Origin of the sequence: Citrobacter sp. HN-141 (assembly GCF_033341895.1) — a bacterium.
In the GTDB taxonomy this organism is placed as follows: Bacteria; Pseudomonadota; Gammaproteobacteria; order Enterobacterales; family Enterobacteriaceae; genus Citrobacter.
The window spans coordinates 57672-115342 of sequence record NZ_JAWPBF010000004.1 but is presented as its reverse complement, the minus strand read 5'-3'; the positions used below and the strand labels follow the sequence as shown (position 1 = coordinate 115342).

The 57671-nt window shown below is 52.2% G+C and carries 47 protein-coding genes, 3 tRNA genes and 1 pseudogene (2 of these 51 cut by a window edge); 18 read left to right on the top strand and 33 right to left on the bottom strand.

Going from position 1 to position 57671, the window contains the following annotated elements; all coding sequences use genetic code 11:
- From cysH to cysJ, 3 genes are all read right to left on the bottom strand, one after another.
- Positions 1–702: the 5' portion of a phosphoadenosine phosphosulfate reductase gene (gene cysH, locus RYZ59_RS06580; RefSeq protein ID WP_318045733.1), read on the bottom strand. The gene continues 33 nt to the left of window position 1, outside the view; only the first 702 of its 735 coding nucleotides appear in the window; it begins with the start codon at positions 700–702; its stop codon lies off the left edge, out of view.
- A gap of 101 nt (positions 703–803) precedes the next feature.
- A complete protein-coding gene (gene cysI / locus RYZ59_RS06575) occupies positions 804–2516 on the bottom strand; it encodes an assimilatory sulfite reductase (NADPH) hemoprotein subunit (protein ID WP_318045732.1) in 1713 nt (570 codons plus the stop codon).
- A complete protein-coding gene (cysJ, locus tag RYZ59_RS06570; protein ID WP_318045731.1) occupies positions 2516–4315 on the bottom strand; it encodes an NADPH-dependent assimilatory sulfite reductase flavoprotein subunit in 1800 nt (599 codons plus the stop codon). Before cysJ ends, cysI begins: the two co-directional genes overlap by 1 nt.
- A gap of 305 nt (positions 4316–4620) precedes the next feature.
- Here cysJ and queD point away from each other — a divergent pair, with 305 nt between their 5' ends.
- Positions 4621–4983, top strand: coding sequence for a 6-carboxytetrahydropterin synthase QueD (queD, locus tag RYZ59_RS06565; protein WP_041686189.1), 363 nt, complete (start codon positions 4621–4623; stop codon positions 4981–4983).
- Between the two features lie 97 nt (positions 4984–5080).
- Here queD and queE read toward each other — a convergent pair whose 3' ends face one another.
- Positions 5081–5752, bottom strand: a complete 672-nt coding sequence (gene queE, locus RYZ59_RS06560; protein ID WP_040232204.1) for a 7-carboxy-7-deazaguanine synthase QueE — start codon at positions 5750–5752, stop codon at positions 5081–5083.
- 428 nt (positions 5753–6180) lie between these two features.
- Here queE and RYZ59_RS06555 point away from each other — a divergent pair, with 428 nt between their 5' ends.
- Complete coding sequence (locus tag RYZ59_RS06555) at positions 6181–7290, top strand: SDR family oxidoreductase (RefSeq protein ID WP_318045730.1); 1110 nt, start codon at positions 6181–6183, stop codon at positions 7288–7290.
- A gap of 69 nt (positions 7291–7359) precedes the next feature.
- Here the strand turns inward: RYZ59_RS06555 and eno are convergent, their stop codons facing one another.
- The 5 genes from eno to rlmD form a co-directional block, all read right to left on the bottom strand.
- The gene (gene eno / locus RYZ59_RS06550) at positions 7360–8658 is read right to left on the bottom strand and encodes a phosphopyruvate hydratase (RefSeq protein WP_202037895.1); all 1299 of its coding nucleotides are present in this window, start codon (positions 8656–8658) and stop codon (positions 7360–7362) included.
- A gap of 86 nt (positions 8659–8744) precedes the next feature.
- Positions 8745–10382 carry a glutamine hydrolyzing CTP synthase gene (pyrG, locus tag RYZ59_RS06545; RefSeq protein WP_005130912.1) on the bottom strand — a complete coding sequence of 546 codons (1638 nt, stop codon included), beginning with the start codon at positions 10380–10382 and terminating at the stop codon, positions 8745–8747.
- Between the two features lie 350 nt (positions 10383–10732).
- On the bottom strand, positions 10733–11524 hold the full coding sequence (gene mazG / locus RYZ59_RS06540) for a nucleoside triphosphate pyrophosphohydrolase (RefSeq protein ID WP_318045729.1): 792 nt from the start codon (positions 11522–11524) through the stop codon (positions 10733–10735).
- A 123-nt stretch (positions 11525–11647) separates the two neighbouring features.
- On the bottom strand, positions 11648–13882 hold the full coding sequence (gene relA / locus RYZ59_RS06535; RefSeq protein WP_318045728.1) for a GTP diphosphokinase: 2235 nt from the start codon (positions 13880–13882) through the stop codon (positions 11648–11650).
- A gap of 100 nt (positions 13883–13982) precedes the next feature.
- Positions 13983–15281: a 23S rRNA (uracil(1939)-C(5))-methyltransferase RlmD gene (gene rlmD / locus RYZ59_RS06530; RefSeq protein WP_318045727.1), complete on the bottom strand. Its 1299-nt coding sequence runs from the start codon at positions 15279–15281 to the stop codon at positions 13983–13985.
- A 57-nt stretch (positions 15282–15338) separates the two neighbouring features.
- Here rlmD and barA point away from each other — a divergent pair, with 57 nt between their 5' ends.
- Complete coding sequence (gene barA / locus RYZ59_RS06525; RefSeq protein WP_318045726.1) at positions 15339–18095, top strand: two-component sensor histidine kinase BarA; 2757 nt, start codon at positions 15339–15341, stop codon at positions 18093–18095.
- 127 nt (positions 18096–18222) lie between these two features.
- On the opposite strand, the gene RYZ59_RS06520 is transcribed toward barA, so the two are convergent.
- The 8 genes from RYZ59_RS06520 to syd all read right to left on the bottom strand — a co-directional run bounded on the left by RYZ59_RS06520 (position 18223) and on the right by syd (position 26603).
- Positions 18223–19365, bottom strand: coding sequence for a glycerate kinase (locus tag RYZ59_RS06520; protein WP_202037890.1), 1143 nt, complete (start codon positions 19363–19365; stop codon positions 18223–18225).
- A 78-nt stretch (positions 19366–19443) separates the two neighbouring features.
- The gene (gudD, locus tag RYZ59_RS06515; RefSeq protein ID WP_202037889.1) at positions 19444–20784 is read right to left on the bottom strand and encodes a glucarate dehydratase; all 1341 of its coding nucleotides are present in this window, start codon (positions 20782–20784) and stop codon (positions 19444–19446) included.
- A gap of 20 nt (positions 20785–20804) precedes the next feature.
- The gene (locus RYZ59_RS06510) at positions 20805–22145 is read right to left on the bottom strand and encodes an enolase C-terminal domain-like protein (RefSeq protein ID WP_318045725.1); all 1341 of its coding nucleotides are present in this window, start codon (positions 22143–22145) and stop codon (positions 20805–20807) included.
- 2 nt (positions 22146–22147) lie between these two features.
- Positions 22148–23500 (bottom strand): galactarate/glucarate/glycerate transporter GudP, encoded by a 1353-nt coding sequence (gene gudP / locus RYZ59_RS06505; protein ID WP_137382735.1) that lies wholly within the window; start codon positions 23498–23500, stop codon positions 22148–22150.
- 342 nt (positions 23501–23842) lie between these two features.
- Complete coding sequence (locus RYZ59_RS06500; protein WP_271441045.1) at positions 23843–24292, bottom strand: flavodoxin; 450 nt, start codon at positions 24290–24292, stop codon at positions 23843–23845.
- Between the two features lie 19 nt (positions 24293–24311).
- Entirely contained in the window at positions 24312–25094 is a 783-nt protein-coding gene (gene truC, locus RYZ59_RS06495) for a tRNA pseudouridine(65) synthase TruC (protein ID WP_318045724.1), read from the bottom strand.
- Positions 25094–25423 carry a YqcC family protein gene (locus tag RYZ59_RS06490; protein ID WP_318045723.1) on the bottom strand — a complete coding sequence of 110 codons (330 nt, stop codon included), beginning with the start codon at positions 25421–25423 and terminating at the stop codon, positions 25094–25096. The genes truC and RYZ59_RS06490 overlap by 1 nt, the downstream gene beginning before the upstream one ends.
- 634 nt (positions 25424–26057) lie before the next feature.
- The gene (gene syd / locus RYZ59_RS06485) at positions 26058–26603 is read right to left on the bottom strand and encodes a SecY-interacting protein (RefSeq protein ID WP_318045722.1); all 546 of its coding nucleotides are present in this window, start codon (positions 26601–26603) and stop codon (positions 26058–26060) included.
- Positions 26604–26671: 68 nt separating this feature from the next.
- Between syd and queF the strand changes: the two genes are divergently transcribed.
- The 5 genes from queF to xni all read left to right on the top strand — a co-directional run bounded on the left by queF (position 26672) and on the right by xni (position 33194).
- Positions 26672–27520 (top strand): NADPH-dependent 7-cyano-7-deazaguanine reductase QueF, encoded by an 849-nt coding sequence (queF, locus tag RYZ59_RS06480; RefSeq protein ID WP_318045721.1) that lies wholly within the window; start codon positions 26672–26674, stop codon positions 27518–27520.
- Positions 27521–27633: 113 nt separating this feature from the next.
- Positions 27634–28998 (top strand): nucleotide 5'-monophosphate nucleosidase PpnN, encoded by a 1365-nt coding sequence (gene ppnN / locus RYZ59_RS06475; protein WP_005130941.1) that lies wholly within the window; start codon positions 27634–27636, stop codon positions 28996–28998.
- Positions 28999–29558: 560 nt separating this feature from the next.
- A complete protein-coding gene (locus RYZ59_RS06470) occupies positions 29559–30848 on the top strand; it encodes an HAAAP family serine/threonine permease (RefSeq protein ID WP_005130942.1) in 1290 nt (429 codons plus the stop codon).
- 53 nt (positions 30849–30901) lie between these two features.
- Positions 30902–32269, top strand: a complete 1368-nt coding sequence (locus tag RYZ59_RS06465; RefSeq protein ID WP_137382729.1) for an L-serine ammonia-lyase — start codon at positions 30902–30904, stop codon at positions 32267–32269.
- Positions 32270–32438: 169 nt separating this feature from the next.
- Positions 32439–33194 carry a flap endonuclease Xni gene (gene xni / locus RYZ59_RS06460; protein ID WP_318045720.1) on the top strand — a complete coding sequence of 252 codons (756 nt, stop codon included), beginning with the start codon at positions 32439–32441 and terminating at the stop codon, positions 33192–33194.
- 94 nt (positions 33195–33288) lie between these two features.
- Here the strand turns inward: xni and fucO are convergent, their stop codons facing one another.
- From fucO to RYZ59_RS06425, 7 genes are all read right to left on the bottom strand, one after another.
- The gene (gene fucO / locus RYZ59_RS06455) at positions 33289–34437 is read right to left on the bottom strand and encodes a lactaldehyde reductase (RefSeq protein ID WP_318045719.1); all 1149 of its coding nucleotides are present in this window, start codon (positions 34435–34437) and stop codon (positions 33289–33291) included.
- A gap of 27 nt (positions 34438–34464) precedes the next feature.
- Positions 34465–35112, bottom strand: coding sequence for an L-fuculose-phosphate aldolase (fucA, locus tag RYZ59_RS06450; RefSeq protein WP_137382726.1), 648 nt, complete (start codon positions 35110–35112; stop codon positions 34465–34467).
- 142 nt (positions 35113–35254) lie between these two features.
- Positions 35255–36253 (bottom strand): LacI family DNA-binding transcriptional regulator, encoded by a 999-nt coding sequence (locus tag RYZ59_RS06445; protein ID WP_202037882.1) that lies wholly within the window; start codon positions 36251–36253, stop codon positions 35255–35257.
- A 66-nt stretch (positions 36254–36319) separates the two neighbouring features.
- Entirely contained in the window at positions 36320–37900 is a 1581-nt protein-coding gene (locus tag RYZ59_RS06440; RefSeq protein WP_318045718.1) for an FGGY-family carbohydrate kinase, read from the bottom strand.
- Positions 37901–37953: 53 nt separating this feature from the next.
- Positions 37954–38904: an ABC transporter substrate-binding protein gene (locus tag RYZ59_RS06435; protein WP_061068495.1), complete on the bottom strand. Its 951-nt coding sequence runs from the start codon at positions 38902–38904 to the stop codon at positions 37954–37956.
- Between the two features lie 73 nt (positions 38905–38977).
- Positions 38978–39961, bottom strand: a complete 984-nt coding sequence (locus RYZ59_RS06430; RefSeq protein WP_003034055.1) for an ABC transporter permease — start codon at positions 39959–39961, stop codon at positions 38978–38980.
- 3 nt (positions 39962–39964) lie between these two features.
- Positions 39965–41464, bottom strand: a complete 1500-nt coding sequence (locus tag RYZ59_RS06425) for a sugar ABC transporter ATP-binding protein (RefSeq protein ID WP_202037879.1) — start codon at positions 41462–41464, stop codon at positions 39965–39967.
- A gap of 464 nt (positions 41465–41928) precedes the next feature.
- Between RYZ59_RS06425 and fucI the strand changes: the two genes are divergently transcribed.
- The 4 genes from fucI (at position 41929) to fucR (ending at position 46438) form a co-directional block, all read left to right on the top strand.
- Complete coding sequence (gene fucI, locus RYZ59_RS06420; protein WP_318045717.1) at positions 41929–43704, top strand: L-fucose isomerase; 1776 nt, start codon at positions 41929–41931, stop codon at positions 43702–43704.
- 104 nt (positions 43705–43808) lie between these two features.
- Positions 43809–45227 carry an L-fuculokinase gene (fucK, locus tag RYZ59_RS06415; RefSeq protein ID WP_318045716.1) on the top strand — a complete coding sequence of 473 codons (1419 nt, stop codon included), beginning with the start codon at positions 43809–43811 and terminating at the stop codon, positions 45225–45227.
- A 1-nt stretch (position 45228) separates the two neighbouring features.
- Positions 45229–45651, top strand: a complete 423-nt coding sequence (gene fucU / locus RYZ59_RS06410) for an L-fucose mutarotase (RefSeq protein ID WP_318045715.1) — start codon at positions 45229–45231, stop codon at positions 45649–45651.
- A gap of 58 nt (positions 45652–45709) precedes the next feature.
- On the top strand, positions 45710–46438 hold the full coding sequence (gene fucR, locus RYZ59_RS06405; protein WP_318045714.1) for an L-fucose operon activator: 729 nt from the start codon (positions 45710–45712) through the stop codon (positions 46436–46438).
- 31 nt (positions 46439–46469) lie between these two features.
- Here the strand turns inward: fucR and rlmM are convergent, their stop codons facing one another.
- From rlmM to RYZ59_RS06385, 4 genes are all read right to left on the bottom strand, one after another.
- A complete protein-coding gene (gene rlmM / locus RYZ59_RS06400) occupies positions 46470–47570 on the bottom strand; it encodes a 23S rRNA (cytidine(2498)-2'-O)-methyltransferase RlmM (RefSeq protein WP_048213093.1) in 1101 nt (366 codons plus the stop codon).
- Positions 47563–47958, bottom strand: a complete 396-nt coding sequence (locus tag RYZ59_RS06395) for a DUF423 domain-containing protein (protein WP_005130969.1) — start codon at positions 47956–47958, stop codon at positions 47563–47565. The genes rlmM and RYZ59_RS06395 overlap by 8 nt, the downstream gene beginning before the upstream one ends.
- 18 nt (positions 47959–47976) lie before the next feature.
- Positions 47977–48894 (bottom strand): glycine cleavage system transcriptional regulator GcvA, encoded by a 918-nt coding sequence (gene gcvA / locus RYZ59_RS06390; RefSeq protein ID WP_005130970.1) that lies wholly within the window; start codon positions 48892–48894, stop codon positions 47977–47979.
- Positions 48895–49256: 362 nt separating this feature from the next.
- Positions 49257–49484, bottom strand: a complete 228-nt coding sequence (locus RYZ59_RS06385; protein WP_202037874.1) for a YgdI/YgdR family lipoprotein — start codon at positions 49482–49484, stop codon at positions 49257–49259.
- A 192-nt stretch (positions 49485–49676) separates the two neighbouring features.
- Between RYZ59_RS06385 and csdA the strand changes: the two genes are divergently transcribed.
- Both csdA and csdE read left to right on the top strand, forming a co-directional pair.
- The gene (gene csdA / locus RYZ59_RS06380; protein WP_318045713.1) at positions 49677–50882 is read left to right on the top strand and encodes a cysteine desulfurase CsdA; all 1206 of its coding nucleotides are present in this window, start codon (positions 49677–49679) and stop codon (positions 50880–50882) included.
- Positions 50882–51325 (top strand): cysteine desulfurase sulfur acceptor subunit CsdE, encoded by a 444-nt coding sequence (gene csdE / locus RYZ59_RS06375; RefSeq protein WP_318045712.1) that lies wholly within the window; start codon positions 50882–50884, stop codon positions 51323–51325. Before csdA ends, csdE begins: the two co-directional genes overlap by 1 nt.
- Positions 51326–51392: 67 nt before the next feature.
- Here the strand turns inward: csdE and tcdA are convergent, their stop codons facing one another.
- Complete coding sequence (tcdA, locus tag RYZ59_RS06370; RefSeq protein WP_318045711.1) at positions 51393–52199, bottom strand: tRNA cyclic N6-threonylcarbamoyladenosine(37) synthase TcdA; 807 nt, start codon at positions 52197–52199, stop codon at positions 51393–51395.
- 108 nt (positions 52200–52307) lie between these two features.
- Entirely contained in the window at positions 52308–53405 is a 1098-nt protein-coding gene (gene mltA, locus RYZ59_RS06365) for a murein transglycosylase A (RefSeq protein WP_318045710.1), read from the bottom strand.
- A gap of 205 nt (positions 53406–53610) precedes the next feature.
- On the opposite strand from mltA, the gene RYZ59_RS06360 reads away from it, so the two are divergent.
- The 4 genes and pseudogenes from RYZ59_RS06360 to RYZ59_RS06345 form a co-directional block, all read left to right on the top strand.
- Positions 53611–53687: transfer RNA gene (locus tag RYZ59_RS06360), tRNA-Met, on the top strand.
- Between the two features lie 48 nt (positions 53688–53735).
- A tRNA-Met gene (locus RYZ59_RS06355) sits at positions 53736–53812 on the top strand.
- 152 nt (positions 53813–53964) lie between these two features.
- Positions 53965–54041: transfer RNA gene (locus tag RYZ59_RS06350), tRNA-Met, on the top strand.
- A gap of 119 nt (positions 54042–54160) precedes the next feature.
- Positions 54161–54382, top strand: a pseudogene (locus RYZ59_RS06345) (PhoH family protein); the annotation flags it as partial.
- A 2-nt stretch (positions 54383–54384) separates the two neighbouring features.
- Here RYZ59_RS06345 and RYZ59_RS06340 read toward each other — a convergent pair.
- The 3 genes in view from RYZ59_RS06340 to RYZ59_RS06330 are tightly spaced (at most 12 nt apart) and all read right to left on the bottom strand, a layout consistent with a single transcriptional unit that may run on beyond the window.
- Entirely contained in the window at positions 54385–55494 is a 1110-nt protein-coding gene (locus RYZ59_RS06340; RefSeq protein ID WP_318045709.1) for a fimbrial protein, read from the bottom strand.
- A 12-nt stretch (positions 55495–55506) separates the two neighbouring features.
- The gene (locus RYZ59_RS06335; protein WP_318045708.1) at positions 55507–56172 is read right to left on the bottom strand and encodes a hypothetical protein; all 666 of its coding nucleotides are present in this window, start codon (positions 56170–56172) and stop codon (positions 55507–55509) included.
- Positions 56162–57671, bottom strand: the 3' portion of a protein-coding gene (locus RYZ59_RS06330; RefSeq protein WP_318045707.1) for an outer membrane usher protein. 1133 nt of this gene lie beyond the right edge of the window; the window shows 1510 of its 2643 coding nt (coding positions 1134–2643); the start codon falls outside the window, past its right edge — the gene reads right to left on this strand; the stop codon is at positions 56162–56164. Before RYZ59_RS06330 ends, RYZ59_RS06335 begins: the two co-directional genes overlap by 11 nt.

Genomic DNA, 57671 nt, shown 5'->3' with positions numbered 1-57671 from the left:
CCCGAAGAAGCGCGTCTCTTCTTCTGCCATGCCTGGCTCCCATTTACGCGTCGTGTGGGTATCACCCACTGACAGGTAGCCTTGATCCCACAGCGGATGATATTTCAGACCGTGTTTTTGCAGATACTGGTATACCGTACGGTTGTCCCAGTCGATAATCGGCAGCACTTTAAATACGCCGCGCTGAATAGCCAATACCGGTAAATGTGCACGGCTACCGGACTGCTCGCGGCGCAGACCCGCAAACCAGGTTTGTGCGTTCAGCTCTTTCAGCGCCCGGTTCATGGGTTCGACTTTGTTGATGTCATTGTATTTCTCAATACCTTCAACACCCTGTTCCCACAACTTGCCGTAGCGCGCTTCCTGCCAGGCCGCGCTCTCTTTCGCTCGGTAGACCTGCAGGTTGAGTTTGAGTTTGTCCGTTAACGCATCGATAAACTGGTAGGTTTCCGGGAATAAATAGCCAGTATCGGTGAGGATCACCGGGATATCCGGGCGAATCTGGTTCACCAGATGCAGGCTGACCGCCGCCTGAATACCAAAACTTGATGAAAGGACATATTCACCGGGCAGATTTTCCAGCGCCCACGCTACGCGTTCTTCCGCGCTCAGCTTTTCCAGTTGGCTGTTGGTTTCTGCCAGTGCCATAACACGCTCAACTTTTGGCAGTGCGTTCAGGCCATTTAGATCGAGTCTGGACATAAGTTCCTCGCTATATGCCTTGCCTGATGGCATCTCGCTTATCAGGCCTACGCAGACTGTAGGCCGGATAAGGCATTCATGCCGCCATCCAGCAATTCGGGTTATTCCCAGAAATCACGCGCGGGATCGAGCACCGGGCGAATGATGCCCGCACGCACCGTAAAGTCGCCGAAGCCTTCACCCGCTTCGCGCTCTTTCACCCAGCGCCCAACCAGTTCGTCTACGGAAGCGAGAATCTCAGTTTCCGTAATGTTTTCGCGATACATACGCGGGATGCGCGTCCCCATGCGGTTACCGCCCAGATGCAGGTTATAGCGCCCCGGCGCTTTACCCACCAGCCCCAGTTCGGCTAGCATCGCACGGCCACAGCCGTTCGGGCAGCCGGTCACGCGCATCACAATGTGCTCTTCAGGAATGCCGTGTTTTGCCAGAATATCTTCCACTTTGTCAGTGAACGACGGCAGGAAACGCTCGGCTTCCGCCATTGCCAACGGACAGGTCGGGAACGAGACGCAGGCCATTGAGTTTTCACGCTGCGGGGTCACCGCATTCATCAGACCGCTTTTCTGCGCTATCTTCTCAATCTTCGCCTTATCACTCTCCGGGACACCGGCAATGATCAGGTTCTGGTTGGCCGTGATACGGAACTCGCCTTTGTGGATCTTCGCGATCTCCAGCAAGCCGGTTTTCAGCGGACGCCCCGGATAATCCAGAATACGGCCGTTTTCAATAAACAGCGTCAGGTGCCATTTATTGTCGATCCCTTTCACCCAACCAATTCGGTCGCCACGACCGGTAAACTCATACGGACGAATCGGCTCGAATTTGATCCCCGCACGACGTTCAACTTCCTCTTTAAACGTCTCGACACCTACCCGCTCCAGCGTGTATTTGGTTTTGGCGTTTTTACGATCGGTACGGTTGCCCCAATCACGCTGCGTGGTCACCACCGCTTCTGCCACCGCTAAGGTGTGTTCCAGCGGCAGATAACCAAACTCACTTGCGGTGCGTGCGTAGGTTTTCTTGTTACCGTGCTCAATAGACAGTCCACCGCCAACCAGCAAGTTAAAGCCCACCAGCTTGCCGTTTTCGGCAATCGCCACGAAGTTCATATCGTTAGCGTGCAGATCGATGTCGTTCTGCGGCGGGATCACCACCGTCGTTTTAAACTTACGCGGCAGATAGGTCTGGCCGAGGATCGGCTCTTCATCCGTGGTCGCGACTTTTTCCTGATCCAGCCAGATCTCCGCATAAGCGCGAGTACGGGGCAGCAAGTGTTCGGAGATCTTTTTCGCCCACTCGTACGCTTCAGCATGCAGCTCAGATTCATACGGGTTGGAAGTACACAGCACGTTACGGTTCATATCGTTGGCGGTCGCCAGCGCGTCCAGCCCCACTGAATGCAGCATCTGGTGCACCGGTTTAACGTTCTTCTTCAGAATACCGTGAAACTGAAACGTCTGGCGGTTGGTCAGGCGGATGCTGCCGTAAATCGTGTTGTCATGGGCAAACTTATCGATCGCCTGCCACTGTTTGGTGGTGATCACCCCGCCCGGCAGACGGCAGCGCAGCAGCATCGCGTGGCGCGGCTCCAGCTTCTGTTCGGCACGTTCGGCGCGGATATCGCGGTCGTCCTGCTGGTACATACCGTGAAAACGGATCAGCAGAAAGTTATCGCCTTTGAATCCGCCGGTGAGGCCGTCATTTAAATCTTCGGCAATGGTGCCGCGCAGATAATTGCTTTCCAGCTTCATACGTTCAGCGTCGGACAGCTTACCTTCGACCACCAGTGGTCCTGGATGTTTTTCGCTCATTAGTAGACATCTCGCTGATAACGGCGCTCAACGCGCAGCTCACTTAAAAATTCATCCGCCGCTTCGATATCCATAGCACCGAATTCGGCAATCACTTCCAGCAAAGCCTGCTCAACGTCTTTCGCCATGCGATTGGCGTCGCCGCAGACATAAATGTGCGCACCGTCATTAATCCAGCGCCACAGTTCTGCACCCTGTTGGCGCAGTTTATCTTGTACGTAGACTTTATCTTTTTGATCACGGGACCAGGCAAGGTCGATACGGCTGAGTACGCCTTCTTTGACGTAGCGCTGCCATTCCACCTGATATAGGAAATCTTCGGTAAAGTGTGGGTTGCCAAAGAATAGCCAGTTTTTGCCTTCGGCACCGTCTGCCGCACGTTGCTGCATAAAGGCGCGGAACGGCGCAATCCCAGTTCCAGGCCCGATCATAATGACCGGTGTTTGCGGATTTTCCGGCAGGCGGAAGTTGTCGTTATGCTCAATGAACACACGCACTTCGCCCTCTTCCTCAACGCGATCGGCAAGGAAGCCAGAAGCTCCGCCTGCACGCGCACGCCCTTCAACCTCAAAACGCACGGCACCCACGGTGATATGTACTTCGCTTTCCACTTCAGCCTGGGATGAGGCAATGGAGTACAAGCGTGGCGTCAGCGGACGCAGCAAGCCAATTAACGCGTCGGCATCGAGTTGTGCCGGGGAGAAACGCAACATATCGACAATGGGGGTGGTTGTAGCGTAATGCTGTAATTGCGCTTTATCGCCGACCAACGGCAACAGCGTTTCGCTGCGCGTCAGGGTGGCATAGTTTTCCACGATGTTGGCCGTGTTGACGGTCAATTCGAAATGCCACTCCAGCGCGTCTGCGAGCGGCAGCGTTTTGCCCTCAACGGTGACCGGCTCAGTACCTTTCAGCCACAGCAGTTCCACAATTTCTTTGACCAGGGCCGGATCGTTCTGATACCAGACACCCAGTGCGTCGCCTGGCTGATAGCGCAGGCCAGAATCCCCCAGATCAATTTCGATATGGCGTACATCTTTTTCAGAGTCGCGACCGGTAATTTTCTGATTCACCGCAAGTGTTGCACTCAGCGGTGCTTCTTTGGTGTAAGGGCTGGTGTGCACCTCGTTAACCGCACCGCTCGCTGCGGCCTGTGCAGACGATGCAACAGGCGCACGCGCCTTTAGTACATCAACCAGACGGGCACGCCATTCTGCCGCCGCCGATTGATACTCGACATCAGCGTCAACGCGGTCCAGCAGGCGTTCACCACCCAACTCTGCCAGTTTCGCATCAAAGTCTTTACCTGACTGGCAGAAAAATTCGTAAGACGTATCGCCAAGGCCAAATACGGCGAAGGCCGTGTTTTCAAGCTTCGGCGCTTTTTTAGAGAACAAGTATTTATGCAACGCCACGGCTTCTTCCGCCGGTTCACCTTCTCCCTGAGTCGATGCCACCACGACCAGCAATTTTTCATTGGCAATTTGTTTGAATTTATAATCGCCAGCATTGATCAGGGTGACATTGAGCTTCGCAGCGATCAGATCGTCGCGTAAGGCTTCCGCCACGCGACGCGCATTACCGGTTTGCGAAGCCGAGATGAGTGTAATTCCTGGCATTTCAGCAGCAGGCGCAGGCGCTGCAGCATTCGTTCCCGGCTGCTGATTTAGCACGCCCCAGAAATAGCCAGACACCCACGCAAGCTGCGAGGGTGTAAGATCGGTCGTGGCCGCCTGAAGGCGTGCCAGTTGCTCCGGATTTAGCGGGAGCAAAGCGGAAGGTGGGGCCTGTGTCGTCATGCGTTGTCATGTTCCAGTAAGCAAAGCGGATTTCAGCAATAAAACCCAAACTGAAGATAAGGTTAACGGCGGGGATAGTAACAATTAAAGAAGGGATGGAAATAACAAATAACCAAATGAACTAACCTGTTTTAGCTATAGTTATTAACAACAAAAGCGATTAAATAACTGCATGATATATAATGAGTTAATTACAATAGCTCAAATGAATATATCCATTTACTGGTCAGGGCCGTTTTAGTTAATGCGCAAAAATGTGCTTTCCGGTACCCTACGCCGGTTTTTCGCATTCTTGAGAGTAAATAATGTCCACCACCTTGTTTAAAGATTTCACCTTCGAAGCCGCTCACCGCCTGCCGCACGTACCGGAAGGACACAAGTGTGGCCGTCTGCATGGTCACTCATTTATGGTGCGTCTTGAAATTACCGGTGAAGTCGATCCACATACCGGTTGGATCATGGATTTCGCCGAGTTAAAAGCGGCGTTCAAGCCGACGTACGACAGGCTTGATCACTACTACCTGAACGATATCCCGGGTCTTGAAAACCCAACCAGCGAAGTCTTGTCTCGCTGGATTTGGGAACAGGTAAAACCGGTTGTTCCTCTGCTGAGCGCAGTGATGGTAAAAGAGACCTGCACAGCAGGTTGCGTTTATCGCGGAGAGTGATCCCGACCTTGCCGGATGGCGACGCCTCGCGTCTGATCCCGGCCTACCTTATTAACACGCGTAGGCCGGGCAAGCGAAGCGCCCCCGGCAAAACTCATCAGGCAATATTCAGGTATTTATGCGTTTGCATCGACAAACGCCAGTTACGCGCAATACAGGTATCAATACACAAACGCGTAGCATCTTCTTTCTGACTGATTGGCTGCAGCGCAATAATGCGTGGTTTATCATCGCTTAACGTGGCCAGCAGTTCATCCAGCGCTTCAATATCGCGAACGCGACCCACCGGATGCTTGATTTCATTGGCTCGTTCCAGCGCCTGTGACAGTACGTCATAGCCGCCACGCATATTCACCTTCGGCGATACCGTCACCCAGGTATTCGGCGTACAGCGAACTTCGTGTGTCCCGCTGGTCTCAATCTGGCAGCTAAAGCCGTTTTTTTCCAGCAAGTCGGTCAGTGGCATCAGATCGTGAATGCAGGGTTCACCACCGGTGATCACCACGTGTCGGGCGGTATAGCCCTGACGCTGAATAACAGCCAGCAGATCTTCACTGCTCGCCGCGCCCCATTTATCACTCTCTTTCGTCTTGGCCAGGATGCTATATAAGGAGACTTCCCGATCCTCAAGCTTATCCCAGGTGTGTTTGGTATCGCACCAGGCACAGCCAACCGGGCATCCCTGTAAACGAATAAAAATGGCGGGGACGCCGGTAAAGTAACCCTCACCTTGCAGGGTCTGGAACATCTCGTTAATCGGGTACTGCATAGTCTTCTCTGTTTAGGGTTATGAACGCGTATTATTGCAGATTTGCACGCTCAGGTCTTGCCCCCGGCTGCGCTGTCCCCTGAGTTAAAAAATCATGAAACATGATCTCGTGTTTGCGTCTGCAATGTTCGAATCACTGTGATTTAATTTCATCACTGTTCAGGCAGCGTTTTGATGTAACAAAATATTTTTGATAATAACCTTATAAAAATAGTATAAATATTTTAAAAGTAAAATATTTCAAGCATGTACAAACGGATACATGAAATTATGAATTTATTATCATCACACATAGTCAAATTCGATCCGCGGTATTTTTTATATTAAAATAGGCTTAAGAAACTTAAACTTACGCTAATTTTCCATTTAATCTCCGTTTAATTATCCGCGCCTAGAATCCAGTCACCCCTCCTAATGAGACTGCATTCATGAATACACTATTAATTACTGGCGCAACCGGTTTTTTGGGCGGAGCCGTTTTAGAAAACATTCTGAATCAGACAAATGGATTTAATCTGCTGCTTTTAGTTCGTGCCGATAATGATGTATCTGCGCTGGAACGGATAAAGGAAAATCTGCGCAAATTCAATATTGCAGAAGAAAAGCTGGCCGCACTTAGCCCGCAGAATATCCTGTTGGGTGATTTGGTAGAACCCGAAGCGTTTCTTAACGACCCGCGTCTGGACCAGGTTACTCATGTCATCAACTGCGCCGCCGTCGCCTCTTTTGGCAACAACCCGCTTATCTGGAAAGTAAATGTCGAAGGAACGCTAAAGTTCGCCCGGAAAATGGCCTGTGTCGGCAGCCTGCAGCGTTTTCTTCACGTTGGTACAGCAATGTCATGCTCCCCAGAACCCGATTCACTGGTGGCAGAAAGTGCAGAATTTCGCGAGCATGCTGAGCATCTGGTTGAGTATACGCACTCTAAATCCACGATAGAGCGTCTGATGCAACAGGAATGCCCAACATTACCACTGGTTATCGCACGGCCTTCTATCGTTGTTGGCCATACTCATCATGGCTGCCAACCCTCCAGCAGTATTTTTTGGGTATTCAGCATGGGTCTGATGCTACAAAAATTTATGTGTTCGATGGAAGACCGTATTGACGTGATCCCGGTTGATTACTGCGCCGATGCATTGCTGATGTTACTGAGCAGCCCGCTCGCTCGCGGTGAAGTGGTGCACATCTCAGCAGGAGAGGAAAATAGCGTGAGGTTTGCAGATATTGATAGCGCGATGGCATCTGCGCTGGAACAAGCTCCCGTCGGCAATAAATACGCACAGGTCAGCTATGAAACGCTGGTCCAAATGCGCCGTGAACTGAAGAATATTTTTGGCCCCTGCAACGAACGACTGATGCTGAAAGCCATGCGTCTGTACGGCGCGTTCGCAACGCTGAACGTGCGATTCAGCAATGATAAGCTGCTCAGCATGGGGATGCCGAAGCCGCCGCGTTTTACCGATTACATTGAGCGCTGTGTGCAGACGACACGTGGGCTGACTATTCCACAGCAAATGGCGGTGGACTTTAAATAGGTTGCGATTGTGCAGGCAAAAAAATGCCAGCCCGAAGGCTGGCATTTTTAAATCAGAGAAAGAACAGGATTACGCCTGACCTTTGATCTCTTTACGACCGTTGTACGGAGCGTGTTCACCCAGAGCTTCTTCGATACGAATCAGCTGGTTGTACTTAGCAACACGGTCAGAACGGCTCATAGAACCCGTTTTGATCTGGCCTGCAGCGGTACCAACAGCCAGGTCAGCGATGGTAGCATCTTCAGTTTCGCCAGAACGGTGAGAGATGACAGCAGTGTAGCCAGCGTCTTTCGCCATTTTGATCGCAGCCAGAGTTTCGGTCAGAGAACCGATCTGGTTGAATTTGATCAGGATGGAGTTAACGATGCCTTTTTCGATGCCTTCTTTCAGGATCTTGGTGTTGGTTACGAACAGATCGTCACCAACCAGCTGGATTTTGTCGCCCAGTACTTTAGTCTGGTATGCGAAACCGTCCCAGTCAGACTCGTCCAGACCATCTTCGATGGACACGATCGGGTACTGTTTGGTCAGTTCTTCCAGGAAGTGAGTGAATTCTTCGGAGGTGAACGCTTTGTTGCCTTCGCCAGCCAGAACGTATTTACCGTCTTTGTAGAATTCAGACGCTGCACAGTCCATCGCCAGAGTGATGTCTTTGCCCAGCTCGTAGCCTGCTGCTTTAACCGCTTCAGCGATTACAGCCAGAGCTTCAGCGTTGGAACCCAGGTTCGGCGCGTAGCCACCTTCGTCACCCACTGCAGTGTTCATACCTTTAGCTTTCAGAACTTTAGCCAGGTTGTGGAACACTTCGGAACCCATACGAACGGCTTCTTTCAGGGATTTAGCGCCAACCGGCTGAATCATAAATTCCTGGATGTCGACGTTGTTGTCAGCGTGCTCACCACCGTTGATGATGTTCATCATCGGAACCGGCATGGAGTATTTGCCCGGAGTACCGTTCAGTTCAGCGATGTGTGCATACAGCGGCAGGCCTTTAGCAGCAGCTGCTGCTTTGGCGTTCGCCAGGGACACAGCCAGGATGGCGTTTGCACCGAAGTTGGATTTGTTTTCAGTACCGTCCAGATCGATCATGATCTTGTCGATGCCAGCCTGATCTTTAGCATCTTTACCCAGCAGAGCCTGAGCAATCGGGCCGTTTACAGCTGCAACAGCTTTCAGTACGCCTTTACCCATGAAACGGGATTTGTCGCCATCGCGCAGTTCCAGTGCTTCGCGGGAACCAGTAGAAGCACCTGACGGAGCTGCTGCCATACCAACGAAACCACCTTCCAGGTGTACTTCGGCTTCAACAGTCGGGTTACCACGGGAGTCGATGATTTCACGACCGATGATTTTAACGATTTTGGACATTAGGTTTTCCTCAGTACAAGTTAAACTAAAACTCCAGACAAACAATGCACCCTGATGGGTGCATTGCCGTTCTAACTTTTTACTTCTTACTTCGCCTGACGCTTCTGATGTTCACTGGCGGCTTTCACAAAGCCGGCGAACAGCGGGTGCCCATCACGTGGCGTGGAAGTAAATTCCGGGTGGAACTGACAGGCCACGAACCACGGATGATTCGGTACCTCAATGATCTCGACCAACTGATCATCACCGGAACGGCCTGCAACACGCAGACCCGCAGCTTCAATCTGTTTCAACAGCATATTGTTGACTTCGTAGCGGTGGCGATGGCGTTCAACAATTGTCGGCGTACCGTACAGTTGACGCACCAGACTCTCATCGCTCAGCTGACACTGTTGCGCACCAAGACGCATTGTGCCACCCAGATCGCTCTTCTCGGTACGGACTTCGACATTGCCGTCTTCATCACGCCATTCAGTAATCAGGGCCACCACTGGGTACTTACAGTCTGGCACAAATTCTGTGGAGTTGGCGTTGTCCATTCCCACGACGTTACGAGCAAACTCAATCAACGCAACCTGCATACCCAGGCAAATGCCCAGATAAGGAATATTGTTTTCACGCGCAAAGCGCGCTGTCGCGATTTTACCTTCAACACCACGGTAGCCGAAGCCGCCTGGGATTAGGATGGCATCAAGACCTTTCAGGATCTCAACACCACGCGTTTCAACATCCTGCGAATCAATCAGCTTGATGTTGACGGTGACACGATTCTTCAAGCCACCGTGCTTCAGCGCTTCGATAACTGACTTATAGGCATCCGGCAGCTCAATGTACTTGCCGACCATACCGATAGTCACTTCGCCTGCCGGATTGGCTTCTTCGTAGATAACCTGTTCCCATTCTGACAGATTCGCTTCCGGACAGTTCAAGCTGAATCGTTTACAAATATAATCGTCAAGGCCCTGAGATTTCAACAGGCCCGGGATTTTATAGATGGAATCGACATCTTTCAGAGAAATCACCGCTTTTTCCGGAACGTTACAGAACAATGCAATTTTTGCACGTTCATTAGCCGGAACTGCGCGATCGGAGCGGCAAATCAGGATATCTGGCTGAATACCGATAGAAAGCAGCTCTTTTACAGAGTGCTGAGTCGGTTTAGTTTTGACTTCACCTGCCGCCGCCATGTACGGAACCAGCGTCAGATGCATAAACAGCGTGTGCTCACGACCAATTTCTACGGCCATCTGGCGAATCGCTTCAAGGAACGGCAGAGATTCGATATCCCCAACGGTTCCGCCGATTTCGACCAGAACAACATCATGACCTTCACCGCCTTCCAGAACGCGCTCTTTAATGGCATTCGTGATGTGCGGGATAACCTGAACGGTCGCGCCCAGGTAGTCGCCACGGCGTTCTTTACGCAGAACGTCGGAGTAGATACGACCGGTGGTGAAGTTATTACGGCGGCTCATTTTGGTGCGGATGAAACGCTCATAGTGACCCAGGTCCAGGTCGGTTTCAGCGCCGTCTTCGGTAACGAACACTTCCCCGTGTTGGATTGGGCTCATAGTACCTGGATCGACGTTGATGTACGGATCCAGTTTCATCATGGTTACATTGAGGCCACGGGCTTCAAGAATGGCTGCCAGGGAGGCTGCGGCAATGCCTTTTCCCAGAGAGGATACGACCCCGCCGGTCACAAAAATATAGTTCGTTGTCATGCTGGACCTGAGAAGTTAGGGTGAAACGATGGAATTACCAAGACGGGAAAGTAGTATACCCGAACATGACGAGCGCCACAAACTTTCATTATTCCCTCTCCTTCGTTCTTCAAGCCGCACCGGTGTTGGCTTCCTTCACTCACCCCAGTCACATAGCATTTCTATGTTCCTGGGGATTCTTTCAGTCGCCGCCTTGTTGCGACTCGAATAACTCGAAGAGGCAGTATACAAGGTGTTTCATCAACATAACGGGAAGAGAAAATAGCCTCTTTTGGGTAAATGTTTTTGACGTAAATCAAGCGCTTGTTATTTAAAAAATCACACAAATCGCCCTTGACCAACGAAATCCCTTAGAGATCAATTTCCTGGCGTTTTACCTGTTGCCAGACTTCTTCCATAGTTTCCAGATCAACACCAGTCATTTCCAGACCGCGTTCAGCAACAATCCGTTCGACTTCACGGAAACGTCGCTCAAATTTTTCGTTCGCTTTCTGTAATGCAGTCTCTGCTTTAGTACCTAAATGCCGGGCCATATTGACCGTGGCAAACAGCAGGTCGCCCATTTCCTCCTCCAGTTTAGCCTGGTCAACGACAGCCTGCTTCGCCTCGAACATGACTTCGTCGATCTCTTCGTAAACCTTGTCGACCACCGGTCCTAACGTCTTCCAGTCAAAACCAACATTGGAGCAGCGTTTCTGGATTTTTTGAGCGCGCATCAGCGCCGGTAAACTGCGGGGAATATCGTCCAGCGCGGAATGCTGTGCCTTCTCGGCGCGTTCTTCGCTTTTTATTTGCTCCCAGCGGGTTAACACCTCGGTGCTATTGCTGGCGGAGACATCAGCAAAAACATGTGGGTGACGGCGCTCGAGTTTATCGCTGATGGCCGCACAGATATCATTAAAATTAAAGCGCCCTTCTTCCTGCGCCATCTGGGCGTAAAACACCACCTGGAACAGTAAATCCCCCAGTTCTCCACGTAGATCGTCGAAGTCTTCACGCGCGATGGCATCGAGCACTTCATAGGTTTCTTCGAGGGTATAGGGGGCGATGGTGGCGAAAGTCTGCTCTTTGTCCCACGGACAGCCGTTTTCCGGGTCGCGCAGGCGCTGCATAATACCGAGCAGTCGGTCGATTTGATTCATGTAAAAATCCTGAAATTTCAATACGGTAGTCCGGACAAGGCGACATCCGGCAACATAGCAACGCCTGATAGCAACGCTAACGCGTTTTATCAGGCCGACAAGATCATCCGGCCTACAAAATAATTAATTACCGTGCAAGCGACGCGCGTCGATCACATCCGGCACCTGGTTCAGTTTGCCGAGCACGCGTCCGAGCACCTGCAGGTTGTAAATTTCGATGGTCATATCAATGGTGGCCAACTGTTGTTTGGTATCGCTACGGCTGGCAACCCCCAGCACGTTTACTTTCTCGTTGGCGAGAATCGTGGTGATATCACGTAACAAGCCGCTGCGATCGTTGGCCTGGACACGAACCACCAGCGAATACCCCGCTGAGTAGCTTTCACCCCAGACCGCATCAACAATACGTTCCGGCGCATGTGAGCGCAGCTCAGCCAGCTGTTCACAATCCGCCCGGTGCACGGAAATACCGCGTCCCTGGGTAATAAACCCGACAATCTCATCGCCTGGAATCGGCTGGCAGCAGCGCGCGATATGGTGCATCAGGTTACCTACCCCTTCCACCACCACACGACCGTCGTCTTTACGACGACTCTGCGGTGCCTGCGTTTTCTGCTGAAGCTGTTTCAGCGCGGCGGCATCCTGTTCGGCAGCGCTGGGTTTATTAAACTGCGCCTGCAGGAAGTTCACCATCTGGTTGAGGCGGATGTCTCCTCCACCAATCGCCGCCAGCAGTTCATCCAACTCATTGAAGCTGTAGCGCGGTAGCAGGTGTTTTTCCGCCTCTTTCAGGCTAATACCTAAATGCGCCAGTTCATCGTCAAGGATCTGGCGGCCAGCAAGGATGTTCTTATCACGGTCCTGTTTACGGAACCAGGCGTGGATCTTCGAACGCCCACGACTGGTGGTTACGTAGCCAAGGTTAGGGTTCAACCAGTCACGGCTTGGGTTTGGCTGTTTCTGGGTGATGATTTCAATTTGATCGCCCATCTGCAGCTGATAGGTAAACGGTACGATGCGCCCGCCAATTTTCGCGCCAATGCAACGATGCCCCACATCACTGTGGATGTGATAAGCAAAATCGAGCGGCGTTGAGCCCGCCGGTAAGTCCACGACATCGCCTTTTGGCGTAAAGACGTAAACTCTGTCGTCAAAGACCTGGCTTCGCACTTCATCCAGCATTTCACCGGAATCCGCCATCTCTTCCTGCCAGGCTATCAGTTTACGCAGCCACGCAATGCGGTCTTCATGACCAGAACGCGCAGCGCCTGAAGCGGTACCTTCTTTGTACTTCCAGTGCGCGGCAACGCCCAGCTCGGCATCTTCGTGCATCTGTTTGGTACGGATCTGGATTTCAATGGTTTTACCGCCTGGCCCCAGCACAACCGTATGGATTGACTGGTAACCGTTAGGCTTTGGATTGGCAACGTAGTCATCGAACTCATCAGGCAGATGGCGATAGTGAGTGTGCACGATCCCCAGCGCGGCATAGCAATCCTGCAAACGCTCAGCCACGATACGCACCGCGCGCACATCGAACAGTTCGTCAAAAGCCAACTGCTTCTTCTGCATTTTGCGCCAGATGCTGTAAATATGCTTCGGACGCCCGTACACCTCGGCTTTTACACCTTCGGTTTTCATCTCTGAACGCAGATGCTCCACAAACTCGTCGATGTAGTGTTCTCTGTCGATACGACGTTCATGCAGCAGTTTAGCAATGCGTTTGTATTCGGCTGGGTGCAGGTAGCGGAAGCAGTAATCTTCCAGCTCCCATTTTAATTGCCCGATGCCTAATCGGTTAGCCAGCGGGGCATAAATATTGGTGCACTCTTTTGCCGCCAGCACGCGTTCATCTTCCGGCGCGTCTTTCACTTCTCGCAGATGAGCAATACGTTCCGCCAGCTTGATGACCACACAGCGGAAGTCGTCGACCATTGCCAGCAGCATGCGACGAACGTTATCAACCTGCTCGGAAGAGACGGAGTCGGTATGCGTGGCTTTTAGCTGGCGTATTGCCGCCATATCACGCACACCATGGATAAGATTAACGATTGACGAGCCTACGCTCTCGCGCAGGATGTCTTCACTCACCACATTGGCATCCGCCAGAGGGAACAGCATCGCCGCTCGCAGCGTGTCGATATCCATACTCAGCATGGAGAGTATTTCCACCATTTCGACGCCACGCCACAGCAGCAGATCCGCATCCGGATGCCCCTGTGTCTGCTGCAGGCAATACGCCCAGGTTTCGGCTAAGCGTTCACACGACTGCTGGCTGGAGATCCCCAGACTCGCGATCCATTTCTTGGGATCAAACTCACCAGCTTTATTTATATGTGCACTTCTTACCGCAACCATCGTCCTCTCCTTAAGGGGCCTGGCCTGTCGAAGTCGACAAGCCGTACCCATTGTCTTTCACGCTGCGTGACAACCCGAAATCCAATGGGTATAAAATTCATTACAAACGCTCAAACAGGACCATCGATTCCAGATGTCCAGTGTGCGGGAACATATCGAGCATCGCCAGTCGCCGAACGGTATATCCTGCATTGAGTAACGCTTCGCTGTCACGAGCCAGCGTAGCAGGATTACAGGATACATAAACAACGCGGCCAGGGTTTAATTTTATAATATGTTGCATCACACCGGCAGCCCCCGCACGCGCAGGATCGAGCAATACTTTGTCAAATCCGTTTTTTGCCCATGGTTGTTTGGTGACATCTTCTTCAAGGTTTTCATGAAAGAATGTCACATTGTGTAGTCCGTTATTCCGCGCATTTTCCCGGCCTTTTTCCACCAGCGCAGGGACACCTTCAACACCCACAACGCTCGCTGCTCGTACGGCCAACGGCAACGTAAAGTTCCCCATACCACAGAACAAATCGAGCACTCGGTCCTCTGGCTGCACATCCAGCCATTCCAGCGCACAGGAAACCATTTTCTGGTTTACCCCTTCATTGACCTGGATAAAATCACGCGGGCTGAAGGTTAAACGTAGTCCATTTGAATCATACCAGGGCGATTCTTCTGAATTTGATTCCAGTATCTCGCTTTGCGGAGCCAGAAACAAAGACAGTCCCTGAGAATGCGAAAAGCGTTCCAGTTTTTCTTTATCCGCGGTATTCAGTGGCGCAGTGTGGCGCAAAATCATCAGGGTTCCACTTCCAGCCTGCACCAATTCGACATGCCCCAAGTGACGCAGCCCCTGCAGACTCTGCAGGCATGCCCGAATTTCAGGCAGCAGCGCCTCAAGTTGGGGCACTAAAATAGGGCATTGCTGCACATCGATAATGTCGCTGGAGCCGGACTTGCGAAATCCCATCTGCAATTGCTGCTCTTTCGAGCGATAGTTCAGACTTAAACGCGCGCGGCGTCGATAACCCCACGGGGTATCGGCGATAACTTCCGTCACCTCACATTTCATTAAACGCGATAACGCCGCACTTTTGCTACGCTGCTGCAACGAGATGCTGGCGTGCTGCTGTTGACAGCCACCACAGACCCCAAAATGTGGACAACGTGGCGCTTCACGTTCCGAACTGTCGTTTAAACGACGTTTGACTTGCGCACGGGCAAACTGTTTTTTATCTTCAGTAATCACCACTTCTGCGCTTTCCTGAGGCAGCAATTCCGGTATAAACAGGGCTTTCCCGTTGTGACGAGCAACGCCCTGACCAAAAGAATCAAGGTCATTGACGGTAACGGTTATGATCTGACGCGTCGTCACGCGTCGTTTTGCAGAGTAGAATTGCGCCATCGACGAGAATTTTCTCTATTTAACAGTGTGACCCTAATTGTCCCATAACGGAACTCCATGACCAACTACAGCCTGCGCGCACGCATGATGATTCTGATCCTGGCCCCGACCGTCCTGATAGGTTTGCTGCTCAGTATCTTTTTTGTTGTGCATCGCTATAACGACTTGCAGCGTCAACTGGAAGATGCTGGTGCCAGCATCATCGAGCCACTCGCGGTATCCAGCGAATACGGCATGAACTTGCAAAACCGGGAATCCATCGGCCAGCTTATCAGCGTGTTGCATCGTCGCCATTCCGATATTGTGCGGGCAATTTCCGTCTATGACGAAAATAACCGACTGTTCGTCACCTCCAACTTTCATCTTGATCCGTCAGAGATGCAATTGGCTACCGGATCGCCATTTCCGCGAAAGCTGAGCGTAACCCGGCACGGGGATATCATGATCCTGCGCACCCCTATTATATCGGAAAGCTATTCACCGGATGAGTCTGCCGTAAGCGATGCGAAGAACACCAAAAATATGTTGGGGTATGTGGCGCTTGAACTGGACCTCAAGTCCGTGCGATTACAGCAGTACAAAGAGATCTTTATCTCCAGCGTCATGATGCTGTTTTGTATTGGTATTGCGTTAATTTTCGGCTGGCGTCTGATGCGTGACGTGACCGGCCCAATTCGCAACATGGTGAATACCGTAGACCGAATACGTAGAGGTCAGCTCGATAGCCGCGTGGAAGGTTTCATGTTGGGCGAACTGGATATGCTGAAGAATGGCATCAACTCGATGGCGATGTCTCTCGCCGCCTACCATGAAGAGATGCAGCACAATATCGATCAGGCGACTTCAGATCTGCGCGAAACGCTGGAGCAGATGGAGATCCAGAACGTTGAGCTGGATCTGGCAAAGAAACGCGCTCAGGAAGCTGCACGTATTAAATCAGAGTTCCTGGCGAACATGTCTCACGAGCTACGTACACCGCTAAACGGTGTCATTGGCTTTACACGCCTGACACTGAAAACCGAGTTAAATACCACTCAGCGCGATCACCTGAATACGATTGAACGCTCTGCCAACAACCTGCTCGCTATCATCAATGATGTGCTCGACTTCTCTAAACTGGAAGCGGGTAAACTGATTCTGGAAAGCATACCGTTCCCGCTGCGCAGCACACTGGATGACGTCGTAACGCTGTTAGCGCACTCCTCCCATGATAAAGGGCTTGAGCTAACACTGAATATTAAAAATGACGTTCCGGACAATGTGATTGGCGACCCGCTGCGCTTGCAACAGGTCATTACCAACCTGGTCGGCAATGCCATCAAATTTACCGAGAGCGGTAATATCGACATTCTGGTTGAAAAACGCGCGCTCAGTAACACCAAAGTCCAGATTGAAGTTCAAATCCGCGATACCGGTATTGGTATCCCGGAGCGCGATCAGTCACGTCTGTTCCAGGCTTTCCGTCAGGCTGATGCCAGCATTTCGCGCCGCCACGGCGGTACCGGACTTGGCCTTGTGATCACGCAAAAACTGGTCAATGAAATGGGCGGGGATATCTCGTTCCATAGCCAACCAAATCGCGGTTCCACCTTCTGGTTCCATATCAGTCTTGATCTCAATCCTAATGTTCTCAGCGATCGTTCAACCCCCCGCTGTCTGGCCGGTAAACGACTGGCTTACGTTGAACCAAATGCTACCGCCGCGCAATGCACGTTGGATATCTTGAGTGAAACGCAACTGGAGGTGATTTACAGCCCTTCATTCTCTGCATTACCGGCAGAACACTACGATATCCTGCTACTTGGTGTACCCGTCACTTTACGCGAGCCGCTCACCATGCAGCATGAACGGCTGGCAAGCGCAGCCGCGATGACCGATTTCCTGTTGCTGGCGCTGCCTTGCCATGCGCAGATAAACGCTGAAAAATTAAAGCAAGGCGGCGCGGCTGCATGTCTGTTAAAACCGCTCACCTCAACCCGATTGCTGCCTGCGTTAACCGAATATTGCCACCTGAACCAAGGGTCAGAGCTCCAATTGTTAGATGAAAGCAAGATTGCGATGACCGTGATGGCGGTGGACGACAACCCGGCGAACCTGAAGCTCATCGGCGCATTGCTTGAAGATAAGGTACAGCACGTCGAGCTGTGCGACAGCGGGCAGCAGGCGGTGGACAGAGCCAAACAAATGCAGTTTGATCTGATCCTGATGGATATCCAGATGCCGGACATGGACGGTATTCGTGCCTGCGAACTGATCCATCAGCTTCCCCACCAGCAGCAGACACCGGTTATTGCGGTAACGGCACATGCCATGGCAGGGCAAAAAGAGAAATTACTCAGCGCCGGAATGAACGACTACCTGGCTAAGCCGATAGAAGAAGATAAATTGCACAGTTTGCTGTTGCGCTATAAGCCCGGTGCCGGCACATCAGCCCGGACTATCGTGGCGGAACCCCCTGAACCCGTGGTCAACCCGAATACGACCCTCGACTGGCAACTGGCGTTGAGACAGGCTGCCGGTAAAAACGATCTGGCGCGGGATATGCTACAAATGCTGATCGATTTCTTGCCTGAAGTCCGTAACAGAATTGAAGAGCAACTGGTGGGCGAAAACCCTGAAGGGTTAGTGGATTTGATTCATAAACTACACGGCAGCTGCGGTTACAGCGGGGTTCCCCGCATGAAAAACCTGTGCCAGCTCATTGAGCAGCAGTTACGTAGCGGGACCAAAGAAGAAGAGCTTGAACCAGAGTTTTTAGAGCTTCTTGATGAGATGGACAACGTCGCGCGGGAAGCAAAACGGATATTGGGGTGATATTCGCCGGATGCGGCGTAAACGCCTTATCCGGCCTACAGGTTTTGCTATTTACCGTAGGCCCGATAAGCGCCGCGCATCGGGCACATCACCGGATGCGGCGTAAACGCCTTATCCGGCCAACGCCTCAGCGTAATTGCTGCCCTGCTTTAAGCGTTGCGGCCACGTTTCGTGCCGTCATCCGCACATTTTCACTCGCATTATCCAGTGCCTCATCCAGCGAGCAAATGGTATAAATCACGCTAAACACGGCGTCAATTCCATGCTCATGCACCACGCCAACATCTGGCGTCAGGCTGCCTGCAATACCAATGACGGGCTTGTTATATCGCTTTGCAACGTTCGCTACGCCAACCGGGACTTTGCCATGGATCGTCTGACTATCAATACGCCCTTCCCCGGTCACAACTAAATCTGCATCCGCAACGCAGTCATCAAGGTGTAACGCATCCGTCACTATCTCGATACCACGGCGTAGCTGCGCGCCGCAAAACGCATACAGTGCGGCTCCCATGCCTCCGGCAGCGCCTCCACCGGCCAGATCCAGCACGTTAACGTCCAGATCGCGGGCAATCAGTTGCGCATAGTGCGTCAGCGCATTATCCAGACGGGTAATCATCTCTGGCGTTGCCCCTTTTTGCGGACCAAATACTGCAGAAGCGCCCTCTTTACCGGTCAGCGGATTCGTGACATCGCAGGCCACTTCAATACGACAGGTAGCAAGGCGCTTATCTAACGCTGAAATATCTATCCTGGTGAGCGCTTCCAGGCCGATCCCGCCTTGTGCAATCTGGTTATTCTGCGCATCCAGCAATTTGGCGCCCAGAGCCTGCACCATACCGGCGCCACCATCATTAGTCGCGCTACCGCCAATCCCGATGATGATATGCTCCACCCCCGCATCCAGCGCATGGCGAATCAACTCTCCGGTCCCCCATGAGGTGGTTTTCAGCGGATCGCGTAACCCTGCCGGAACCCGCTCTAACCCACTGGCGGCCGCCATCTCGATAAACGCTGAGCGCTCATCTCCCGATAACCCATAAAATGCCCGTACCTTACTTCCCAGGGGACCCGTAACATCAACATGCACAAGGTGGCCCGCCGTAGCGGCAACCATCGCTTCGACCGTTCCTTCACCACCATCAGCGACCGGTATCTTTACGTAATCCGCATCAGGCCAGATCTCACGAAAACCCTGTTCAATGGCAGTTGCCACCTCAAGCGCACTCAAACTCTCTTTATAAGAATCCGGTGCAATTACTATTTTCATAAGCCGTCCTTACGCATGTTGATTCTGTTAATCATACACCTGGAGATGTGCCGGTTCCTGTCAGAACCGGCATAACGCTTAGCGCACCATGCATGGGCGTTTATTATCAAAGGTCCAGTTCGGGATCAGGTACTGCATTCCCATCGCGTCATCACGCGCTCCCAGGCCGTGTTGCTGGTACAGCTCGTGCGCTTTCATCACCTGGTCCATATCCAGTTCTACACCCAGACCCGGCTTCGCTGGTACCTGTACCATGCCGCCTTTAATGTCGAACGGTTCTTTGGTCAGGCGTTGGTTACCTTCCTGCCAGATCCAGTGGGTATCAATGGCCGTAATTTTACCCGGCGCTGCTGCCGCGACATGAGTGAACATCGCCAGCGAAATATCAAAGTGGTTGTTAGAGTGTGAACCCCAGGTGAGGCCAAACTCATGACACATCTGCGCCACGCGAACAGACCCCTGCATAGTCCAGAAATGCGGGTCAGCCAGCGGAATATCCACCGACTGCAACGACAGCGTGTGCCCCATCTGACGCCAGTCGGTAGCGATCATATTAGTCGCCGTCGGCAGGCCCGTAGCGCGGCGGAATTCCGCCATCACTTCACGCCCAGAGAACCCCTGCTCCGCGCCGCAGGGATCTTCAGCATAAGCCAGCGATCCTTTCAGATACTTACCGATCTTGATCGCTTCATTTAGCGACCAGGCGCCGTTGGGATCGAGCGTTACGCGGGCCTGCGGGAAACGCTTCGCCAACGCGACGATAGATTCCGCTTCCTCTTCCCCTGCCAGCACGCCACCTTTCAGTTTAAAGTCGTTAAAACCATATTTCTCATATGCGGCTTCGGCCAGGCGCACTACCGCATCCGGGGTCATGGCCTCTTCATGGCGCAGACGATACCAGTCGCACTTCTCATCCGGCTGGCTCTGGTACGGCAGCGGCGTCGCTTTACGGTTGCCGACGAAGAACAGATACCCCAACATTTCCACTTCGCTACGCTGCTGACCATCACCCAGCAGAGACGCGACATTCACCCCCAGGTGCTGGCCTAACAGATCCAACATTGCCGCTTCGATCCCGGTAACCACATGAATAGTGGTACGTAAATCGAAGGTCTGCAAACCACGCCCACCGGCATCCCGATCGGCAAAGGTATTGCGTACCGTATTCAGTACGTTTTTGTATTCACCTAACGTTTTGCCCACCACCAGCGGAATCGCATCTTCCAGAGTCTGACGAATTTTCTCGCCACCGGGAATTTCACCCACCCCGGTATGACCAGAATTATCTTTGATAATCACAATATTACGCGTGAAGAACGGGGCATGTGCGCCGCTCAGGTTCATCAGCATGCTGTCGTGGCCCGCAACCGGGATCACCTGCATAGCGGTCACTACTGGGGTAGAAAATTGTGCGCTCATTATCGTGTCCTTATTCAAAATCAGTGACGGCCGAAAACGGGACGTTTACGGTCAAAAGTCCATCCGGGGATCAGATACTGCATCGGTGCTGCGTCATTACGCGCACCGCCGGGCAATGCCTTATAGGCTTCATGCGCTTTCTGCACCTGATCCCAGTCCAGTTCCACACCCAGACCGGGTGCATCTGGAACCGCAATTTTTCCGTTCTTTATTTCCAGCGGATTCTTCGTCAGACGGCAATCGCCCTCCTGCCAAATCCAGTGCGTGTCGATGGCTGTCGGATTGCCCGGCGCTGCCGCACCGACGTGAGTGAACATGGCCAGCGAAATATCAAAGTGGTTATTGGAATGGCATCCCCAGGTCAGGCCCCAGTCATCGCACAACTGTGCCACGCGTACCGCGCCGGAAAGCGTCCAGAAGTGCGGATCGGCCAGCGGAATATCGACTGCATTCAGCATTACCGCGTGGCCCATTTCGCGCCAGTTGGTGGCAATCATGTTGGTTGCTACCGGCAAACCGGTCGCGCGGCGGAACTCGGCCATCACTTCACGCCCGGAAAATCCCTGTTCAGCGCCGCACGGATCTTCGGCGTAGGTCAGAACATCATTCAGCCCTTTGCACAAGGCGATCGCTTCATCCAGTAGCCAGGCACCGTTAGGGTCCACCGTAATACGTGCCTCCGGGAAGCATGCTTTCAGCGCACGGGCGGTTTCAATTTCTTGCTCACCCGGCAACACACCGCCCTTCAGTTTGAAATCTTTAAAGCCGTAGCGATCCTGCGAAGCCTGAGCCAGACGTACCACCGCCTCACTGTTCATCGCTTGCTGATGACGCAGGTGATACCACTCATGGTTTCCCGGCGTACTTTCCAGATACGGCAGATCGGTTTTGGTGCGATCGCCGACATAGAACAGATAACCGAGCACGGTCACTGCATCACGCTGCTTACCCGGACCTAACAGTTCACAGACCGGTACATTCAGCGCTTTGCCCAGCAGATCCAGCAGCGCGGCTTCCAGCGCCGCCACCGCATTGACGCGCAACTCAAATGTCCAGGCGCCATTGCCGAAGGTATCAAAGTCAGCAGCCTGATTGCCTTTATGCACCTGCTGGACCACCTTATTCAGGCGGGCTACTTCCTGGCCTAACACCTGCGGAATAGCATCCACCAGCGTTTGATAGATCACTTCACCGCCCGGCGCTTCGCCCACACCGGTGTGTCCGGCGTTATCGGTAAGGACCACGATATTGCGGGTAAACCAGGCGTTATGCGCACCACCAATATTGAGCAGCATGCTGTCATGACCGGCCACCGGGATGACCTTCATGTCGGTAATAACGGGACTCGATTGTGTTGTCATCATCATTGTCCTGCGACAGGTTTCAGTTCGATACGTTTAATATCGCCGACCAGCACCAGATAGCTCACCACGGCGATCAGCGCATGCACTCCAACGTAAATCAAGGCACCATTAAACGACCCCGTCGTGCCCACAATGTAGCCGATAGCAATCGGTGTCACGATGCCGGAGATATTACCGAACATGTTGAACAGACCGCCGCTCAGGCCGCTAATTTCTTTGGGGGCCGTGTCTGCCATTACCGCCCAGCCCAGCGCACCAATACCTTTACCGAAGAAGGCCAGCGCCATAAAGCCGATAATCATCCATTCAACGTTGACGTAGTTACAGAACACCATCACCATTGACAGCAACATACCCAACACGATTGGCGTTTTACGGGCGATATTCAGCGAACCGGTGCGGCGCATCAGCCAGTCGGAAATAATGCCGCCGAGCACGCCGCCGGCGAATCCGCAAATAGCCGGGACCGATGCGACAAATCCCGCTTTCAGGATCGACATACCGCGCGCCTGTACCAGATAAACCGGGAACCAGGTGATAAAGAAGTAGGTCAGCGCGTTGATACAGTACTGGCCGATGTAGATACCGATCATCATGCGGGAACCCAACAACTGTTTGATTTGCCCCCATTTCACGCTGAACGGAACTTTAGCTTTGGCTGCCGCCTGATCCATGTTGATCAGCGCCCCACCTTCGGCAATGTACTCCAGCTCTTTTTGGTTTACACCCGGATGCTGGTTCGGTTCGTGAATCACTTTCAGCCAGACAAAGCTGATGATGATCCCGAGTCCACCCATAAAGAAGAACACGTGAGACCAACCCACTTCGTGGGTCAGCCAGCCCATGATTGGCGCGAAGATAACGGTGGCAAAGTATTGCGCAGAGTTAAAGATAGCGACCGCCGTGCCCCTTTCCTGCGCCGGGAACCACGCCGCCACAATGCGACTGTTGCCGGGGAAGGAGGGGGCTTCAGCTAGCCCCACGAGGAAGCGTAAGGTAAACAGCGCAACGATAATGCCGAAGCCGCTAAAGATATCGACGAAGCCTTGCAGCAAGGTAAACATGGACCAGATAAAGATGGACCAGAAATAAACGCGCTTTGAACCAAAGCGGTCAAGCAGCCAGCCGCCGGGGATCTGGCCGATAACATAGGCCCATGAAAAAGCGGAAAATACATAGCCCATTCCGACCGCATCCAGACCAATATCTTTGGCCATTTCTGAACCGGCAATGGATAACGTGGCGCGGTCGCCGTAGTTGAAGGATGTGACGATAAACAACATCACCACTATCCAGTAGCGAGCGTTAGTGCGTTTTTCCGCGCTGCTCGCCGCCTGACTTAATGAACTCATTGTTGCACTCCTGAATCTTGGCTTTCGCCAGTTCATTCTGTACAGCACCTGTAGGGTGATCAGAATGAGAGGTTAGTGTGGGGCAGTTTTGGTACAGCTCGGGGCCGTTTTATTCTGACTCGCTGCCTTTCCGGGAACTGACGGGAAAAGTATATGAAGGAGTGCCTCTTTCCCTCACCGTGCAGGAACACAACATTAGAGAGGCAGTGAGAAGTTGTTTGGGGCATAAGCCCAAAGCAGTGGAAGTTAGTTCACGTAATTGGGGTTTTATTGCCGGGTGGCGGCTTCGCCTGACCCGGCCTACGGTTCAAATGAGGGTTGCATGCCCGTGCGGGCGAGAGGTTATTTAAGCAAGGTTCCCCAGTTTTCCACCCAGGGATTGGATTCGCTTTCCGGTTCCGGATGTTCACCGGCATCAATCAGCAGCATCTCACCGACACGCTGGGCGCTCTGTTCCTGCAACAGCGCATCAAACTGCTTACCGCCGCCGCAGAAATTGGCATATGAACTATCCCCGAGCGCAATAATGCCGTAGTGAACGTCGGGCTGATAACCCAGCTGGTCTTTAATTCCCTGAAACAGCGGCACGATGCTGTCCGGCAGATCGCCTTGTCCCGTCGTCGAGGTTACGACCAGGATGTACTTGTCTTTGTATTTTTCCCAGTCCGCCAGTTCCGGATCTTCATAAACCGTGGCTTTATGCCCTTGATTCGCGAGGATAGCTTCGGCCTCTTCGGCAACCAGCAGCGCGTTTCCATACATTGTGCCGACAAAAATACCAATTTCCGCCATTACCTTTATCTCCAGGGACTTAAGAATCTGTCTGCTCATCCTGACCTGATGGCCCGCTGAACTCAACCCTTTCATTCTCAGGGAGAAGCCCGCGCCAGCCAAACTGTGATAGCGCCTGCATCCAGACGTTATCTAACCCGGCACGAATAACCAGTGGTTCACCGGTGAAGGGGTGCGTAAGTTCAAGCTGGCTGGCATGCAGCATTAAGCGCTGGCAGCCAAAATGTTCCGCGGCGCTACGGTTTTGTCGCAAATCACCGTGCTTACTATCGCCAATAATCGGATGACGCAAATGCGCCAAGTGACGTCTGAGCTGATGTTTACGACCGGTTTTAGGCTCCAGCTCCACCAGCCCGTAACGGGTAGTTGGATAGCGACCGGTTGCCACGGGCATTTCTACCGTCGCCAGCCCACGATAGTGGGTTACCGCAGGCTGTGGGCCTTTGTCGTCACGGGAAAATTTATCAGCAATCTTGTCCAACTCTTCCACCAACGGATAATCCAGCACGGCATCATCCATCAGCCAGCCGCGCACAATCGCATGGTAGCGTTTTTGGATTTGATGCTGCTCAAACTGCTGTGCCAGCCGTCGTCCGGCCTCGCTGGACAGCCCCATCAACAGCACACCGGATGTCGGTCTGTCGAGTCGGTGGGCGGTAAAAACGTGCTGACCAATCTGGTCACGCACTGTTTGCATTACCACCACTTTCTCATCGCGGTCGAGCCAGCTACGATGAACCAGCCAGCCCGAAGGTTTGTTGACTGCAACCAGCCATTGGTCTTGATAGAGAATTTCCAGCATCAGGCTTCATCACGGGTAAATAGCGCATCCAGATCCTGCAATGCAATCAGGATCACATCGCGCTGCGGATGATCGGCTGCCAGCGCCATTTCATAATATGGCGCAATAGCGAACGCTTCCGGAAGTGGCTGCGCATTATCAAGCAGTGCATGCATGCGGGGAATCAACACCCACTGCAGCCATTCAACCGGCTCCATGGTATCCATACAAAAAGGCTGCGTGCTGGAAAACAGATGCGCTTCTGGCTCATCCATCCGCCAGTGATTATGTTCACGCAGCAGTGCTTCAAGCGCATGCAACTGCTCGCGCACACGGTCATGAGTCGTCATGAAATTAACCTCAATGATGAAAAATCTGGCGCGAAGAATAGCACTAGTAGAAAGGAAATAAAAAAAGGGAGCACTGTAAAAACAGTGCTCCCGGTTCGTTTCGCAGCATTCCAGCTACTTTTGGTGCTCCCTGCTCATCCGTGACAACTTTTCCTGTGGTCTTGCGACCTCGTTCATCCTGAACATTTGCATCCTGCTCACACCGCCCCCGATGTGAAAACTTCATCCTGAAGTGTCCCTGGCCATCCTGACCCGCCGAACATCCTGACCGGCTCTCGTTCTCCATCCTGGAGGTGTCCTTTAACGCTTCCTGCGTTTTCCTCTTTGCTTCATCCTGAAACCTGTCCTTGCAGCACCGTCCTGGTGTGTCCTGCCGAAGCGTCATCATCCTGATGTTCACTTCGTTGTGCGACTCCTTGTCGACAGAGATAGAATCGCCTGTTTCGCATTGTCTTACAAGACACTTACAGACATACCCTAATGATTATTTTCGTATGAAAGTTGACAATGAAACATTAACCAATTGAATTATAAATAGTTAATATTATATCGGTCGATGAAGTCTTTACTGATCACCTGGCAATCTCCTACAGGGTTTGTAAGAGATCTCTCACACGCCTTAGGGCAAACTGGATTACAGAACAGGCTTAAGTTGAGTAAGAAATTCCGCAAGTGAGGCCGCCAGAACCGTGCGTTTACAGGTTCCCAGCGTTTCCTTGCAGACTTCCCCAGACAAGTTGCACACTGAAATAACATCAAGTTCATTGTCCAGTGTGGCAATAAAAAGCGTAGGAGAGAGCTTAAGGCGTTTTTGCGTAACCAGGTGGCCGATCAGGTTTTCCTGTACGCGTCTGAAGTCATCTTCAGACCAGGTTTGCAGAAGAGTCAGTTTCTCATCCGCAAATTGTGCGTGCATGTCCCCGGCAAACTGGGTGGTATAAAACGCATGAACAGCGGGTTGTACCACAATTTCAAAGGCGCGTTCAACCGCGTTTACATTCGGCTCGCCCACAAAAGGCTGCGGTTGCCAGTACACCGCATCGTTCGTGGAGGCGATGATGCACGGAGACGGTACGCCATACAGCTCTTCACTCAGCGGCCAGCTGTTGTTTTTTTCATGCCATGCATCGCAATAACGCGTCGTAAAGGCTGTCAACGCCTGTGCGGTCAATTCGTCCACTGATTTCTCTCTTCACAAAAGCCAGGATACACTTGTCGCATAGTGTATCTGGTTTATGACGGTGAAACATGTCTTCTTATGAAAATCATCGGGCGCTTGACGGCCTGACTCTCGGAAAATCAACGGATTACCGGGATATTTACGACGCCAGCCTGCTGCAGGGTGTTCCGCGCAGCCTGAACCGCGACCCGCTGGATCTCAAGGCCGATAATCTGCCTTTTCACGGCGCGGATATCTGGACGCTGTATGAACTGTCATGGCTGAATGCCAACGGTTTACCGCAGGTTGCGGTCGGCCATGTGGAGCTGGATTACACCAGCGTTAATCTGATTGAATCAAAAAGTTTTAAGCTGTATCTGAACAGTTTTAATCAGACGCGTTTTGACTCATGGGAACACGTCCGTCAGACGCTGGAACACGATCTGCGCGCCTGCGCGCAGGGTGATGCCAGCGTGGCGCTCTATCGTCTTGACGAACAGGAAGGGCAGCCGATAGCCCACTTCAATGGCACCTGCATCGACAATCAGGATATCGTCATTGATAACTACCAGTTCAGCACCGACTATCTGGAAAACGCCGTGAGCGGCGATAAGGTAGTAGAAGAGACGCTGGTCAGTCATCTGCTGAAATCCAATTGCCTGATCACCCACCAGCCTGACTGGGGTTCCATACAAATTCAGTATCGTGGTCGCAAAATCGACAGGGAAAAGTTGCTGCGCTATCTGGTCTCCTTCCGCCACCACAATGAATTTCACGAACAGTGTGTGGAACGCATTTTCAATGACCTGCTGCGTTTCTGTCAGCCGGAGAAACTGAGCGTATACGCACGCTACACGCGACGCGGCGGCCTCGACATCAACCCATGGCGCACCAATACAGATTTCACCCCCGCAACAGGCAGACTGGTGCGTCAGTAATCTTTTTTCTCAATTTTGCGTGCCGGATTCCGCACGCAAGGTTGTGAAAGGTCATAAGCCAGGGCTATTGTAATCAGTAGAGGATGATATCTCTCGTCCCGTAAGGAGTTTACTTGATTACACATATTAGCCCGCTTGGCTCAATGGACATGTTGTCGCAACTGGAAGTCGATATGCTTAAACGCACGGCCAGCAGCGACCTGTATCAACTGTTTCGTAACTGTTCGCTTGCCGTTCTGAACTCCGGCAGTTTGACAGACAACAGCAAAGAGCTGCTGTCTCGTTTTGAAAGTTTCGACATTAACGTGCTGCGCCGTGAACGCGGTGTGAAGCTGGAACTGATCAACCCACCTGAAGACGCGTTTGTCGATGGGCGCATCATTCGCGCGCTGCAGGCCAACCTGTTTGCCGTCCTGCGCGACATTCTTTTCGTCAATGGCCAGATCCATAACGCGGGTCGTTTTCAGCATCTGGATCTCGAAAGCTCGGTTCACATCACCAACCTGGTCTTCTCCATTCTGCGTAACGCCCGGGCACTTCACGTCGGTGAAGCGCCGAACATGGTCGTCTGCTGGGGCGGTCACTCCATCAACGAGAACGAATATTTGTATGCGCGTCGCGTGGGCACTCAGTTAGGCCTACGTGAACTGAACATCTGCACCGGGTGTGGTCCGGGCGCGATGGAAGCACCAATGAAAGGTGCCGCGGTCGGCCACGCTCAGCAGCGCTACAAAGACAGCCGCTTTATCGGTATGACCGAGCCGTCAATTATCGCGGCGGAACCACCAAACCCGCTGGTGAACGAACTCATCATCATGCCGGACATTGAAAAACGTCTGGAAGCGTTCGTCCGTATCGCTCACGGCATTATCATCTTCCCGGGCGGCGTGGGGACTGCAGAAGAGCTGCTGTACCTGCTGGGTATCCTGATGAATCCGGCGAACAAAGATCAGGTTCTGCCATTGATCCTGACCGGACCAAAAGAGAGCGCAGATTACTTCCGCGTGCTGGACGAGTTTATCGTGCACACGCTGGGAGAAGAGGCGCGCCGTCACTATCGCATTATCATTGACGATGCAGCGGAAGTCGCTCGTCTGATGAAAAAAGCAATGCCGCTGGTGAAAGAGAACCGCCGGGACACCGGTGATGCCTACAGCTTTAACTGGTCAATTCGTATCGCGCCTGATTTGCAGATGCCGTTCGAACCGTCCCACGAAAACATGGCGAATCTGAAACTGTATCCAGACCAGCCTGTTGAAGTGCTGGCTGCAGACCTGCGTCGCGCATTCTCCGGTATTGTCGCGGGGAACGTGAAAGAAGTCGGCATTCGCGCCATTGAAGAGTTTGGCCCGTACAAAATCCACGGCGACCCTGAGATGATGCGCCGCATGGACGATCTCCTGCAGGGCTTTGTTGCACAACATCGTATGAAGTTGCCGGGCACTGCGTATATCCCGTGTTACGAGATCTGCGCATAACCTTCAACACCGGGTAGCTGATGCTACCCCGGTGACAGTTTTGTCCATATCAAAGCCGGATTTGGCGCATCAGCCAACCGGCTTTTTTAGTGATACCAGTCACATAGCTCACGCAATAACATAAATATCAATTATCTTTCGTCTGACACTCCCCGAAACGCAAACGATTACTTTCCAAAGTAAACCGTGATTTATCACCACAAATTATAATTAGTCATCAGAATCCACTAAAAACAACAGTTTTTATAGCGCAACCCTCGTATCTTCGCGCCCTGCCTTTCATGCCATATGTCGTTAATGTTAGCCTTCACGCCCGTAAATTCGCTTTGACTATTTTTTAACAGATTAATGGTCCAAATTTATCCACATAAAAGGTGGATTATTGCATTTGAGATCGCGATCACTGATACATTCATTACTTAAATGTATCTTTCCGCCCGAAAATTATTACGGCGAAAAATTATATAAAAATCGCTAAACGAATTTCGTTTTACAGTTGGGTATTTTTTCATTGGATTGAACCCAAACCCGACTTTTTAAGCTTCCTCCAGGAGAAACAGATGGAAAACACGCAAACCAGCACTATCGTTACGGGCCAGACCCGCAGCGCATGGCGCAAGACAGACACCATGTGGATGCTGGGCCTTTACGGCACGGCGATTGGCGCGGGTGTATTATTCCTGCCAATTAACGCAGGCGTTGGCGGTATGATCCCGCTGATCATCATGGCCATTCTTGCCTTCCCAATGACCTTCTTTGCTCACCGTGGTCTGACCCGCTTCGTGTTGTCCGGTAAAAATCCGGGTGAAGACATCACTGAAGTTGTAGAAGAACACTTTGGCGTTGGCGCAGGTAAACTGATTACTCTGCTCTACTTCTTCGCTATCTACCCTATTCTGCTGGTTTACAGCGTTGCAATCACCAACACCGTTGAAAGCTTCCTGACTCACCAGTTGGCGATTACGCCGCCGCCGCGTGCAATCCTCTCTCTGATTCTGATTGTCGGCATGATGACCATCGTGCGCTTCGGTGAGCAGATGATCGTGAAGGCGATGAGCATCCTGGTATTCCCGTTTGTTGCGGCACTGATGCTGCTGGCACTGTACCTGATCCCTCAGTGGAGCGGTGCGATTCTGGAAACCCTGTCCTTTGATTCTGCGGCAACCACCGGCAACGGCCTGCTGCTGACCCTGTGGCTGGCAATTCCGGTAATGGTGTTCTCCTTCAACCACTCCCCGATCATCTCCTCCTTCGCCGTGGCGAAGCGTGAAGAGTACGGTGATGAAGCAGAGAAGAAATGCTCCAAGATTCTGGCATTCGCTCACATCATGATGGTACTGACCGTTATGTTCTTCGTCTTCAGCTGCGTATTCAGCCTGACTCCGGCGGATCTGGCTGCAGCGAAAGAGCAGAACATCTCTATCCTGTCTTACCTGGCGAACCACTTTAACGCACCGATTATTGCCTGGATGGCACCGATCATCGCGATTATTGCTATCACCAAATCCTTCCTCGGCCACTACCTGGGCGCGCGTGAAGGTTTCAACGGTATGGTAATTAAGTCTCTGCGTGGCAAAGGCAAGTCCATCGAAATCAATAAACTGAACAAAATCACTGCACTGTTCATGCTGGTAACCACTTGGATTGTGGCGACGCTGAACCCGAGCATCCTCGGTATGATTGAGACCCTGGGTGGTCCGATCATCGCGATGATTCTGTTCCTGATGCCGATGTATGCGATTCAGAAAGTACCGGCAATGCGTAAATACAGCGGCCATATCAGCAACGTGTTCGTTGTGATTATGGGCCTGATCGCTATCTCCGCTATTTTCTACTCTCTGTTCAGTTAATTCCCCTGCGCCGCTCTTCGGGGCGGCGCACCTCGATACACAATGGACGCCTCATGATTAGCGTATTCGATATTTTCAAAATCGGCATTGGCCCTTCCAGCTCCCATACTGTTGGCCCGATGAAAGCAGGCAAACAATTCACGGATGACCTGATTGCACGCGGAATTCTCACTGACGTAACCCGCGTAGTGGTTGATGTCTATGGCTCTCTGTCCCTGACCGGGAAAGGTCACCATACCGACATCGCGATTATTATGGGCCTGGCGGGTAATCTGCCGGATACCGTAGACATTGATGCTATCCCGGCCTTTATCCAGGATGTGAATACCCATGGACGTTTGCTGCTGGCAGACGGTCAACATGAGGTCGAATTCCCGGTTGATAAGTGCATGAATTTCCATACGGATAATCTGTCACTGCATGAAAACGGGATGCGTATTACCGCACTGGCGGGCGAAAAAGCCATTTACAGCCAGACGTACTATTCCATCGGCGGCGGTTTTATCGTTGATGAAGAACACTTTGGTTTGCCGAATAACAATCCGGTAAGCGTGCCGTATCCGTATAAATCTGCTGCCGATTTGCAACGACACTGTCAGGAAACCGGCCTGTCACTTTCCGGCCTGATGATGCAGAACGAGCTAGCCCTGCACAGCAAAGAAGAGCTGGAACAGCACTTTGCAAACGTCTGGGAAGTGATGCGTAGTGGAATTGAACGCGGTATCACTACCGAAGGTGTATTGCCGGGCAAACTGCGCGTTCCGCGTCGTGCGGCAGCACTGCGTCGTATGCTGGTTAGCAGTGACAAAACCACGACTGACCCGATGGCAGTTGTCGACTGGATCAACATGTTTGCGCTGGCCGTGAACGAAGAGAACGCTGCCGGTGGACGTGTAGTTACCGCCCCGACGAACGGCGCATGCGGGATTGTTCCTGCAGTGCTGGCGTACTATGACAAGTTTATCCGCGAAGTGAACGCTAACTCACTGGCACGCTATATGCTGGTCGCGAGCGCCATCGGTTCCCTGTACAAGATGAATGCCTCAATTTCGGGTGCTGAAGTCGGCTGTCAGGGTGAAGTCGGCGTGGCGTGCTCTATGGCGGCAGCGGGTCTGGCAGAACTGCTGGGCGGTAGCCCGACGCAGGTATGTATCGCCGCAGAAATCGGTATGGAACACAACCTGGGTCTGACCTGTGACCCGGTTGCCGGACAAGTTCAGGTTCCGTGCATTGAGCGTAACGCCATTGCCTCGGTGAAAGCGGTGAACGCGGCTCGTATGGCGCTGCGCCGTACCAGCGAGCCTCGTGTATGCCTCGATAAAGTTATCGAGACCATGTACGAGACAGGTAAAGATATGAACGCCAAATACCGCGAAACCTCGCGTGGCGGTCTGGCGATGAAGATCGTTACCTGCGATTAATTCTCAGCACATTTTCGTATCTGTAGGCCGGATAAGGCGCTCGCCGCATCCGGCTTTTATTGCCTGATGGCGCTGCGCTTATCAGGCCTACGGATAGCACTATTTCACAATGCTCGTCTCCACTCGTCGTGAATGTTACCCTACAGACTAATTTGTTAGGGAGAACACCGTGGCCGTCCATCTGCTCATTGTCGATGCACTCAATCTCATTCGTCGCATTCACGCCGTCCAGGGGTCGCCCTGTGTGGAGACATGCCAGCACGCACTCGATCAGCTGATTGTGCACAGCCAACCCACGCACGCCGTGGCGGTATTCGATGATGAGGCGCGTAACAGCGGTTGGCGTCACCAACGGCTGCCTGACTACAAAGCAGGTCGCCCGCCGATGCCCGACGAATTGCATCACGAAATGCCCGCCCTACGCGCCGCTTTTGAACAGCGCGGCGTCTGTTGTTGGGTCTCGAGCGGAAATGAAGCCGATGATTTAGCCGCAACGCTGGCGGTAAAAGTCACCCAGGCTGGACATCAGGCCACCATCGTTTCGACAGATAAAGGTTATTGCCAGTTGCTCTCCCCAACATTACGCATTCGCGACTATTTCCAGAAGCGCTGGCTGGACGCGCCATTCATTGAGAAAGAATTTGGCGTAATGCCTCAGCAATTGCCAGATTATTGGGGACTGGCCGGGATCAGCAGCTCAAAAGTGCCGGGCGTTGCAGGTATTGGTCCCAAGAGCGCAACACAGCTACTCGTGCAGTTTCAGCATCTGGAAGGGATTTACGCACATCTGGAAGTCGTGCCGGAAAAGTGGCGTAAGAAACTCGAAATACATAAAGAGATGGCGTTTCTGTGCCGTGATATCGCGCGGCTGCAAACGGACTTACATATCGACGGAAATCTCCAGCAGCTACGCCTGGTTCGGTAGTTTTTAGGCGATAGCTCTGTTGCCGGATGGCGGTGTAAACACCTTATCCGGCCTACAAATCAATCACACTGTAGGCCGGATAAGCGCCAGGTGATTACCAGGCGGTGTGATACAGCTCGACGATATCGGCAATACTTGCTTCACGCGGATTACCGCCAGTGCAGACATCGTCAAATGCCGCCTGCGCCAGCGCCGGGATATCTTCCTTACGTACCCCCACATCACGTAAGTGTGGCGGGATACCCACATCGCGGTTAAGCGCAAACACAGCATCTACCGCAGCCTTACGCGCTTCTTCCAGCGTCAAACCTTCCACTTTCACCCCCATCACCCGGGCGATATCGCGGAATTTCTCTCCGGTGTATTCGGCGTTGTAGTGCATCACGTGCGGTAACAAAATGGCATTGGCGACGCCGTGCGGAGTGTTATAAAAAGCCCCCAGCGGATGCGCCATGCCATGCACGAGTCCCAAACCGACGTTTGAAAATCCCATCCCGGCAACGTACTGACCCAGCGCCATTGCCTCACCGGACTGGCTGTCACCATTAACAGAACCGCGCAACGCCCCGGCAATGATCTCAATGGTTTTGATGTGCAACGCGTCAGTAAGTGCCCACGCCGCCCGCGTAATATATCCTTCGATAGCATGGGTCAACGCATCGACCCCGGTCGCCGCTTTTAACGCGGCAGGCATACCGTCCATCATATCGGCATCAATAAACGCCACCTGCGGGATGTCATGCGGATCGACACAGACAAATTTACGCCGATTTTCTTCATCCGTGATCACGTAGTTAATGGTCACTTCCGCCGCCGTCCCTGCCGTCGTAGGGATTGCCATCACCGGTACGCTCGCAGCACGTGTTGGCGATAACCCTTCAAGGCTGCGTACATCGGCAAACTCAGGGTTATTGTGGATGATGCCAATCGCTTTACAGGTATCCTGCGGGGAGCCGCCGCCTATCGCTATCAGATAATCAGCGCCACTTTGCTGAAAAACTCCTAATCCCTCCTTCACCACTGCAATTGTAGGATTCGGGATCACGCCGGAATAGATTTCCCACGGCAAACCGGCGGCATCCATACGGGATGTCACCTTATCGACAACGCCGCACTGTACCAGGTTTGCATCGGTGACAATCAAAGCCTTGCGATAACCCCGACGGATGACCTCGTCCGTTAATGCCCCAACAGCTCCCCGGCCAAACCATGCCGTTTCATTCAGAATCATTCTGTTCGCCATCGTATTTCTCCTTTTCGCTATGCGAAATTACTCTTCAATTCGTAATCCGTAAGATTTGAATTTCTCCAGCACAATGGCGATCTCTTCGTCATCCAGCACCGGCACCGGGTCGACAATCGCCAGGGTGCTCAGATACAGGCGGGCCAGAACTTCCACTTCATGCGCCAGCCATAGTGCTTTTTCCAGATTCGCTTCACAGGCAATCAACCCGTGGTGCTGCAACAACGTTGCCTTACGGCTTCTCAACGCGACGCTCACATGCTCTGACAGCTCTCGTGTACCAAACGTCGCATACGGCGCACACGGGATAGAGTTCCCCCCAGCCGCGGCAATCATGTAATGGATTGCCGGAATAGGACGGTTCAGAATCGATACGGCGGTGCAATGAATCGCATGGTTATGAACGACCGCATTGGCATCCGGACGCGTCTGATAAGCCGCCAGGTGAAAACGCCATTCACTGGAAGGTAATTGTCCTTTATCATATTTGCCGTCGTTATCTACGAACACGATCATGTTTTCAGTGAGTCTTTCGTAAGGGATACCGCTGGGTGTGATCAGCATTCCATTTTCATAGCGCGCACTTACATTTCCGGCGGTCCCCTGATTCAACCCAAGGCGGGTCATTTCCAGGCAGGTTTCGATGATTTCACGTGATAAACGCATTCTTTCCATAATGATTCTCCGGGTACAGTTGCCCCTCGTCTTTATTGCGAAAAAATGCTGCCGCAGAGTAAGACGGGTCAGGTTTCAGATATGAGCAGCCACTGAACATATTTATTCAGATTCAGTTGGCCGATGTAGTTAGTGTGACGAATTATTGTTGTCTTACACGCTTAATTAGTTTCATCTCAACTTTTACAGTTTCTTTAATTGGCTGATCATCAATAGCACTCATCATCATAGCGAACGCTTTTTCCGCCCAGACATTTTCATCCTGCTGCATTGACCAGACATTATTCGCAAGGAATCCCAGCATCGGATGTTCATCAAATGTCCCGATATTAATATCCGGTGGAATCACGCCAAAACGATTGCGAATAGCGATGACGGCACCTTCCAGCACAGGTAATGATGAGGCAATAAACGCCTGCGGACAGCCCTGTTCGTTGATCAATTTCTCCATCAACCGGTAGCCACCATCCGGCGTATTATCCGGACCTTCTCGCACCCAGTCGCGATGAGAAATCCCATTATTACTCAATGCGTTAAGATAACCTTTTAAACGATCGCCAATACTGGGTAATCCGGTATCCCCGACTAAAAACCAGATCGGAGATTTGCCTGCATCAAACAAACTTTGCGTCAGCTTTTCACCGCCTAAAATGTTATGACTTTCAACCAGTGCGTTATCGGTATACTTAAAATCCCTGTCGAGTAGCACCATCGGTTTTCTGACCTGACGCAAATGGTGTTGCTGATTCTCTAATGTTGAGGGAACAATAAAAAGGCCATCAACATTACGAGCTATTAACGCTTTCGTTAATTTGTTTTCGTAATCAACATCATCGTAGGTACAACTAATCGTTAATTGATATCCAGAACGACGACAACGTTGTTCAAGTTTTTCGGCCAGTGTGGCAAAAAAGACGTTAGATATATTGGGCACAATCAGCCCCAACGTATCTGTTTTATTCAGTTTCAGGCTGCGGGCTGAATGGTTTATGACATAACCATACCGTTCAACGTATTCATTAATACGTGTTTGGGTTTTGACACTGATACGATATTGCTCAGCCTTCCCGTTCAGCACCAGTCGCACGGTCGTCACCGATAAATTCAGATCGCTGGCTATCTGTTCTACTGTTTTAGCCATTTATATGTCCCAGTTCACATCCAAAAACGTCAATTCACAATCATAAAAGTATTTTAAACTTTTGTCTTACTGCATAACCTGGTTAAGCGCCTGCTGTTGATCCCACATCATCAGATATGCCTGGTATTTACGGTCATAGAAGTCCTGCCGTGCCGGATTCGCTTTAATCACCTCGCCTGGGCAAACCATCGCCCGGCAGGCGGCGGGAACATCTGCCCACATCCCGCAGGCTACCGCACCGGTGATAGCCGCACCTAACGTCACGGCATCTTCTTCCTGCAAAAGATGAATATCGCATCCGGTGGCGTCGGCATACTCTCGCAACCACAGTGGATTATGTGTTGCACCGCCACACAGGGTCAGTCGAGAAATGGTATGACCGTTGTCGCGCATCACTTGCATAATGTGTCGGGTGCCGCAGGCAATCGCCTGTAATGTCGCCAGATACAGACGAGCAACCTGCATCTCGCCTCGTTCAAGCGTCAAACCGCACACGCTGCCCCGGGCATCAGGTCGCGCACGCGGGGAACGGTTACCGTGATGATCGGCCAGTACATGCAGATAACGACCAGGCTCTGACTCCTGCACTTCCAATGCAGCCACCCACTCATTAACTAACACTATAGGATGACAACCCCGTGCCTCAGCCTTGTGATACAACTCAGCGCTGGCACCTGACTCCTGAAGCGTCCAGTCAACCAGCGCCCCAGCCGCGCTTTGCCCCCCTTCCGTCAGCCAGTAACCCGGCAGCATGGCGGACCAGTACGGGCCCCATACGCCCGGAGTATGAATCTCCTGCTCGCTGCACAACATATGGCAATTTGATGTTCCGCTGATCAGCGCCAATGTTCCCGCAGGCTCGACACCGGCAAGCGCCACGCCCCCCGCATGCGCATCAATCATGCCACTGGCAACGACCACCGCTGTCGTCAGTCCCAGCGCCTGTGCCGCATCGGGGCTGAGCGTCCCAACGGCCGCGCCAGGGGGCAGGACCCGCGACGGAATTTTGCTCAACAAATCCGTTAATTCAACCGCATCCAGCAGGGAGTGGCTAAAGCGTTGTTCATGTGCCAGATAGTTCCATTTACAGGTTAAAGTACACAGACCTGCAACATCACAAGCGGTGGCTTGCCAGACCAAAAAATCCGCCAGATCGTAGAAGCGGTGTGCACTCTGCCAGGTCGCGGGGAAATGCTTTTTTAGCCACAACACTTTGGGTAGTTCCATTTCGACACTGACTTCCCCCCCGACATAGCGCAACGCCGGGTCCTGTGTAGCGTTGATCCGCTGTGTCTCCTGCACCGCACGATGATCCATCCACATGATGATGTTGTGGTCTGACGGTTCCCCAGGTGAAACCGCCAGCCCCTGCCCCTGTTCATCCAGAGCCACTAACGAACAGGTGGCATCAAACCCCAGCGAGCGGATCTCCTCAACGCAAACCCCGGCTGACGACACAGCCTCCTTCACGGCATGGCAAACCTGCTGCCAGATTTCGGCAGATGACTGCTCTACCCGCTCAGGGCCAGGTCGAAACTGCGAGATAGGGAATGTCGCAAAAGCCAGCCGTTTGCCACTGGCATCAAAAACACCCGCCCTGACACTGGCAGAACCGACATCCACTCCGAGGAAATATCCACTGCTCATAGTAGCTCCCTGACGCTGGCGAATAAGGGGGCGAATGTACCGCCCCCGCGGTCTTATTTTTTACCGAATGGGTGCAACAGCTTGTCGATTTCCGGTGTATCAATGTTCTGCGCATTAACAAATTTCACTGGAATATCAATTTCTTTCGGTACTGACTGACCTGACACGGCCGCATTCAGCGTCTTAATACCCTGATAGCCAATCTGGTACGCATCCTGTACAACAAAGCCCTGGATCACGCCAGATTTCAGGAAGGCAATGATTGCTTCGGTGCTATCAAAACCAATCACCTTCACTTTACCTTTCAGATTTTGGCTATCAATGGCGTTCGCCACACCCAGCGTTGAGCCTTCATTGGTGCCGTAGATCCCGGCAATATCGGGGTTTGCCTGGATCATATCGATGGTTTTATCCATCGCTTTTTGCGGATCGCCATCGCTGTACTGAACCGGCAGCACTTTGATATCCGGATATTTTTCCTTCATTCTGGCCACAAAACCTTCCGAACGTTCAATTGCGGAAGAGGTTCCAGCCACGTGCGCAATAATGCCGACTTTCCCTTTGCTACCCACTTGTGCAGCGAGAGCATCTGCCGCTTCAGCCCCTGCTTTACGGTTATTCGTTGCCACAAAGCTGACCGGAATGTCAGAATTTACGCCTGAGTCAAACGTCACCACCTTGATGCCGCGTGAATTCGCTGTTTCCACTAATGGAGCCAGCGCATTGGCGTCTAATGCTGCCAACAGCAACCCATTAGGTTTTTGCGCCATTGCGTTTTCAACCAACTGAATCTGCTCAGCAATTTGAGTTTCATCGGCAGGCCCAACATAGCTGGTCTTATCGCCCAACTCTTTCGCTGCCGCTTCGGTACCCATTTTTACGGTCTGCCAGAATTCATGCTGGAAACCTTTACTGACCACAGGAAGGTTCATATCTTTAGCCAGTGCGCTGGATGTCATGCAGGCCAGCAGGGATAACGCATAGACAAAATTCCTGGTTCTCATTGTTTTACTCCGTTCTGAGTGAGTCACCCTAAACGTCAGGGTTATGTTGTCCCGTGACTTCCGGGTGCGTAAATCAACGAATTTTTTTGCGTAACGTGTCGAGATAAACCGCGGCGATAACGACGACGCCCATGGCCACCATTTGCCAGAACTGCGAGACGCCCATCAGGTTCAGACCATTTTTCAACACGCTCATAATGAATGCGCCGATAATGGTGCCGCCAATAGTGCCAATCCCCCCCATCAGGCTCGTGCCGCCAATGACCACCGCAGCAATGGCTTCCAGTTCATAGCCCACGCCGACGGTCGGCTGGCCCGAGTTCAAACGCGAAGCCAGAATGACCCCGGCAATCCCGGTCAGCAGACCACAAAAGGCGTAGACGAAAATTTTCACGCGCTGGACTTTAATCCCGGAAAGATGCGCAGCAACCTCATTACTCCCCACGGCATAGACATAACGGCCAATCACCGTTTTCTTGAGGATATAGGCGGCGATCAGGGCGACGACCACGAGGTAAAAAACGGGATAAGGCAGCACATCGAACAAGCGTCCCTGCGCCAGCATCTTGAAGGTGGGATAATCAGCAAAGTAAATTGCCCGGCCGTCAGTCATCACCATATTGATGCCTCTGACGGACATCATCAGGCCCAGCGTGGCAATAAAGGGCGGAATGGTCATTTTAGTGACCAGCAAGCCATTGATATAGCCGCATAATCCACCAGCGAGTACGCCGGCCAGAATACATACCGGCAAAGGCAAACCCAGGGTGGCGCTGATACCTACCGCAACACCAGAAAAGGCCACTACCGAGCCGAGAGAAAGGTCGATACCTGAAGTGATAATGACGAAGGTAACGCCAATCGCCATGATGCCAATCACCGAGGTTTGCAGGGCAATTGTCATAATGTTTTCAGTATTAAAGAAAAATGGCGAACCGAAGCTAAAAAATATTACTAAAATAATCAGACTCAAAAGCGGTGCCAGGCGCATTAAAAGTTCTTTGTTAATTTTTATTTTCTTATTATTGCTGTCTGAAGAGGTTACAGAGATAGTCATAAATTAGTCCTCTAACGTCGCATATTGCATGATTTTTTCTTGTGTGGCGTCATCAGAAGCTAACTCTCCGGTAATACGCCCATTACGCATAACTAAAATGCGATCGCACATACCCAGCACTTCCGGTAATTCAGAGGAAATCATGATAATTGATTTCCCTTTTGCCACCAGTCGATTCATTAATTCATAAATTTCAAGCTTGGCCCCCACATCAATACCGCGAGTGGGTTCATCAAAGATGAGAATGTCGGTGTCCTTGCATACCCATCTGGCAATAATAATTTTTTGCTGATTACCGCCACTTAAATTCAACGCAGCCTGTTCAAGATGCGGCGTCTTAATACGCAGTGCTTTCACCTGCTCTTCGCTGGTTTGCTGACAGCGCTTGCTATCCACGTTGCCATATCGGTTGGAATACTCGGGGTAATTTCCTAGCATAATATTGCGTTCAACGGACAATCCTAATGCCAGGCCCTCTTTTTTTCTGTCCTCGGTTAAGTAGCTAATACCCTGCTGGATGGCATCAGGAATATCCTTGATTACCGTCTCTTTACCGTTCAGCTTGATGGTTCCGCTGTCGATGGGATCGGCACCAAAGATCGCCCGTGCAAGCTCTGTACGCCCGGCCCCCATCAGCCCGGCAAAACCCAAGATTTCCCCTTGATGCAAGGTAAAATCGATATTGTTCAGTACGCCTTTGCGCGTCAGACCGCTGACTTCAAGCACCGGTTTACGCTGGGGGTGCGGCTCGCGGCGGGGATAGATATTGCCAAGGTCACGCCCAACCATCATGGCAATCAGGTCGCTGATTTTGACCGAGTCATAATCCACTGTGGCAATAAACTGTCCATCCCGCATGACGGTAGCGCGATCGGCGATCAACGCCAACTCCTCCAGTCGGTGCGAGATATACACGATGCCCGTTCCCTGTTCTTTAAGTAAGCGTGTAACCCGGAATAAGCTGTCAATTTCGGTTTCCGTCAACGCCGCCGTTGGTTCATCCATAATAAGAATCTTGGCATTCACCGATATCGCTTTCGCAATCTCAACCATTTGTTGCTGAGCAACAGTGAGATCGGCAACCAGCGTGTCTGGGGAGATATTCAGGTTTAATTTTTGCAAAATATCGATAGCAGCCTGTCGCTGTTGTTTCTCATCCAGACGCCAGCGATTATTTTTGCAAAACTCCCTGCCAATAAAAATATTGTCTTCGACCGTTAGCTCAGGAAAAAGGTTAAACTCCTGATGAATAATAGTGATACCTACGTTTTGTGCGCTCAATGGGCTTGCAAACGAAACGGGTTGGTCCTCAAAAATAATATCCCCTTCATCAGGTTGATATACACCGGATAAAATTTTCATCAGGGTAGACTTTCCCGCGCCATTCTCCCCCAACAGCGCATGAACCTCACCTTTGCGTAAAGTAAAATCCACATTACTCAACGCTAATACGCCGGGAAAGCGTTTCGTAATATGACTCATCTGTAAAAATGTTTCAGACATTGCTGCTTTCCTCAATATACAGAAACTGTAATCAGTGAATCAGGCGAAAAACAGCGTTGCCAGGAAGCCATCGTCACCGTTAATGCGAATGTGCCTACAAGATCATATGCGTTTTATCAACGATGCTAACTCGAGTTAGCGATTGCCTTTTAAAGCTATTTTAGCTGCCAAAAATAGCCAAATCATTTGGTTTAAAACTGTGACACTGAACAGACAATTTATTTTATCTTATTAATTCAAAAAGAATTTAATGGAAAAACCCGTATTTGTTTATTTGACGCAGATCGAATTTTAACCACTTCTCGTGAGGTTTCTCACAGTTCCATAACAAAAAAGTTGTGCAAAAAACTCTCCAATACCTAAGCTAACTCGAGTTAGCAAAAATTGGTAATTCAGCCATCTGCGACAGTGGTGTCCAACATCCGCTTTTGCAGCACGGCATAAAGTGAGATGAGGAACCTCGAATGAAAAAAAATAGTTTACCGAAAATCGGTATTCGTCCGGTGATTGATGGGCGTCGTATGGGTGTACGCGAGTCGCTCGAAGAACAAACCATGAACATGGCAAAAGCCACTGCCGCACTGATTTCCGAGAAACTTCGTCATGCCTGCGGGGCACAGATCGAGTGCGTTATCGCAGACACCTGTATTGCCGGATTAGCTGAATCTGCCGCCTGTGAAGAAAAATTCAGTAGCCAGAACGTCGGCGTGACAATTACCGTCACGCCGTGCTGGTGCTACGGCAGCGAAACTATCGATATGGACCCCATGCGCCCGAAAGCCATCTGGGGTTTCAACGGGACAGAGCGTCCAGGTGCCGTGTATCTGGCTGCAGCCCTGGCTGCACATAATCAAAAAGGGCTTCCCGCCTTCTCTATTTACGGTCATGACGTGCAGGATGCCGGTGATACCACTATCCCTGCCGATGTTGAAGAAAAACTGCTGCGATTCACCCGGGCAGGTTTAGCCGTTGCCAGCATGAAAGGCAAAAGCTATCTGTCCGTCGGCGGCGTTTCAATGGGCATTGCAGGCTCTATTGTCGACCATAACTTCTTTGAATCCTGGCTGGGAATGAAGGTTCAACCTGTTGATATGACCGAATTGCGTCGTCGTATTGACCAGAAAATCTATGACGAAGCGGAGCTGGAAATTGCCCTCGCGTGGGCGGATAAACATTTCCGTTATGGCGAGGATCAGAACGCGCAACAGTATAAGCGAACTGAAGAACAGAGCCGTGCAGTGCTGAAAGAGAGCCTGCTGATGGCAATGTGCATCCGCGACATGATGCAGGGTAACCAGAAACTGGCAGAGAAAGGCCGGGTTGAAGAGTCGATGGGGTACAACGCGATTGCCGCCGGTTTCCAGGGCCAGCGCCACTGGACGGATCAATATCCAAATGGCGACACCGCCGAAGCGTTGCTGAATAGCTCATTTGACTGGAATGGCGTGCGCGAACCGTATGTCGTTGCCACCGAGAACGACAGCCTGAACGGTGTCGCAATGTTGTTTGGCCACCAGCTCACCGGCACGGCGCAGGTCTTTGCTGATGTACGGACCTACTGGTCACCGGAAGCCGTAGAACGCGTCACAGGTAAACCGCTGACCGGTCTTGCTGAGCACGGCATTATTCACCTGATTAACTCCGGCTCTGCGGCACTGGATGGTTCCTGCAAACAGCGTGACAGCGAAGGCCAGCCCACTATGAAACCACATTGGGAGATCTCACAGCAGGAAGCCGATGATTGCCTGGCGGCGACCGAATGGTGTCCGGCGATCCACGAGTATTTCCGCGGCGGCGGTTACTCTTCCCGTTTTCTTACCGAAGGTGGCGTACCGTTCACCATGACCCGCATCAATATCATCAAAGGCCTGGGCCCGGTGCTACAAATTGCGGAAGGCTGGAGTGTGGAATTACCGAAGGAGGTGCATGCTCAGCTTGATGCTCGCACCAATTCTACCTGGCCAACAACCTGGTTTGCGCCGCGCTTAACCGGCAAAGGTCCGTTCAGCGATGTCTATTCCGTCATGGCTAACTGGGGTGCCAACCACGGTGTGCTGACGATTGGTCACGTTGGTGCGGACTTTATTACGCTCGCCGCCATGCTGCGTATCCCAGTGTGTATGCACAACGTGGAAGAAGAGAAGATCTATCGCCCTTCCGCATGGGCAGCCCACGGTATGGACAGCGAAGGCCAGGATTATCGCGCCTGCCAAAACTACGGCCCGCTGTATAAACGTTAATGCGACTCAGCCCGGTGGCGCAAGCTTACCGGGCCTACGGTTGCACAACGTGTAGGCCGGATAAGGCGTTTACGCCGCCATCCGGCACCGTCTCGGGAGTGATTATGAAGAATGACGTCATCCTGGTTCTCGACTGCGGCGCGACGAACGTGCGAGCTATTGCGGTTAACCGCCAGGGAAAAATTGTCGCCCGCGCCTCAACCCCGAACGCCAGTGATACCGCCGTCGAGAACGCTGGCTGGCATCAGTGGTCCCTCGACGCCATTGTGCAGCGCTTTGCCGATTGCTGCCAACAACTCACCACGGAACTGACCGCCTGTAACATTCGAGGGATAACGGTCACTACATTTGGCGTTGATGGCGCGCTGGTTGATGCGTATGGCAAACTGCTTTATCCGGTTATCAGTTGGAAATGTCCACGTACCGCCGCCGTCATGGCTTCTATCAGCCAACGGATATCACCTCAGAAATTACAGGATATATCCGGCGTTGGCGCGTTCAGTTTCAACACGCTGTACAAGCTGGTATGGTTTAAAGAGAATCACCCGCAATTGCTGGAACAGGCACACGCCTGGCTATTTATTTCATCACTGCTCAACCATCGCCTCACCGGTGAGTTCACCACAGATATCACCATGGCCGGTACCAGTCAGATGCTGGATATTCATCAGCGCGATTTCAGTGTTGATATTTTGCAGGCTACCGGGATACCACGCCGACTGTTTCCACGTTTAATTGAAGCGGGAGAGCAGATCGGCACGTTGAAAAATGACGCGGCAAAGCAACTTGGGCTCAACGCGGGCATTCCGGTTATCTCTGCCGGACACGACACGCAGTTTGCGCTCTTTGGCGCAGGCGCGCAGCCAGACGAACCCGTGCTCTCTTCCGGTACATGGGAAATACTGATGGTACGCAGCGCCCAGGTGAATACTGCCTTACTCAGCGACTATGTGGGGTCTACCTGTGAACTGGACAGCCGGCCGGGACTCTATAACCCCGGTATGCAGTGGCTGGCTTCCGGCGTGCTTGAGTGGGTACGTAAGTTGCTGTGGACACCCGACACCCCCTGGCAAGCGCTCATTGATGAAGCGCAGGCCGTCCCGGCGGGCGCTGAAGGGATAACCATGCACTGCGACCTGCTTGCCAGTCCGCGTGCCGGCTGGCAGGGCGTCACACTCAACAGTACCCGCGGACACTTTTACCGCGCTGCGCTGGAAGGATTGACGGCCCAGTTGCAGCACAATCTACACACACTGGAAACCATCGGTCATTTCAACGCAACAGAGCTACTTCTGGTTGGTGGAGGAAGTCGTAATGCACTATGGAATCAGATAAAAGCGAACGTTTTGGGTATTCCCATCAAAGTGCTAGATGATGCCGAAACGACGGTTGCCGGTGCAGCGATGTTTGCCTGGTCCGGTATCGGCGAATTTGCCTCTCCCGAGCAGGCTCGTGCGCAGGTGGACTATCAATATCGTTACTTCTATCCACAAACAGAACCCGTATTCACAGGAGTCGAGTGACATGCTCAAAACGATTTCCCCCTTAATTTCCCCTGATCTGTTAAAGGTGCTGGCTGAAATGGGTCACGGTGATGAGATTATCTTTTCCGACGCCCACTTTCCGGCCCACAGTATGGGGCCACAGGTTATCCGGGCCGATGGTCTGCAGGTCAGCGACCTGTTGCGGGCGATTATTCCGCTGTTTGAACTGGACAGTTACGCCCCACCACTGGTGATGATGGCCGCCGTCGATGGAGACTCACTCGACCCCGACGTAGAAGCGCGATATCGGCAGGCACTGTCATTACAAGCACCTTGCCCGGACATCACGCGCATTGACCGTTATGCATTTTATGAACGCGCACAAAAAGTATTCGCAATCGTTATTACAGGGGAGCGGGCAAAGTACGGAAATATCCTGTTAAAAAAAGGGGTAACGCCATAATCTCTTACCTGAATGCCCGGCAGGTACGGGCATTCGTCGCATGATGGGGTGAGAAAACATGAAAGCAGCACGCCTGCAAGCGATCCTGAGTCTGTTGAGCAACCATAAAAGTCTGACGACGGAAACCTTATCCTCACAGCTCAATGTCAGTAAAGAAACTATCCGTCGCGATCTTACGCAACTGCAGGCGCAGGGTAAGGTACTGCGTCATCACGGGCGCGCCAAAGTGATACATCGGGTAAACCAGGACTGCGGCGAGCCGTTTCATATCAGACTGAAAAGCCATTATTCCCACAAAGCAGATATCGCCAGAGACGCGTTAACGTGGATAGAGGAAGGTATGGTGATCGCGCTGGATGCCAGCTCTACTTGCTGGTACCTGGCTCGCCTGTTGCCAGACATTAACATTCACGTATTTACGAATAGCCAACCGATTTGCCTCGAATTGGGAAAACGTGAAAATATTCAGCTGATCAGTTCCGGTGGTCGACTTGAGCGCAAATACGGTTGCTACGTTAATCCATCGCTCATCTCGCAGCTAAAGCCGCTTGATATCGACCTGTTCATCTTTTCCTGCGAGGGGATCGACCGCGACGGTACACTCTGGGATTCAAATGCTACCAACGCCGATTTTAAATCCATCCTGCTTAAGCGTGCGGCGCAGTCATTATTATTGATTGATAAGAGTAAATTTAATCGCTCGGGTGAGGCGCAGATTGGGCATCTGGAACATGTGACGCATATTATTTCAGATACAGAAATGATTGAAACAATCCAGGCCGGATGAGGCGTTTACGCCGCCATCCGGCAAATAACGATTATCGTTCGTCGCGGCGACCACCGACGGCAGCCCACAGACGACGCACGTGCACGGTGACTTCTTCACGGTCGTGATAAAGCTGACGCGCCTGAATCTGCGCATTCACGCCATGCTCATCGAGCTGTGCCTGAATATAAGCCAGGTTTTGCGACACTTCCTCGTAGCGCTTTTTCATCGGCAGCTTAAGGTTAAAAATCGTCTCGCGGCACCAGCCATTCACCAGCCATTGCGCCATCAGCGCAGCAACTTTGGCCGGTTTCTCCACCATATCGCAGACCATCCACGAGATGTTGTTACGATTCGGGCGATACTTAAATCCATCTTCGCGCAGCCAGGTGACCTGCCCGGTATCCATCAGGCTTTGCGCCATCGGACCATTATCCACCGAGTACACCCACATATTGCGTTTAACCAGTTGGTAGGTCCAACCGCCAGGACATGCTCCTAAATCAACGGCATACATTCCATTGGCCAGACGCTCATCCCACTCATCGGCAGGAATAAACACATGCAGCGCCTCTTCCAGCTTCAGCGTTGAACGGCTCGGCGCATCCGCCGGGAATTTCAGTCGTGGAATGCCCATGTAGAACGGCGAGTTATTATCAGGCCAGGAGTAGCCGGTGTAGCAACAGCCAGGCGCAATAAAGAAGACGTGCACTACCGGGCGTTTTGGCGTTTCATGCTTTGCCAGCACACCCGCTTCACGCAGCGCGGCGCGCAGCGGTACGGTAAATTTGCGGCAAAATTTAACCAGCTCTTTGCTTTCATTGGTGTCGGCAACTTCGACACGTAAATCACCGCCTTTCTCCACCACGCCCTGCAGCATACCGACGATCGGTGTGATGCGGTCTTCCGGCGGCAAATATTGCAGTAGCTCGCCGACAACAAACATTTGGCGAGCAAAAATCAGCGAGCTAAACGGTAACTCTTTAACGAGCTTTTCCGCATCTTCCTGCTGATAGCATTCAAAGATGACATAACCCGCATTTTCTTTGACGCGGGCGAAACCAAAGATTTCGCGACGCCCTGCTTTATCCGTAATTTCTGCGGCGCACTCTTTTTCAAAACCCGGGCGACACAACAATACAACCTTATTCATGGCTTACGCCCTTACGTTTCAATCGAATAGCGCCCACTAACATCAGTGCCCAGCCTACAAGGAAGCTAAAGCCACCGACAGGGGTAACAAACGCCCACAGGCGTAAATGAGAAAGCGCGAGGCAATACAGACTGCCGCTAAACAGCACGGTCCCTAATGCCAGAAACACGCTACTCCAGTAAAACCAAATGCTAATACGTCGCTGCATGGCAACGGCCAGACCAAAAATAGCCAGCGTATGAAATGCCTGATACTCAAGGCCAGTCTGAATCCACCCCATTTCAACAACGCCGAGGGTTTTACTCAGAACATGTGCCCCAAAGGCTCCCAGAGCTACAAAGATAAAGCCACTGATGGCGGCAAAAATCAGCATAAAACGGCTGGTCATGTTAATACCCTACGTAAATTATTGTTCATAACGAAAGCGGAATTTTTCTTGTTCCGTGGCCGCTTTCGCCAGTATCCACTGACGGAAGGCGGCTATTTTACCCAGTTCTGCCTGACTGTCATGACAAACAAGATAAAATGCGTTTTTGCTGACCAGAACATCATTAAAAGGACAAACCAGACGTCCGGCTTCAATTTCGGACTGCGCCATAACGTTATTGGCCAACGCAACGCCCTGTCCATGGATAGCGGCCTGTAGCACCATGGCGCTATGGCTGAAGATAGGCCCCTGCTGTACGTTGATATGATTCAGACCCAGCTGGCGCGTATAAGCTTGCCAGTCACGCCGTGATGCGTCGTGCAATAACGTATGTTTTGCCAGATCCTCAGGCGTCTTCAGCGGTTTATCGCCGGTCAGCAACAAAGGAGAGCAAACGGGTAGCAAGTATTCTGCGTACAATTTCTCTACGCGTAAGCCAGGCCAGTTGCCGCGTCCGTAGAAAATAGCCACATCGACGTCGTCGGCCAGTTTATCTTCCTGACGGTCCACGGCCTGGATCCTGACATCGATTCCCGGATAAGCTGAGTTAAAGCTAGAGAGTCTGGGCACCAGCCATTGAATCGCAAAACTGGGCAATAAACTGACGGTAAGCGCGCCTTTTGCACTGCGTGCCTGAAGTTTACGCGTCGCATCGGTTAATTGCGAAAAAATCTCTTTGATGTCGAGGAAATAGCTTTGACCTTCTTCCGTCAACAACAGCGATCGATTGCGCCGACGGAACAGCTTCAGCCCCAAAAAATCCTCAAGTGACTTGATTTGGTGACTTACTGCGGCCTGCGTCACAAAAAGTTCTTCTGCTGCGCGCGTAAAGCTTAAATGGCGTGCGGCAGCATCAAAAACACGTAACGCATTTAAGGGTGGTAATCGTTTTGACATGACTTTTAGGCTTTGATGTTAAATGAATTTAACAATTAGCTAACAGGTTGTAACCTATTAGTTTTTTTAATCTGAGCCATTATAAATTGTCCGTTGAGGTTCTACCAGCAAATACCTATAGTGGCGGCACTTCCTGAAGCCGGAACGAAAAGTTTTATCGGAATGCGTGTTCTGGTGGGCTTTTGGCTTACGGTTGTGATGTTGTGTTGTTGTGTTTGCAATTGGTCTGCGATTCAGACCATGGTAGCAAAGCTACCCTTTTTCACTTCCTGTACATTTACCCTGTCTGTCCATAGTGATTAATGTAGCACCGCCAAATTGCGGTGCTTTTTTTTGTCCGTGTGTCTGCCAATGACGACCGGCTATTTCTCCAGTTCCACCATCTCTTTCACATCGGTACGGTTAATCTGCTGTTTGTTGCCGTTAGCGTCTTTATACGAAATCATTCCTGTCTCATTATCGGTCTTTGGCTTACCGTCAGACACGATTGTCCGGCCATCGTTGGTGTGCATCACGTAATTCGGACCGGAACAGGCGCTCAGGGCAAAAGTCAGCATACAGGCAGAGATTATGGCGGCAGTCTTTTTCATATTCTTCTCCTCACAGCAATTTATGCCAGATAAAACGAATTCCATAACAGGCAAAATTATTCGCCTAACACTATTTAGCATAAGACACTGCACAGACTTCGCCGGGATATCCAGAGGATTCCGATGGTTAGCGCAACCCTTGTGTCTGCGCCCTTTTTGCGCCACGATCCGTTTACTGAACTGAGGAATACCATGAACGCTTTTAACCCCACGCAGTTTCGCGCACAATTTCCCGCACTCAACGATGCAGGCGTCTATCTCGATAGCGCCGCGACGGCATTGAAACCGCAGGCGGTGATTGAGGCGACCCATCAGTTTTATAGCCTGAGCGCCGGGAACGTCCATCGCAGCCAGTTTGCTGAGGCCCAGCGTCTGACCGCACGCTATGAGGCCGCACGGGAAAAAGTCGCACGTCTCATCAATGCTCCCGATGACAAGACGGTGGTCTGGACCCGCGGTACGACGGAGGCTATCAACATGGTTGCCCAAAGCTATGCGCGTCCGCGCTTACAACCGGGCGACGAGATTATCGTCAGCGTGGCGGAGCATCATGCCAACCTGGTTCCCTGGCTGATGGTGGCGGAGCAAACGGGGGCTAAAGTCGTCAAGCTTCCGCTCAATGCCCATTTGCTACCGGACGTCGAGCGTCTGGTTGACCTCATCACTCCGCGCAGTCGCATTCTGGCTCTCGGTCAGATGTCGAACGTCACCGGCGGCTGCCCTGACTTAGCCCGCGCGATTACGCTTGCTCATGCAGCAGGCATGGTGGTGATGGTGGATGGCGCTCAGGGCGTTGTACATTTCCCCGCTGACGTCCAGCAGTTAGATATTGATTTCTATGCTTTTTCTGGTCACAAATTATATGGTCCGACGGGTATTGGCGTACTGTATGGTAAACCCGAACTGTTGGAGGCCATGTCACCGTGGCTCGGCGGCGGTAAAATGATTAGCGAAGTCAGCTTTGACGGTTTCACCACACAAGCGGCACCGTGGAAGCTTGAGGCAGGCACGCCGAACGTTGCGGGCGTCATTGGATTAAGTGCGGCGCTTGAATGGCTTGCGGATATTGATATCGTGCAAGCCGAAAACTGGAGCCGCAGTCTGGCAACGCTAGCAGAAGATGCGCTGGCGAAACGGCCGGGATTTCGCTCCTTCCGTTGCCAGGACTCAAGCCTGTTAGCCTTTGATTTTATAGGTGTGCACCACAGCGATATGGTGACGCTGCTGGCTGAGTATGGCATTGCGCTGCGCGCCGGACAGCACTGTGCGCAACCGTTGCTGGCGGAGCTGGGCGTCTCCGGGACGCTGCGCGCCTCATTTGCACCCTATAATACGCAAAGCGATGTGGATGCGTTGGTCACTGCCGTTGACCGCGCACTGGAAATATTGGTGGACTAATGACAAACCCTCTGTTCGCCGGACACCCGTTTGGCACAATCGTAACGGAAGAGACGTTACGGAATACTTTTATCCCGCTCACCCAGTGGGAAGATAAATATCGTCAACTTATTTTACTGGGTAAGCAACTTCCGGCCCTTTCGGATGATCTGAAAGCGCAGGCAAAAGAGATTGCCGGATGTGAAAACCGCGTTTGGCTGGGATACAGTCTGCATAAGAATGGCACACTTCACTTCTTCGGTGATAGTGAAGGCCGAATTGTACGCGGCCTGCTGGCGGTACTACTCACTGCTATCGAAGGTAAAACTACCGCGGAGTTACAGGCGCGCTCACCGATGGCATTATTTGATGAGTTGGGCTTAAGCGCACAACTGAGCGCATCACGTAGTCAGGGGCTGAATGCGCTCGTTGAGGCAGCTCAGGATGCCGGATGGCAACGTTGATGCGTCTTATCCGGCCTATAACACGGCGTGAACAGTAGGTCGGATAGCGCAGCGCCATCCGACACAATCAGGGTTGGCGTGCCGCCTTCGCCATCATCTTCTTCAGCGCATGGGACACGGCCACAAAACCAAAAGTCGCCGTCACCATGGTGGCAGCGCCAAACCCGGATGCACAATCCATACGCTTCGGCCCTTCCGCCGTGGCCTTCATTGCACACACCGAGCCATCTGCCTGCGGGTAAACTAACGCCTCCGTCGAAAACACGCAATCCACGCCCAACTTGCCTTTGCTGTTTTTCACCACCCCAAAATCACTTTTCAGCCGTTCACGTAGCTTGGCCGCCAGTGGGTCCTGGATGGTTTTTGCCAAATCAACCACCTGAATCTGCGTGGGATCAATCTGTCCCCCCGCACCGCCGGTGGTCACCAGCGGAACTTTATTACGTCGGCAATATGCGATCAGCGCCGCTTTTGGGCGCACGCTATCAATTGCATCAATAACATACGAGAATCCTGCGCTCATATATTCGGCAACGTTATCCGGCGTGACAAAATCATCAACCACGGTCACCCGGCACTCCGGGTTAATCTGGCGGATACGTTCGGCCATCACCTCAGCTTTCGCCAGGCCGACGTTATCACGCAAAGCATGGATTTGACGGTTAGTATTAGTGACGCACACATCATCCATATCGATGAGAGTAATCGCGCCAATACCGGTACGCGCCAGCGCTTCCGCCGCCCACGATCCCACACCGCCAATTCCAACGACACAAACGTGCGATTGGGCAAACAGCTGCAGCGCATTTTCGCCATACAGGCGTGCCGTGCCGCCAAAACGCTGACGCCAGGCGTCACTGATAACCACAGACATAGAACCTCAAATTCATTAATACCGAGCAGTATGACTGCCGGATGGCGCTTCGCTTATCCGGCCTACATTATTGAGCAGGCCTGATAAAGCGCAGCCGTCATTCGGCAATTAACCGCTAAATACGTTACCCGCGTTGGCCGCTGTTTTCAGCACCCACACGCGTCCGTAGTGATTATACCACCCGGCACGGTGTCCGGCGTCTGCACCAATACCCTGATAGATGTCGAAGTGCTGGCCTTTAATCGCCCCACCGACATCCAACGCGACCATCAGACGTAATTCATACTGACCGGTGAATTTCCCGTTATTGTCCAGCAGAGGAACTTCCGCCAGTAACGTCGTACCTGCCGGGATAATACTACGGTCTGACGCCACGGATGCGCGACCAATCAGCGGTACCGCACTGGCCCCTTTCACCGGCGCAAAAGATTGCGGCTTAAAGAAGACAAACGATGGGTTCTGCTCCAGCAGCTCACGCACTTCGACCTCGCTGTGCGTTTCACCCCAATGGCGAATGGCCTGCATCGACATATCTTCTTTCTTCACTTCACCGCGATCGATCAGCACTTTACCAATACTGCGATAGGCGTGGCCGTTTTTCCCGGCATAGCTAAAGAAGTTAAGCGGGCTGCCGTCGCCAAAATCGATATAACCACTGCCCTGAACATCCATAATAAAGTTGTCCATCAGGGAGTTGCTGTACGCCAGAATGTAATTGTCGCTTAGCGCGCCTGCGTAGATCTCGGCCCGAGAGGGTAAGCGCCCACGTTTTGGCGGCATGCGATAGATAGGATACTGGAACTCACCTTGACGCGTGTGGCGCGCCTGAATAACCGGCGTGTAGTAACCGGTAAACTGGACGTTACCGTAATTGTCCGCCCCTTCCATTTGCCAGGCATCAATACCAAACTGACGCATGCTGCGCGTATCACCGCCCGCCCGTAACCACTGCTGGATAGCATCGTAGACATTGCTCTGGTTGCCATATAAACGTGGCGATGCGCTACGGATCTGATTAACCTGCTCGGCGAAATCACCGGCATTGATTGGCGCGCCAACCGCATCAGGCTGGTTCACCAGTGAGAAAGGCTGGGTAAATTTCCCGTCTTTATATTGCTGCCCACGATCGGTGGGTTTTGAGGAACACGCGGCGAGCATTGCGACAACCGCTCCCGCCAGAAGATATTTTGCCCAACGTCCTTTCATTGTTCTCGTCTTATGTTGCCTGAATGCGAGACGAAGATAACAAACCCCCGTAGCTAATGAAATGCGTATGCATACCCCAACGCAAATTTTGCGCAAAAAACAATCCAGAATGCGTTGTTTTTGTTCATTTTCAGCCTAAAAACGTGATCAAGGTGAAAAAAGGGTTGCATGAAAATGCGAGCAGAGTATAGTGCGCATCCACGGACGCGGGGTGGAGCAGCCTGGTAGCTCGTCGGGCTCATAACCCGAAGGTCGTCAGTTCAAATCTGGCCCCCGCAACCAATTAAAATCAGAAGCAGTAACGTTACTCGATGGAAGAGTAATGACGGACGCGGGGTGGAGCAGCCTGGTAGCTCGTCGGGCTCATAACCCGAAGGTCGTCGGTTCAAATCCGGCCCCCGCAACCAATTAAAATTTGATGTAAAGTTTTTGCAAAGTAGTTCGAATCACAGCAAGGCGGCGACGCAGTGAATCCTTAGGAGCTTACTCCAGTAAGTGACTGAGGTGAACGAGGAAAGCCAACGCGGATGTGGTTTGAAATACAAAGCAAAAAGACGGACGCGGGGTGGAGCAGCCTGGTAGCTCGTCGGGCTCATAACCCGAAGGTCGTCGGTTCAAATCCGGCCCCCGCAACCAACACAATCTGTTAAGGTCGCTTAATAAGGCCTTAAAAATAAAACCGCAAAAGCGTTGAGCTTGATGCGGTTTTTTTGTATCTGCCGTCCGCCTGTATGGGTTAATAGTGATCAATGACGCGTCCCGTCCTTCAGGCCGATGAAGACCTGGGGTCCCTGCCCAGAGATATCTCAGAGACATTTGCCCCTTAGTTCTGCCCCGTCTATGACATGTTGGTGAAACGACTGGGCGCCTCCTTTATGCAATATTGCCTGCGCCCAGAAATCGGTAAGGTTGAGATCGCGCCGTTCGCCTATATGCACGGACGTACGTTTGAAAATACGCTGATGATGGTTGATGATGGCTAGTAGTAGGTGATGCTGAAGGTGGCGCTGGTTTCAAAGTCGCCGGTTGTCGCCTCCCCACCCCAGAGTGGGTATATATTGGCAATCACCGTATGGGTGCAGGAACTGATAAAACCGTCACTGGCGAACGACAGGGTATCGGTATCGCAGCTCAGACCGTTATCCCATTCTGATGTATCGAGATTAATACTCGCGCCAGACTTGGTGGTAAACCTTACTAAGATGTCTTTGGCGGCGTTATCGCCGGTCAGCTGATTTCCCAATGCGAGCACCTTTGATGAGTATTGATGACCGTTGGAGAGTATGCGCAGCTGCGCCGTGCCGACCTGTGAACAATTATTGCTGGTTAAGATCACCTCTTTTGTTGGCCAGCTATCGGGGTCGCGGAGATACAGATTGCCAAAATCAATCATATTGCTGTTTACCGACAGATTGCATGTTACTGGAGCAACGGGAATGCTGGTGCCACCTGCAAAATAAATCATGGCTGTACTGTTAGTCATCACCCCACGATAGTAGCCGGGAAAATACAATGCAAAGTAAGACGGGCCCTCGATTGGTTTTATTGCCGATAATTTCCGTTCGTCCCGGTAATTATTATCCACATGCCACAATTCAACTGTGAAACTCCAGGTTGAACTATTGCACTCCTCTTTCGTCAGGTTCGAGAATAATATGTTTTTCCCCGCGGCGGAATCCTGTATAGTCCCTATCTGTGTAATATAGGCTGAACGTGAGCCATTGTTAACTTTAAATGCAAAGGCAAAACCCGACTCCTGCGCAGTGCTCACGTTGTCGATAGGGAATAACACAGCGCCATTACTGGTTTTGGTTGTTCGTAACGACGACGATATGGGGGGGACTTGGAACACGGACAACGCCGTGCCCGTTCCAGTCTCGTTCCAATATGACTTTAAAGCTCCTCCACCCCCGGCGTCATATGTTTGAATCAACTGTAGTCCGGATGTATTATCTGACAGGCTTACCTGCTGAGTATTACCGAGCGTAAGATAAATGCTCTGAGGGTTATTGTATTCAAAAAAACATCCTTCAGCGAACACTGAGCGGCTAAAAATCAGCAACAAAAGCACCAGCCCATATTTTTTCATCGTGATATTCCTTTATTCATAATTAGCCACAACGCTAACGCTGCCCACCACCGGGCCAGGGGTAATGCTTGTTACGTTAGGGTAAACCTGCATTCGCGCTTTAAAGTGGTAAGCCAACCCTTCGTAAATCCCGTCATTTTTAAACTTTGGTGGAATGGTGAGTACGTTGTCCACGGTTTCGCCATTGGTACTGAAGATGACAAAACCGACGTCGTCGCGGGGCGGCGCATCCGCTGCAAATATGCCCGTCGTGCCAGTGGTCGTGCCCAGATCGGTAAACACCAGCTTCATCGTTGGCCATATATCTTGATCCACTTCCTCGCATCCTGCGAGCGTGATGTCAAAATTGGTGTAGATATCTGGTGACCCTCCGCCGTCAGATGAGAGCAGATTCAGGGAGCCTCCTCCGCTCGCCAAAAAATCGCTGATAATGGCATCCGGCAGCGTGATCTGAGTGGGTACCGTCACCTCGCAGGAAGGTTCGACGAACGACGCTTTAAAGGTGACCTCGACCTCTTGCTTTTCGCCCTTACAATAGTACGCCGATGATGAATAGCAGTTAAGCGTGGTATCGGTGTCGGCCGCGCCAGACGGGCGTGCGGTTAACAGTATGGCAGTGGCTAACAGCAGGAGCCCCAGTAGCCCCCATAGCGGGTAAGCAGAGGATTTATTGCGCATGACTAACTCCTGATTTCGCGGTAGACATCTGGCAGCGTTGGTTGGCCAGGAACGGGGATTTACCCACCACGGCGGTATCGCTGCTCAGGCTGTAGGTGACGCGGCAGCGCTCCTCGCTGCTGGCACCCCAGACGACGGAGAGGGTGCCGTTGTCATCAGTGCCGCGAACAAACGCGATACCCGCCTGGCCGACGGTGCCGATGGAGGCGCCTTTATCGTCCTTAACGTCGGCGGCCAGCGGAATAAAACCGCCGTCATCGCGCACCAGCTCAAGCATAAAAGCCTTGCGGGCATCGGTTTCAATATCAATACGCACCAGCGCGCCGCTGGTAGGGACGACGACGGCGGTGGTGTTGCCGATCTCCACGTCATTTTCCATGGTGGAGATATCCAGCCCGACGGTATTTTCACGATACGGGCTCAGGCCGGTCACCACCAGGTTACCGAAGCGGTCAACCGCGCCATTACCAGAAGTTCCGGATGCGCCTTTCGCCCCTACGGCGCGCACTAGCGCCATGGTGGTGTCGGAGCTAAGATAGCCCGACGCCAGCGTCAGGCCGCCGCTGTGCAGCAGCACGCCGCCGGAGGCGCTGAGCGAATATTGTTCGTCACCGTTTAGCCCTTCCGTTACCGACAGCGAGCCGGTGGTTCGGTCGCCGTTGTAGGTCAGCCAACTGCCTATGGTGGTGAGATCTTCACTGTCCTTATTACGGCTGCTGCTGGCGTTGAGGCTGTAGTTGTAGCGATTATCGCTGGAGTTGCCAGTCACGGTGGTGTTGATGTTGTCGTTGCCTTTCAGGTCGCTGGTGGTGTTCATGCTCAGGCTGCTGAATGCCGGCTTATCTACGCTGGAACTGCTGCCTAACGGGATGGAAAAGCCAAGGTTGATGGTGTCATCCTTTTCGCCGTAGCTGTCATAGCTGCGCTGCACTGAGATGCTGTAGCTCACCCGGCCAATGCTGCTGCTGTAGCCCAAAGCGTATTCGGAGGTGTTGCCGTCATCTCCCCAGTAGTTGCTCCAGGTGCCGTTAAGATAGAACGAGCCGTAGTTTTCCTCGCCGATGGTGATGTCCTGATAGATATTGGCCTGAACCTGGTTACGGGTACGCGAGTAGGCATGCATAGCGCTTTGCTGGTCGGTATCGTGCTCATCGGCATAATCGTCGAGGGTGTTCTGTAACGACAGGGCGTCGTTTAACGACAGGTAGTTCTCCGAAGAAAAGCGGTAGCCGGTGACGCTAAAGGTCGTGTCAGTGGCGTCAAAACTTTTGCTGTAGTTGATGCTGTAACTCTGCCCGGTGAGCGTGCCTTCGTCTTCCACGTTGGTGGAGGAGTGGGTGACGTCCATGGCAAACGCGCCGACCAGCGTGTTCATGGCGATGCCCGCCATGCCGGCAGCGTACAGGCTTTCCGCCCACTGCGCGCCGCCATAGAGGGTAAACAGGTTATTGACGCCGTAGGCGCCGGAAAACGTGGCAACCTGGATGGTTTCGTCCACC

What these genes read in the sequence shown, in the direction of transcription:
- cysI (WP_318045732.1), bottom strand. Translation starts at nt 2,516, where the DNA reads ATGAGCGAAAAACATCCAGGACCACTGGTGGTCGAAGGTAAGCTGTCC.
- cysJ (WP_318045731.1), bottom strand. Translation starts at nt 4,315, where the DNA reads ATGACGACACAGGCCCCACCTTCCGCTTTGCTCCCGCTAAATCCGGAG.
- queD (WP_041686189.1), top strand. Translation starts at nt 4,621, where the DNA reads ATGTCCACCACCTTGTTTAAAGATTTCACCTTCGAAGCCGCTCACCGC.
- queE (WP_040232204.1), bottom strand. Translation starts at nt 5,752, where the DNA reads ATGCAGTACCCGATTAACGAGATGTTCCAGACCCTGCAAGGTGAGGGT.
- RYZ59_RS06555 (WP_318045730.1), top strand. Translation starts at nt 6,181, where the DNA reads ATGAATACACTATTAATTACTGGCGCAACCGGTTTTTTGGGCGGAGCC.
- eno (WP_202037895.1), bottom strand. Translation starts at nt 8,658, where the DNA reads ATGTCCAAAATCGTTAAAATCATCGGTCGTGAAATCATCGACTCCCGT.
- pyrG (WP_005130912.1), bottom strand. Translation starts at nt 10,382, where the DNA reads ATGACAACGAACTATATTTTTGTGACCGGCGGGGTCGTATCCTCTCTG.
- mazG (WP_318045729.1), bottom strand. Translation starts at nt 11,524, where the DNA reads ATGAATCAAATCGACCGACTGCTCGGTATTATGCAGCGCCTGCGCGAC.
- relA (WP_318045728.1), bottom strand. Translation starts at nt 13,882, where the DNA reads ATGGTTGCGGTAAGAAGTGCACATATAAATAAAGCTGGTGAGTTTGAT.
- rlmD (WP_318045727.1), bottom strand. Translation starts at nt 15,281, where the DNA reads ATGGCGCAATTCTACTCTGCAAAACGACGCGTGACGACGCGTCAGATC.
- barA (WP_318045726.1), top strand. Translation starts at nt 15,339, where the DNA reads ATGACCAACTACAGCCTGCGCGCACGCATGATGATTCTGATCCTGGCC.
- RYZ59_RS06520 (WP_202037890.1), bottom strand. Translation starts at nt 19,365, where the DNA reads ATGAAAATAGTAATTGCACCGGATTCTTATAAAGAGAGTTTGAGTGCG.
- gudD (WP_202037889.1), bottom strand. Translation starts at nt 20,784, where the DNA reads ATGAGCGCACAATTTTCTACCCCAGTAGTGACCGCTATGCAGGTGATC.
- RYZ59_RS06510 (WP_318045725.1), bottom strand. Translation starts at nt 22,145, where the DNA reads ATGACAACACAATCGAGTCCCGTTATTACCGACATGAAGGTCATCCCG.
- gudP (WP_137382735.1), bottom strand. Translation starts at nt 23,500, where the DNA reads ATGAGTTCATTAAGTCAGGCGGCGAGCAGCGCGGAAAAACGCACTAAC.
- RYZ59_RS06500 (WP_271441045.1), bottom strand. Translation starts at nt 24,292, where the DNA reads ATGGCGGAAATTGGTATTTTTGTCGGCACAATGTATGGAAACGCGCTG.
- truC (WP_318045724.1), bottom strand. Translation starts at nt 25,094, where the DNA reads ATGCTGGAAATTCTCTATCAAGACCAATGGCTGGTTGCAGTCAACAAA.
- RYZ59_RS06490 (WP_318045723.1), bottom strand. Translation starts at nt 25,423, where the DNA reads ATGACGACTCATGACCGTGTGCGCGAGCAGTTGCATGCGCTTGAAGCA.
- queF (WP_318045721.1), top strand. Translation starts at nt 26,672, where the DNA reads ATGTCTTCTTATGAAAATCATCGGGCGCTTGACGGCCTGACTCTCGGA.
- RYZ59_RS06470 (WP_005130942.1), top strand. Translation starts at nt 29,559, where the DNA reads ATGGAAAACACGCAAACCAGCACTATCGTTACGGGCCAGACCCGCAGC.
- RYZ59_RS06465 (WP_137382729.1), top strand. Translation starts at nt 30,902, where the DNA reads ATGATTAGCGTATTCGATATTTTCAAAATCGGCATTGGCCCTTCCAGC.
- fucO (WP_318045719.1), bottom strand. Translation starts at nt 34,437, where the DNA reads ATGGCGAACAGAATGATTCTGAATGAAACGGCATGGTTTGGCCGGGGA.
- fucA (WP_137382726.1), bottom strand. Translation starts at nt 35,112, where the DNA reads ATGGAAAGAATGCGTTTATCACGTGAAATCATCGAAACCTGCCTGGAA.
- RYZ59_RS06445 (WP_202037882.1), bottom strand. Translation starts at nt 36,253, where the DNA reads ATGGCTAAAACAGTAGAACAGATAGCCAGCGATCTGAATTTATCGGTG.
- RYZ59_RS06440 (WP_318045718.1), bottom strand. Translation starts at nt 37,900, where the DNA reads ATGAGCAGTGGATATTTCCTCGGAGTGGATGTCGGTTCTGCCAGTGTC.
- RYZ59_RS06435 (WP_061068495.1), bottom strand. Translation starts at nt 38,904, where the DNA reads ATGAGAACCAGGAATTTTGTCTATGCGTTATCCCTGCTGGCCTGCATG.
- RYZ59_RS06430 (WP_003034055.1), bottom strand. Translation starts at nt 39,961, where the DNA reads ATGACTATCTCTGTAACCTCTTCAGACAGCAATAATAAGAAAATAAAA.
- RYZ59_RS06425 (WP_202037879.1), bottom strand. Translation starts at nt 41,464, where the DNA reads ATGTCTGAAACATTTTTACAGATGAGTCATATTACGAAACGCTTTCCC.
- fucI (WP_318045717.1), top strand. Translation starts at nt 41,929, where the DNA reads ATGAAAAAAAATAGTTTACCGAAAATCGGTATTCGTCCGGTGATTGAT.
- fucK (WP_318045716.1), top strand. Translation starts at nt 43,809, where the DNA reads ATGAAGAATGACGTCATCCTGGTTCTCGACTGCGGCGCGACGAACGTG.
- fucU (WP_318045715.1), top strand. Translation starts at nt 45,229, where the DNA reads ATGCTCAAAACGATTTCCCCCTTAATTTCCCCTGATCTGTTAAAGGTG.
- fucR (WP_318045714.1), top strand. Translation starts at nt 45,710, where the DNA reads ATGAAAGCAGCACGCCTGCAAGCGATCCTGAGTCTGTTGAGCAACCAT.
- rlmM (WP_048213093.1), bottom strand. Translation starts at nt 47,570, where the DNA reads ATGAATAAGGTTGTATTGTTGTGTCGCCCGGGTTTTGAAAAAGAGTGC.
- RYZ59_RS06395 (WP_005130969.1), bottom strand. Translation starts at nt 47,958, where the DNA reads ATGACCAGCCGTTTTATGCTGATTTTTGCCGCCATCAGTGGCTTTATC.
- gcvA (WP_005130970.1), bottom strand. Translation starts at nt 48,894, where the DNA reads ATGTCAAAACGATTACCACCCTTAAATGCGTTACGTGTTTTTGATGCT.
- RYZ59_RS06385 (WP_202037874.1), bottom strand. Translation starts at nt 49,484, where the DNA reads ATGAAAAAGACTGCCGCCATAATCTCTGCCTGTATGCTGACTTTTGCC.
- csdA (WP_318045713.1), top strand. Translation starts at nt 49,677, where the DNA reads ATGAACGCTTTTAACCCCACGCAGTTTCGCGCACAATTTCCCGCACTC.
- csdE (WP_318045712.1), top strand. Translation starts at nt 50,882, where the DNA reads ATGACAAACCCTCTGTTCGCCGGACACCCGTTTGGCACAATCGTAACG.
- tcdA (WP_318045711.1), bottom strand. Translation starts at nt 52,199, where the DNA reads ATGTCTGTGGTTATCAGTGACGCCTGGCGTCAGCGTTTTGGCGGCACG.
- mltA (WP_318045710.1), bottom strand. Translation starts at nt 53,405, where the DNA reads ATGAAAGGACGTTGGGCAAAATATCTTCTGGCGGGAGCGGTTGTCGCA.
- RYZ59_RS06340 (WP_318045709.1), bottom strand. Translation starts at nt 55,494, where the DNA reads ATGAAAAAATATGGGCTGGTGCTTTTGTTGCTGATTTTTAGCCGCTCA.
- RYZ59_RS06335 (WP_318045708.1), bottom strand. Translation starts at nt 56,172, where the DNA reads ATGCGCAATAAATCCTCTGCTTACCCGCTATGGGGGCTACTGGGGCTC.